Source organism: Pseudomonas sp. MT3, assembly GCF_054720805.1.
This window is the reverse complement of the sequence record NZ_JBTVPY010000010.1, coordinates 1-53,336: the sequence shown is the minus strand read 5'-3', so window position 1 is coordinate 53,336 and position 53,336 is coordinate 1. Positions and strand designations below refer to the sequence as shown.

The following is a 53,336-nucleotide window of genomic DNA, read 5'->3' as shown; positions in this document are numbered from 1 at the left end:
AGTTCTTCGGCCTGGCCGGCGCGCGGCTGGGATTCGCTTTCGCCGAACCGCGCCTGCTGGCGGGCCTTGCGCAGTCGCTCGGGCCCTGGGCGGTGAACGGTCCGACGCGCTGGGCGGCGCAGGCGGTGCTGGGCGATCTCCACGAACACATCCAGCGCCGCCGCGACCTGGCCGAGGCCAGCCGGCGTCTGGCGGGGCTGCTCGGCGAGCATGGTTTCGCCCCCCAGGGCGGCACGTCGCTGTTCCAGTGGGTGGTGTCGATGCAGAGCCCGGTACTGCGCGAGCACCTGGCGCGCCAAGGGATTCTCGTGCGCCTGTTCGACTCGCCCGCCAGCCTGCGCTTCGGCCTGCCGGCGGACGAGGAGGGCTGGCGGCGCCTGGAGCATGGTTTGCACACCTTCAAGCAGATGGAGAACCTGCGATGACCTCGCCGACGGGGCAGGCCGCGAGGCTGATGGATCAGGGCACGACATTGATGGTGCAGGGCACCACCTCCGACGCCGGCAAGAGCACCCTGGTGACGGCGCTGTGCCGCTGGCTGCGTCGCCAGGGCATGGCGGTGGCGCCGTTCAAGCCGCAGAATATGGCGCTCAACAGCGCGGTCACCGCCGACGGCGGCGAGATCGGCCGCGCCCAGGCGGTCCAGGCCCAGGCCTGTGGATTGGCACCGCACACCGACATGAACCCGGTGCTGCTCAAGCCCAACAGCGACATCGGCGCCCAGGTGATCATCCACGGCCGCGCGGTGACCAGCATGAACGCCACCGCCTACCACGACTACAAGCGGGTGGCGATGCAGGCGGTGCTGGAGTCGCACGCGCGTCTCGCCGCGCAGTACCCGGTGGTCATGGTGGAAGGCGCGGGCTCGCCGGCAGAGATCAACCTGCGCACCAACGACATCGCCAACATGGGCTTCGCCGAGGCGGTGGACTGCCCGGTGATCCTCGTCGCGGACATCGACCGTGGCGGCGTGTTCGCGCATCTGGTCGGCACCCTGGAGTTGCTGTCCGTGAGCGAGCGGGCGCGGGTGAAGGGCTTCGTGATCAACCGCTTCCGGGGCGACATCGCGCTGTTGCAGAACGGCCTCGACTGGCTGGAACAGCGCACCGGCGTGCCGGTGCTGGGCGTGCTGCCATACCTGATGGATTTCCACCTGGAAGCCGAGGACGCCATCGACCTCCGCCAGGCCGCCAAGAGCGGCGAATGTCTGCGCGTGGCGGTACCGGTGCTGCCGCGCATCAGCAATCACACCGATTTCGACCCGCTGCGTTTGCACCCACAGGTGGAGCTGAGCTTCGTCGGGCCGGGGCAGCCGCTGCCGCCAACGGACCTGATCATCCTGCCCGGCTCCAAGAGCGTTCGAGCCGACCTTGCCTTCCTCCGCGAGCAGGGGTGGGAGACGACGATCCAGCGCCACCTGCGCTATGGCGGCAAGCTGCTGGGGATCTGTGGAGGGTTGCAGATGCTGGGACAGACCCTGGCCGACCCGCATGGACTGGAAGGCGCGGCGGGGGAGAGCGACGGCCTCGGCCTGCTGGACTTCCGCACCGTGCTGGAGCCGGAGAAGCAACTGCGCAATGTCCGCGGCCGGTTGGCGCTGGAGGATGCCGAGGTGGCCGGGTACGAGATTCATGCCGGCGTCAGCGAAGGCCCGGCGCTGGAATGTCCCGCCGTCCGCCTGGGCGATGGTCGCGCCGATGGCGCCGTGAGTGCGGACGGCCAGGTGCTGGGCACCTACCTGCACGGGCTGTTCGAGTCGCCGGCCGCCTGCTCGGCGCTGCTGCGCTGGGCGGGATTGCGCGAGGTGCGGAGCATCGATTACCACGCGCTGCGTGAGCGCGACATCGAGCGCCTGGCCGACCAGGTCGAGGCGCATCTGGATACTGCACGGTTGAAAGCACTATGCGGGCTGTAGGGGGGCTCTTCGTAGGAGCGAGCTTGCTCGCGAACAAATTTCCTCGAACGCGCCGGGGTCGGGCGGTTCGCGAGCAAGCTCGCTCCTGCAGATATCGATTTACCCGGAGACAACATGCTTGAACTGATCCTCGGCGGCGCCCGTTCGGGCAAGAGCCGCCTGGCCGAGCGCCTGGCGCTGCAAAGCGGCCTGCCGGTCACCTATGTCGCCACGGCCCAGGCCGGCGATGGCGAGATGTCTACGCGCATCCTCCAGCACCGCGAGCGCCGTCCCGCGCAGTGGGGGCTGGTGGAGGAGCCGCTGGCCCTGGCCGGGGCGCTGGAGCGCCTGGCCGATCCACAGCGCTGCGTGCTGGTGGATTGCCTGACCCTCTGGGTCACCAATCTGCTGATCCATGAAGACGGCTGGCGCCTGCGCGGCGAGATCGATGCGCTGCTGGAGACGCTGCCGCGCCTGCCGGGACGGATCATCCTGGTCAGCAACGAAACCGGGCTGGGCGTGGTGCCGATGGGCGAGCTCAGCCGCCGCTATGTCGACGAGGCCGGCTGGCTGCACCAGTCGCTGGCCGAGGTCTGCGAGCGCGTGGTGTTTACCGTCGCCGGCCTGCCCACGGTGTTGAAGGGGAATGCGTTATGAGTCTGCAATGGTGGCTGCAAGGTACCCAGCCGATCGACCGCGTGGCGCAGGACAAGGCCGCCGCGCGCCAGGACCGGTTGACCAAGCCGCGCGGCGCGCTGGGCCGCCTGGAAGAGGAAACCATCCGTCTGGCCGGCCTGCAGGGCCGCGAGCGGCCGACGCTGGAACACCTCTGGATCGCCCTGTTCGCCGGTGACCACGGCGTGGTGGCCGAGGGCGTATCGGCCTATCCGCAGGCGGTGACCGTCGAGATGCTGCGCAACTTCGTGCGCGGCGGCGCGGCGATCAGCGTGCTGGCGCGTGATATCGAGGCGCACCTGGAGGTGATCGACCTCGGCACGGCGACGCCGCTGGAACCGCTGCCGGGTGTGCTGCACCTGATGGTTGGCGCCGGCACCGCGAACTTCACCCGGTCGCCGGCGATGACCGCTGCGCAGTGCCTGATCGCCCTGGAAGCCGGGCGCGAGTCGGTGCGCCGGGCGCAGCAGGCCGGCGCGGAGCTGTTCATCGGCGGCGAGATGGGCATCGGCAATACCAGCGCGGCGGCCGCGCTGGCCTGCGCGCTGCTGGATGAACCGGCGCAGGCGCTGGTCGGCCCCGGTACCGGGCTGGATGCGCAGGGGGTGGCGCGCAAGGTCGAAGTGATCGAGCGTGCCTTGGCCTTGCACCGCCCCCAGTGCGACGAGCCTTTCGAAGCGCTGTGCCGCCTCGGCGGTTTCGAGATCGCCGCGCTGGCCGGCGCTTACCTCGCCTGCGCGCAGAAAGGCATTCCGGCGCTGGTGGACGGCTTCATCTGCAGCACCGCTGCGCTGTGCGCCACGCACCTCAACCCCAATTGCCGCGACTGGCTGCTGTTCGCCCATGCCGGTGCGGAACCGGGGCACGACCGTGTGCTCAGCGCGCTCAACGCGCAGCCGCTGCTGGACCTCGGCCTGCGCCTGGGCGAGGGCAGCGGCGCGGCGCTGGCGGTGCCGCTGCTGCGCCAGGCCTGCCGGCTGCACAGCGGCATGGCCACCTTCGCCGAGGCGGAGGTGTCGGATCGCCCGGCATGACGCTGTTCCTGGACCTGCTGCGCCACGGCGAAACCGAGCAGGGCGGCGGCTTTCGCGGGCGCCTGGACGATGCGCTGACTGAAACCGGTTGGGCACAGATGCGGGCGACGGTTGGCGAGGCGTGCCGCTGGTCGGCGGTGGTCAGCTCGCCGCTGCGCCGCTGCGCCGCGTTCGCGCAGGAACTGGCGGGTCGCCACGGGTTGCCGCTGAGCCTGGATGTCGATCTGCGCGAGCTGGATTTCGGCCAATGGGAAGGCCTTTCGCCAGCTAAGCTGATGGAAAGCGATGCCCAGGCGCTGGGACGTTTCTGGTCCGATCCCTACGCCTTCCCGCCTCCGGGTGGCGAGCGCTTGAGCGACTTCGAATCCCGTGTATTCCGGGCACTGGAGCGGTTGTACCGTGACCACGCCGGCGCATCCCTGCTGGTGGTGACGCACGGCGGCGTGATGCGCCTGCTGGGGGCCTTGGCCGGCGGCTTGCCGGCCCGGCGTTTGCTGGAGGTGGTGGTCGAGCATGGCCAGTGCCTGTCGTTGGCCGTGGCGCGTGAAGGCGAAGGCTGGCGAATCCAGCAGGCGGGACGGCGATGAGCGAACAACCCGAACGAGATGAACCCGTGCCAACGCCGGGTGACCTACCCACTTCCCCGCCCGCCGGCCCGCTCAGCGACTGGTGCCTGCCCCTGGTGGCGCTGCAGTTCCTCACCCGCCTGCCGGTGCGTTTCACGCAGATGCCCACGCCGGAACAGTTCGGCCGGGCGACGCTGTTCTATCCGCTGGTGGGGTTGCTGATCGGCGGGCTGCTGATGGGCGTGGGCGAGTTGCTGGTCAACGTGCACCTGCTGTTGCAGGCGGCGCTGTTGCTGGCGCTGTGGGTCCTGATCAGCGGTGCGCTGCACCTGGATGGCCTGGCCGATACGGCGGATGCCTGGGTCGGCGGCCTGGGCGATCGCGAGCGCACCCTGGCGATCATGAAGGATCCGTGCTGCGGGCCTGCGGCGGTGGTGACGCTGGTCGTGGTGTTGCTGCTGAAGTTCGCCGCGCTTGCCGCGGTGCTCGGCAACCACCAGTACTGGGCGCTGCTGCTGGCGCCGTGGCTGGGGCGTTGTGCATTGCCTTTGCTGTTCTTCAGCACCGAGTACGCCCGCCGCGGCGGCCTCGGGCAGGCGCTGGCGGACCACTTGCCGCGCCGGGCGACACCCTGGATGCTGGCGGGCAACGCCGCGCTGATGGTGGTGATGGGGTTGCCCGGAATGCTCGCGGTGGCGGTTGCGCTGGTGGTCTTCGTCTGGCTGCGCCGCCGCTTCATCGCTCGCCTGGGCGGTACCACCGGGGATACCGCCGGGGCGATGGTGGAGCTGATCGAGTGCGCAGTGCTGGTGGCGCTGGCGGTCTGATCATGTCCTCGCGGTTATGCGGGTGGGCTGGAGGTGTTGTAGGAGCGAGCTTGCTCGCGAACCGCATGGCTCCGATGCGGCCGGGAAGCGCGTTGGCGAGCAAGGGCTGGGCGCCCCCTCGGTCCTACGAAAAGCGCCCACCTCAATCGAAGGCGAAATGCTCCGTCTTCAAGCCCATGATCGACCGCACCGGCTTCGCCATCGCCGCCGCATGCCCCTTGGCGCGCGGCAGCAGGCGGGCGAAGTAGAACTCGCTGGTGGCGATCTTCGCCTTGTAGAAGTCGCTCGACTCGCTGCCGCCCTGGCGCAGGCGCTTGCGCGCGGCGGCTTCCTGCAGCGCCCAGGAATACGCCAGCGCGACGTAGCCGGAGAACATCAGGTAGTCGTGGCTGGCGGTGCTCACCAGGTCGCGCTGCTTGCGGGCGGTGAGGGCGATGCGCAGCGTCAGCAGGTTCCACTGCGCGCAGAGCTTGAGCAGGGTGAGCGCGCGACCGCGCATGGCCGGCTCCTGCTTGAGCAGTTCGACGGCGAACTTCGCCACCTGCCGGGTGAAGTCGCGCACCGCCTTGCCCTGGGTCATCAGCAGCACCTTGCGGCCGAGCAGGTCCAGCGCCTGGATGCCGGTAGTGCCTTCGTAGAGCGTGGCGATCCGCGCGTCGCGGACGATCTGCTCCATGCCGTGTTCCTTGATGTAGCCGTGGCCGCCGAATACCTGCATGCCGAGGTTGGCGCTCTCCAGGCCCAGTTCGGTCAGGCAGCCCTTGAGGATCGGGGTGAGGAAGCCGAGCTTGTCGTCCCAGCGGTCATATTCGGCGTTGTCGTTGGTCAGCAGGCCCTGGATCATCTTGTCGGCGTACTGGGTGGCCAGGTAGATCAGCGCGCGGCCGCCCTCGGCCACGGCCTTCTGGGTCAGCAGCATGCGGCGCACGTCGCCGTGGTGCATCAGGCTGTCGGCGATCTCGCCCGGTTCCTTGGTGCCGGAGAGGGCGCGCATCGAGCGGCGCTCGCGGGCATAGGCGAGTGCGCCCTGGTAGGCCAGCTCGGCGGTGGCGACGCCCTGGATGGCGGTGCCGATGCGCGCGCTGTTCATGAAGGTGAACATGCACTCCAGGCCCTTGTTCGGTTCGCCGATCAGGTAGCCGGTGGCGCCGTCGAAGTTCATCACGCAGGTGGCCGAGGCCTTGATGCCCATCTTCTTTTCCAGCGCGCCGCAAGTCACGCCGTTGCGCGGGCCGAGCGCGCCGGCTTCCCCGGGAAGGAATTTCGGCACGATGAACAGCGAGATGCCGCGCGTGCCTTTGGGTGCGTCCGGCAGGCGTGCGAGGACGATGTGGACGATGTTCTCGGTGAGGTCGTGCTCGCCGGAGGAGATGAAGATCTTGGTGCCGGTGATCGCGTAGCTACCGTCGGCGTTGGCTTCGGCGCGGGTCTTCACCTGGCCCAGGTCGGTGCCGCACTGCGGCTCGGTGAGGCACATGGTGCCGCCCCAGCGGCCTTCGGTGAGCGGGGTGAGGTAGGTCTGCTTCTGCGCCTCGGTGCCGTGCTGCATCACGGTGTTCATCGCGCCCAGCGACAGCCCCGGGTACATCGAGAACGGCCAGTTGGCGGTGCCCAGCATCTCCTGCTTGAGCGCGCCCAGGCTCATCGGCAGGCCCTGGCCGCCGTATTCCACCGGGTGCGACAGGCCCTGCCAGCCGCCGGCGACGTAGGCGTCGTAGGCTTCCTTGAAGCCCTTGGGGGTGCGCACTTCGCCGTTCTCCAGGTGACAGCCTTCCTCGTCGCCACTGTGGTAGAGCGGGGCGATAACCTCCTCGCAGAGTTTCGCGCATTCGCCGAGGATGGCATCGACCATGTCCGGCGTGGCTTCGCCGCCGTTGACCAGGTTCTGGTAGTGGCTGGGGAAATCGAAGACTTCGTTGAGCAGGAAGCGGGTGTCGCGCAGCGGAGCTTTGTAGACGGGCATCGGGGACCTCGGAGCGTGATGCGCCCCGTCGAAAGCGCGGGGCTGGATGGCCGCAGTTATACGGCTGGCTCCGCGCGATGCCCTTGGCTGCGCCAACGCGCCGATCTGGCAGATGGGACAATCGGTCGCGCCGGCCATTGACGATCCGCAGATTGCGGGTATATACACGCAGTCATGCTGACGACCCACTGTCTCTGTACCAAATTGCGCCGCTCCGCCCGTGCGGTCACCCGTGTCTATGATGACGCCCTGAAGGGGGTCGGGTTGACCACGCCGCAGTTTTCCCTGTTGCGGCACCTGTCGCGGCTGGAGCAGCCGAGCATCTCCGAACTGGCCGAAGCGATGGGCCTGGACCGCAGTACCCTCGGGCGCAACCTCAAGCCGCTGGAAGGTGAGGGGCTGGTACGCCTGGCGGAGGGCGCAGACCTGCGCAACCGTATCGTGGTGCTGACCGCGGAAGGGCTGGCGCGCATCGAGCTTGGCCGCGAGGCCTGGGATGCGGCGCAGCAGGATGTCGCGGCCCACCTGGGCGAGGACAAGCGCCGTCAGCTGGAAGCCTTGCTGGATGAACTGGCCGAGCTGGAGAGCTAGCGGCGGCCCGCGTGCAATGGATAGCTTTTCACCTTAGAAGACGGATTAAAAGCGGGTATATACCCGTTTAGGAGAAAACGATGTCGAAGCTATCGCGCACGGGGTTCTGGATACTCTTGTCCGGCGCCCTGATCCTGGCCTTGTCCCTGGGCATCCGCCACGGCTTCGGCCTGTTCCTGGCGCCGATGAGCGCCGAGTTCGGCTGGGGGCGCGAGACCTTCGCCTTCGCCATCGCCCTGCAGAACCTCATCTGGGGCATCGCCCAGCCGTTTACCGGGGCCATCGCCGACCGCTTCGGCGCCATGCGCACCGTGCTGGTGGGCGGCATCCTCTACGCCGTCGGCCTGGTGCTGATGGGCTACTCCGATTCGGCCTTCAGCCTGTCCTTGAGCGCGGGCCTGCTGATCGGCATCGGCCTGTCCGGCACTTCCTTCTCGGTGATCCTCGGTGCGGTGGGCCGTGCGGTACCGCTGGAGCGGCGCAGCATGGCGATGGGCATCTCGGCGGCGGCCGGCTCCTTCGGTCAGTTCGTCATGCTGCCGGGCACCCTCGGCCTGATCAGTTGGCTGGGCTGGTCCGCTGCGCTGCTGGCGCTGGGCCTGCTGGTGGCACTGATCGTTCCGCTGTCCGGGCTGATGCGCGACAAGCCGCTGCCGGTCCAGGGCCACGAGCAGACCCTTGGCGAGGCGTTGCGCGAGGCGGCCGGCCATTCCGGCTTCTGGCTGTTGTCCCTGGGCTTCTTCGTCTGCGGCTTCCAGGTGGTGTTCATCGGCGTGCACCTGCCGGCCTACCTGGTGGATCGCCATCTGCCGGCCACCGTCGGCACCACGGTGCTGGCGCTGGTGGGGCTGTTCAACGTGTTTGGCACCTACATCGCCGGCTGGCTGGGTGGGCGGATGAGCAAACCCAAGCTGCTCACCGGCCTGTACCTGCTGCGCGGCGTGGTGATCGTCGCCTTCCTCTGGGCGCCGCTGACGGTATGGACGGCCTATGCCTTCGGCATTGCGATGGGGCTGCTGTGGCTGTCCACCGTGCCGCTTACCAATGGCACCGTGGCCACGCTGTTCGGCGTGCGCAACCTGTCGATGCTCGGCGGCATCACCTTCCTGTTCCACCAGATCGGCGCCTTCCTCGGCGGCTGGCTGGGGGGCTATGTGTATGACCACACCGGCAACTACGATCTGGTCTGGCAGGTTTCCATCCTCCTCAGCCTGCTGGCGGGCCTGCTCAACTGGCCAGTGCGTGAGCGCCCGATCGAGCGGCCAGTCCTGGAGGCCGCGTGAAACGCAGGCTGGTGATCGTACTGGTACTGGGCATTTGCCTGGCGCTGGCCGGCCTCGCCTGGTGGGGCTGGCAGCGCGGCGGGCTGGCGCTGATGCAATTGGGCATGGGCAGTTGCTGATGCCCGGTGCGCGGGGTAGCGTGGCGGAATCATTCGAGGATCACTGCCATGCGTCTCTCTCTGCTCGCCCTGACCCTGCTGTTGCCCTTTGCCGCCCAGGCCGCCGAGTGTCCGGCGCTGCTCAAGACTCAGGGTGAATTGCCCAAGCTGCGTTCCAAGGACGTGCTCGACCTCTGCGAGCTGTATGCCGGCAAGCCGCTGGTGGTGGTGAACACCGCCAGCCACTGTGGCTTCACGCCGCAGTTCAAGGGGCTCGAGGCGGTCTACCAGAAGTACAAGGGGCAGGGCCTGGAAGTACTCGGCGTGCCCTCCGACGACTTCAAGCAGGAAGACGCCGACGCCGCCGAGACCGCGAAGATCTGCTACGGCAATTACGGTGTGACCTTCAACATGACCTCGGTGCAGCACGTCAGCGGCGACGAGGCGATCCCCCTGTTCAAGGACCTCGCGCAGCAGGCTGACCAGGTGCCGCGCTGGAACTTCTTCAAGTACGTAGTGGATCGCCAGGGCAAGGTGGTGGCGGAGTTTTCCAGCCTGACCAAGCCAGATGATCCCGAGCTGCAGGCGGCCATCGAGAAAGCTATCGCCAGCCAGCCCTGAATCAACGGCTTTTTGTAGGAGCGAGCTTGCTCGCGAACGCATGGCACTGGCGCGGCCGGCAAACGGGTTCGCGAGCAAGCTCGCTCCTACAATGAATCCTGTCGGAGACAGATCATGAAACCACCAGCCGGGCCGGTGCCCGGCTTTTTTGTGCAGCGCATCGGGCGGAAGTGAAATTTCCTGTTACAGGTTCAGCGCTGGAGTGCGACAATTCGCGCCCGGCGGCTCAGCAATTGGCCGCCGATGTCATGGATATGATTCAGGAGATTCACCCTATGGATGGCAAAGCCCTCTTCCTCGTTGCCTTGCTCGCGCAGGCTGCCGCCGCGCCCGCGTTTGCCGCACCCGCCACTTCCAGTTCCAGCGAAGCCCCCGCCGCTGCGGCCGCCACAGCCCCCGCCGCCGAGTCGGACGAGGAAATGTCGCCCGAGACCTTCGTCGCCAGCCTGCACTTCCAGAAGGGCAAGGTGGTGGTCGGTGACAACCTCGCCACCTTCGACCTGCCGGACAGTTTCGTCTTCCTCGACGGCAAGGATGCCGAGCGTGTGCTGGAGGCCTGGGGCAACCCGCCCAGCTCCGAGCCGCCATTGGGCATGTTGATGCCAGCGGGCGTCTCACCCTTCGCCGCCGAGTCCTGGGCGGTGACCGTGCAGTATGAGGAGAGCGGTTACGTGTCCGACGAGGACGCGGCGAAGATCGACTACGCCGAGATGCTCAAGGACATGCAGAACGATCTCAAGGAAGCCAACCCGCAGCGCGAGCAGCAGGGCTTCGAGGCGATCCAACTGATCGGCTGGGCCGCGCCGCCGCGTTATGACGCCGCCGAGAAGAAACTGTACTGGGCCAAGGAGCTGCAGTTCGGCGACGCCAAGGAGCACACGCTGAACTACAACATCCGCGTGCTGGGCCGCAAAGGGGTGCTGGTGCTGAACTTCGTGGCCGGTATGGAGCAACTGCCGGAGATCGAGAAGAATGTCGACAAGGTGCTGGCCATGACCGAATTCAATCCGGGCAGCCGCTATGTCGACTTCAACCCCAGCGTCGACAAGGTCGCGGCCTATGGCCTGGGCGCGCTGATTGCCGGCAAGGTGGCGGCCAAGGTCGGCCTGTTCGCCACCGCGCTGGTGCTGCTGAAGAAGCTGTGGATCATCCCGACGCTGGCCATCGGCTGGATCCTCCGCCGCTTCAAGCGCAAGCCCCCCACCGAGGGCTGATTCGCAGGCATGGCTTCAAGGCAAAGAAAAGCCGGGCAATGCCCGGCTTTTTTGCTCTTGGTAGGAGCGAGCTTGCTCGCGAACAGAACTCCAGGCGACGCCGGCGCCAAGTGGTTCGCGAGCAAGCTCGCTCCTACAAAAACACTGCGACACCTGGTCCGGTCACGCACGATAGAAAAAGCCGGGCATTTGCCCGGCTTTTTCATGCTGCTGAAGGATCAGCCTTTCTCGCCCTGGACGGTCTTGCCGTTCACGCTGCCTTCCTTGAGCATGATCTGGTATTCCTTGCCGTCGGACTCCTGTTGATACAGGCGGACCAGCAGGTAATCCCAGTCCTTGGCGAACCAGAGGACGGTCTTGCGGTTGCTCTTGGTAGGGTCGCGCACGCGCTCCACCTTGATGGCGGTGATCAGGCCGGCCTGGGTGCGGACCTTCTCCTCGCCCAGCACGCGGAAATCGTAGGTATCGGTGTCGGTACCCTCGATCACCTGGTAGCTCATGGCCTTCTTGCCGACAGCCACATCATGCTGCAGCGCGAGCTGGTAGGTCGACTTGTCCAGCTGTCCCTTGTTCAGCGGCTGGCGCACCTGGTCGCCACGGTCGCTGCCCAGTACCTGCTTCTCGGCCCAGTCGAAATCGAGCTCGGTCTGCTTGTTCTTGCCCAGGCCTTCGCGGGCCCAGCGGTAGGTCAGCGGCAGGTAGGTGTCGTTCTCGACCTTGAACGTACTGGTCTCGGTGAGACTGGCGAGCAGCATGGACGCCTTGAAATCCAACTCCCAACGGCCGCCGTCGCCTTGCTTGAGGCTGCGGGAGGCGGTCCCGCTGATCGGCATCTGTTTCCAGTCGGCGGTGTAGCTGGCCTCGAACGGCTGCAGCTCGAAAGCCTGGGCCGGCAAGGTCAGTACAGCCATCAGGAACAGCAGGGCTCTACGCATCACGAATCTCCTAGGTTCGGTACGAATAGCCGGAGGCGGGCAGAAGCTCCCCATCCAGCATGGCGCCTTGCTCGCCCAGGCACAAACGGCCTTCGGCGAACCAGTGCATGGCCAGCGGATAGATCAAGTGCTCCTGCACGTGAACGCGCTGCGCCAGCGTTTCCGGCGTGTCGTCAGACTGTACCGGGATTGTCGCCTGTACGACCAGTGGTCCACCGTCAAGTTCCTCCGTGACGAAGTGCACGCTGCAGCCATGTTCGGCGTCGCCGGCTTCCAGCGCGCGCTGATGAGTGTGCAGGCCCTTGTACTTGGGCAGCAGGGACGGATGGATGTTCAGCAGGCGGCCGTGATAGTGACGCACGAAGCCGGGGCTGAGGATGCGCATGAAGCCGGCGAGCAGCACCAGGTCAGGGCTGAAGCCATCGATGGCCTGGATCAGCGCGGCATCGAAGCTTTCACGGTCGGCATAGGCCTTGTGGTCGAGGAAGCAGGTCTCGATGCCGGCCTTGCGCGAGCGCTCCAGACCGTAGGCGTCCGCGCGGTTGGACACCACCGCGCGGATCGCTGCCGCCGACGGGGCGTCGGCGAGGCTGTCGATCAGGGCTTGCAGGTTGCTGCCGGAGCCGGAAATCAGCACCACGACATTGCAAGGTGTGGACATCAGTGGCCTTTCAGGTTGTTCAGGACCACGCGCTCGGCGTCGGCGGCGCAGGCTTCGATGCTGCCGATGACCCACGGCTGCTCGCCGGCGTCACGCAGGGCTTTCAGGGAAGCCTCGACCTGGTCCTGGGCAACACAGATGACCATGCCCACGCCGCAGTTCAGCACGCGGTGCATCTCGGTCTCGTCGACGTTGCCTTTTTCCTGCAGCCAGTCGAAGACCGCCGGGCGTTGCCAACTGGCCACGTCGATCACGGCCTGGGCGTTGTCCGGCAGGACGCGCGGGATGTTGTCGAGCAGGCCGCCACCGGTGATGTGGGCCATCGCCTTCACCGCGCCGGTCTGCTTGATCAGTTGCAGCAGGGGCTTCACGTAGATTCGGGTCGGGGCCATCAGCAGGTCGGCCAGGGGCTGGCCGTTGAGCTGGGTGGACTCGATGTCGGCGCCGGAGACTTCGATGATCTTGCGGATCAGCGAGTAGCCGTTGGAGTGCGGGCCGGAGGAGGGCAGGGCGATCAGGGCGTCGCCGGAGACCACTTTCGAGCCGTCGATGATTTCCGATTTTTCCACCACGCCGACGCAGAAGCCGGCCAGGTCGTAGTCTTCGCCTTCGTACATGCCGGGCATCTCGGCGGTTTCGCCACCAACCAGGGAGCAGCCGGCCAGCTCGCAACCGGCGCCGATGCCGGTGACCACGGTGGCGGCCACGTCGACGTTGAGCTTGCCGGTGGCGTAGTAGTCGAGGAAGAACAGCGGCTCGGCGCCGCACACGACCAGATCGTTGACGCACATGGCGACCAGGTCCTGGCCGATGCTGTCGTGCTTGTTCAGGTTCAGCGCCAGGCGCAGCTTGGTGCCGACGCCGTCGGTGCCGGAGACCAGCACGGGTTGCTTGTAGCCGGCCGGGATTTCGCACAGAGCGCCAAAGCCACCCAGGCCGCCCATGACTTCCGGACGCGCGGTGCGCTTGGCGACGCCTTTGATGCGTTCGACCAGGGCTTCGCCGGCGTCGATGTCCACACCTGCGTCCTTGTAGCTCAACGAGGGTTGCTTGTTGCTCATAAATCCAGGCCTATAGATAGGGATGATTCGTCTTGCCGCCGGGCGCGCCGTTCGCGCTTCCCGGCCTGCGCGGGAGGCGCGGGATTTTATCAGGCTTGCCCGGCAGCGGCCATCTCGTGCTGTTGCCGCTGGCCGGACGGCTGTTTAAGGTATAGGCCTTCCTTGCCGGCTCGTTGGATGCCGGCATCTTCGTTTTCCTCCGCGAGAGCCCGCCATGCGTCTGACTGCCCGCCTGTTGATCCTCTGCCTGTCGCTGCTCAGCCTGCCATCCTTCGCTGAAACGCTTGGCAATCTTTACCAGGTGCACGAGCCGGTGGCTTCCCAGCAGCCGGACGAGCGCAACGCCGGCCTGACCCGCGCCCTGCAGACCCTGGTGCAACGCCTGACCGGCGACACCCGCGGCCTGCAAAGCCCCGCGCTGGCGGGCTATTTCAAGGACCCGCAGCAACTGATCAGCCAGTACGGCTACGAGAACGGTCCGCCGCTGGCGCTGGTGGTGGACTTCGATCCGACAGCCACCGACAACGCGCTGCGCCAGGCCGGCCTGCCTGTCTGGGGTGCCAGCCGTCCGTCCGTACTGGCCTGGTGGCTGAATGAAAGCACCGATGATGGCAGCAGCCTGGTGGGTGACAGCCAGGAAGCCGCTGCGCCGCTGAACCGTGCCGCTCAACGCCGCGGCCTGCCGCTGCGCCTGCCGATGGCTGACCTCAGCGAGCAGCAGGTCGGCACTGCCGAGAACCTCAACGCCGTCCAGCCTGACGCGCTGAACGCTGCCTCCGAGCGCTACGGCGCCGATGCCTTGCTGGCGGTGGACGCCAAGGAAGCCGACGGCAAGTGGACCGCCACCTGGCGCGTATGGATGGGCGATAGCCGCGAACAGGGCCAGGCCCAGGGCGATACTCCGGACGCGCTGGCCGATGCGGTGATGCTCGGTGTGTCGCAACGTCTGTCGCAGCGTTTCGTCGGTTCGGCAGGATCGGCTTCGGCCCAGGTCCTGCAGATCGAGGGCGCCGATCTGGCTCGCTACGCCGAGGTGTCGCGTCTGCTCGAGCCTATGGGCGCCAAGCTGGTGCTGGTGCAGGGCGGCAAGCTGGTCTACAACGTGACCGCCAGCCCCGAGCAATTGCGCGCGCAACTGGCGCTGGCCCGTCTGCAGGAAGCCCCCGCCGAACCGACCCCGCCAGCGGTGGATGCCAATGACCAGCCGGTGCCGAACCCCGCCGTACCGCGCCAGAACATCCTGCGTTTCCACTGGTGATTTCTGCGGATAACGCCATGCCCCGGGAGCGGACAAAGTCCCGTTGCGGGGCATGGCCGCTCTGATCCGTACCGGGGAGCTGCGTTATCCTTCTGATTTGGATAAACTTTCAGTCACCAAGGCTCACCCTAAGCGATTGAAGAAACGCTCGGCCCGCATGACTCCTATGCAGCTCCCCCTAAGCGTACGCCTGCGCGATGACGCAACGTTCGCCAACTACTACCCCGGTGCCAATGCCGCGGCGCTGGGCTATGTCGAGCGCCTGTGCGAACCGGAAGCGGGTTGGACGGAGAGCCTGATCTATCTCTGGGGCGCCGAAGGCGTGGGCCGCAGCCACTTGTTGCAGGCCGCCTGCATCCGTTCCGAACAGCTCGGCGAGCCGTCCGTCTACCTGCCGATGGCGGATCTGGTGCCCTACGGCCCGGAAATCTTCGACAACCTCGAACAACGCGAGCTGGTGTGCCTGGACGACCTCGATGCCCTGGCCGGCAAGCGTGAGTGGGAAGAAGGGCTGTTCCACCTGTTCAATCGTCTGCGCGATTCCGGCCGCAAGCTGCTGCTGTCGGCGTCGGTGTCGCCACGCGAGCTGGGGGTGAAGCTGCCGGACCTGAAATCCCGCCTGACCCTCTCGCTGATTTTCCAGCTGCACCTGCTGAGCGACGAAGAAAAGCTGCGTGCCCTGCAACTGCGCGCCTCTCGTCGCGGCCTGCACCTGACCGACGAAGTGGGGCGCTTCATCCTCACCCGCGGCGCGCGCAGCATGCAGTTCCTCTTCGACCTGCTGGACGAGCTGGACAAGGCGTCGCTGCAGGCCCAGCGCAAGCTGACCATTCCCTTCCTCAAGGAAACCATGGGCTGGTAAGCCCAGGTTTCCTCCGGCGGTTGCTCAGGCGCTCGTCGCTTCCTGCTGTGTTTCCTCGCCTTCGCCGGCCCGCTTGCGGTCGTACTGGAAGCGCCAGCGGGTGTACAGCAAGGCCGAGCAGAACAGCCCGACGCTGAGGATGATCTCGGCCCAGCCGAAGATGGCGTGGGCGGGATCGAAGGCGTTGAGCACACCGAGGATGAAGTACAGATTGATCACGTAGCAGGCCCAGGCGTGGCCGCGCGCGCTGCCGATCAGCAGGCCCGGCGCGACCACCAGCAGCGGCAGCAGCTTGAAGCCGAGGAAGACCCACGGTACCCAGTGCGCGCCACCGTGGGCGTCGGCGAACAGCACATCCCAGATGACGATGAGCAGAATCAGGCCGATGAAGCTGCCGAGGGCAATGGCCCGGCTGGCGGCCAGCCGGGGCTTGAGCCAGTCCATCGACGGCAGCGGTTTGTTCTTGCGGGCCATTCAGCTCTCCAGTTTGCGGGCGACTTCGGCCAGGCGCTTGCCCAACGCGCGGCACAGGGTGATTTCGTGATCATCGAGGCTGCGCTTGCCATCCGCGCCGGCGAAATGGCTGGCGCCGTAGGGGGTGCCGCCGCCTCGGGTTTCCAGCAGGGCCGGCTCGCTGTAGGGGATGCCGGTGACGATCATGCCGTGGTGCAACAGCGGCAGCAGCATCGACAACTGGGTGGTTTCCTGGCCGCCGTGCAGGCTGGCGGTGGAAGTGAAGACCGCCGCCGGCTTGCCCACCAGGCCGCCGGTCAGCCAGAGGCTGCTGGTGCCGTCGAGAAAGTACTTGAGTGGTGCGGCCATGTTGCCGAAGCGCGTCGGGCTGCCCAGCACCAGGCCAGCGCAGTCCTTCAGGTCGTCCAGGGTGGCGTAGAGCGCACCTTCGGCCGGGATGTCCGGGGCTACCGCTTCGCATTCGGTGGAGACGGCGGGCACCGTGCGCACGCGGGCTTCCAGGCCGCCCTGTTCCACGCCACGGGCGATCTGTCGTGCCATTTCCGCGGTGGCGCCGTGGCGGCTGTAGTACAGGACCAGGATATAGGGTGTGTTCAAGACAGGATCTCCAGCACCTTCTCCGGCGGGCGGCCGATCACCGCCTTGTCGCCGACGATCAGGATCGGTCGCTCGATCAGCTTGGGATGGCTGGCCATCGCCTCGATCAGTTGCTCGTCGCTGAGCGCCGGATTGGCCAGGTCGAGGGTCTTGTACTCGTCCTCGCCGGTGCGCAGCAGCTGGCGCGCGCCGATGCCCAGCTTGCCGAGCAGCGCCTTGAGTTCAGCCGCGCTGGGCGGGGTTTCCAGGTAGCGGATGATCTCCGCCTGGATACCGCGTTCTTCCAGCAGTTCGAGGGCGCCGCGGGATTTCGAGCAGCGGGGATTGTGGAACAGGGAAATCTGGCTCATGTGCCGGGACTCGCAAGGCCGATGAAGTGGCGGCTATTCTAACCGCCTCCTCGGATCGGACTGAACCGCTGTCGTGCGGCGCGATCTACGAGGACGGTTTTTCTGTGCAGCCAAAGGACAATTCATGCACGAACGCTTGCGGGGCCTGGTCGAGTTCGGCCGCTATCTGGCCCAGCGCTTCCTCGCCGACAAGGCGCCGAACAGTGCGGCGGCCTTGACCTATACCACGTTGTTCGCTGTCGTCCCGATGATGACCGTGACCTTCGCCATGCTCTCGGCCGTGCCGGCGTTCGAGGGGATGGGGGAGCGCATCCAGTTGTTCGTGTTCCGCAACTTCGTACCCTCCACCGGCGAAGCGGTTGAGGCCTATCTGCGCAACTTCACCGTGCAGGCGCGGCATCTGACCTGGCTGGGCGTGGCCTTCCTGGCGGTGACCGCGTTCACCATGCTGGTGACCATCGAGAAGGCCTTCAACGCCATCTGGCGGGTGCGCCAGCCGCGCCGGGGCGTCGCGCGCTTCCTGCTGTACTGGGCGATCCTCAGCCTGGGGCCGCTGCTGCTGGGGACGGGCTTCGCGGTGTCGACCTACATTACCTCGCTGTCGCTGCTGTCCGGCCCTCACGCCCTGCCGGGGGCGGCGATGCTGCTGAAGTTCATGCCGCTGCTGTTCAGCGTCGCGGCCTTCACCCTGGTCTACGCGGCGGTACCCAATGCGCGGGTGCCTTTCCTTCACGCGCTGGCCGGTGGTGTCTTTACCGCGATCCTGTTCGAGGCGGCCAAGTCGCTGTTCGGCCTCTATGTCAGCTTCTTCCCCGGCTACAAGCTGATCTATGGCGCCTTCGCCACGGTGCCGTTGTTCCTGTTGTGGATCTACCTGTCCTGGCTGATCGTGCTGTTCGGCGCGGAGCTGGTCTGCAATCTGTCCTCGACCCGGCTGTGGCGGCGCCGCGCGCTGCCGCGCCTGCTGGTGATCATGGGGGTGCTGCGGGTGTTCTTCGATCGCCAGCGGCACGGCGTGCCGACCCGGCTGGAGCATCTGCACCGTGCGGGCTGGCTGTTGCCGGAAGACGAGTGGGAGGAGATTCTCGATTTTCTGGAAGGCGAGCAGCTGGTTTGCCGTGTCGGCGCAACCAGCGCGTCCTGGGTGCTGTGCCGCGACCTGGGCAGCTACCGCCTGCATCACCTGCTCAACCGCAGCCCCTGGCCGCTGCCGTGTCTCGACGCCTTGCCGGCGGAACTGGACGAGCCCTGGTACCCCGCCTTGCGGGAAACCCTGGAGCGTTATCAGACGGAGCGGCAGGCACTTTTCGGCGCCAGCCTCGCAGAATGGTTGAAGCCGTCACATTCTGAGTGACGTAAAACGTCAGTTTCGGGCGATTCTGATGCTTCGGAGATTTCGTATTTAGTGTAGGGCGCGCCAGTCATGGCTATCTCTGGATTGGCACGCTTCTGGCTATAGCTCTGACAGGACAATGATGTTCTGTAGAAGTTCCTTCAAGGCCAGCGAATCCATGAACAACGACCAGAAAAAAGTAGTACACCTGCATCAGCGCGATCCTCAGAGTGCGCTGGAGAGGCTGAATAGAATCACTGGTCTGCAGTTCAGCAGTTGGCCGGAGTCCCTGCTGCCCGTGGCGCAGGGCGAGGCGAGCGGCGTGTCGCCACAGGCCGAGCCGGAACTCGAGGCGGCTGCCCAGGTACGTCAGCTGGGCTGATCAGATCAGAGGCTGGTGGCAATCGGGCGTGCGGTGCTTTCCTGCGGCTCGACGGCCTGGACGAACAGTTCCTCGACCACCAGGCGCGACAGGCCGATGGCTGCCCGCAATCTCACCTGCATGTCCTCGATACGCTGGCGGAACGGCAGTCGGGCGATGCCTGACAGCAGGATGCGGCTCTGCGCATTCACCGTGCCGTGATCGACGGCCACTTCCCGAACCTGTTCGCCATCCCGATAGATGACCACCAGTGTCACCGGCAACTCCGCCACACCGGGCAGTTGCAGCCAGGCGGCGATGTTGTAGTCGCTCAGGCGGCCGCCACTGGCCGAGTTGGCGACACGCGCGCTGCTGACGATGTGGCTGGGAACCTTGCTGACAAGCTGGTCGGTGGGCTGCATCTGGCAATCCTGTCGAAAGTGGGAGGCGTGCGTGGCGCCTGCCGCATAGTGGGGCTGCCGAGAGGCGGCTGGAGGAAAGGCTTCTAGTCGGCTCGGACTAACGTTCCGAATTATAGGTAGGTAATTTCCGACAAACCGGGCCTATTGCCGATCTTGGCTGTGACTTGTCTCGCAAATCAGCTTCAGACCAGGCGCAGCGGGTGCCGGGAGACGAGGGGCGTACTCAGGTTGGCGGTCGGCAACGGCAGGATGGTCTGGTTGTCGAAACTGGCCAGTTGCAGCCAGAGGTTTTCTCCTTCCACGAAATGTCCCTGGGGTAGCCACAGGCCGTGGTACCAGCCGTTGCCGGGCTCCGGGGTGCTCTGCAGCACGCCGGGGTGACGCTGGGCGTCAGGTGCGCGACGCAGCCAGACGGGCCGGGGAAGCCCTTTCAGGTAGCGCAGGCCCAGGTGCAGTCCGTCGTTGTTGAGGTGCCGCCAGCGCACCACGGCCAGGGTTGGCGTGCCGTTGTTGTTGAGGATCAGCAGCAATTGGCCGACCGGGAACTGGTTGGCACGATTGCCGGCACAGTTGATGCGGGCGCCCCCGGCGCTGACGTCCAGTATCCCGGCATCGCAACCGCCTTCGGTATCGGGGCTGAGCAGGTGCTGCTGGATGGCGCCAAGCCCCACGATCAGCCGGCAGGTGCCGGTCTGCTCGGTACGCTCGTGTCGACGCGGATGATGCCCCAGCCAGTGATGGCGGACGCGCTCCAGCAGGATGTCCTGGTCGATCTTGCGCAAGGGCGCGGGGTCGTGGAGGGCGATCAGCAGGGCGCCCAGCTCCAGGCGGCGCAGTTGCTCGGGCGGCACTTCGCCGATCTGCTCGTGACCGATGCAGGGCAGGTCGGCGCCCAGGTCGACCAGGTAGCCTTCCTGCTCCTCATCGTCCCAGACATGCAATCGGCCAAGGGCGGCGAGGGGAGCGAGAGCGCTGAACAGCTGCGGGGCTTCGCCTTCGGTCAGGTGGAAGGGGTTGCTCAGGGCGACCAGCAGTATCTGCTGGTAGAGGCCGCGCAGGGTGCCGGCAGGAGTGGGGTCGAAGGCGGCCGCCACCGGCTCGTCGAGACACTCCTGGTGCTCGCCGACCCAGTACAGCAGGTGGCTGTCGCGCCAGAGCACGCCGGGCGGTTGCTGGTACTGCTGGTAGTGGCGCAGCAGCGCCTGGGCGAGGAAATGCTGGGCCATGTACAGGCACCAGGCCAGGTGCGGCCGCGACGGTTTGCGGCCGTGCAGAATCTGCAGCAGCAGGCGCTTGAAGCCTGCCGCCAGCTCGGTGCAGAAGTGCACGAACAGTGTCGGTGGCGCCTTTTCGTGGCGAATCAGCTGCGAATAGTGGCGATATTCTTCGGTCAGGCTTTGCAGGGCGCGTTGCCTTTCCAGTAAGGTCAGCGCACATCGGTTGAGGCGGAACAGTGTACCCAGGGTCTTCTGTAGTCCTTCCAGCAGGGAATGGCGTCGGGATTCCTGAAGCACTGCCGCCAGATTGCTCGTTGCATCGGAATCCTCTTCGAGGATATCCGGCACCTCCAGACGCAAGGCATCGAGCGTCATGAACGCCCCGCATACACGAGGACTGAAGGCATGGGAGTGCGGCTCCGTATTGTGATGGGACTGGTCGCCGGCCTGCTCCTGGCCGGTTGTTCGGCTGACTATGGCAGCGATCAGCATGGACAGAAAGTAACCGCTGCGAGCATGGATGGCCAGTGGCTAGTCATTAATTATTGGGCCGAATGGTGCGCGCCGTGCCGAAAGGAAATTCCCGAGCTGAACCAGCTTGCCAAAGGGGGCGCGGAACAGGGTTTCCGGGTGCTGGGCGTGAATTTCGACGGGCTGCGCGATACCGATCTGGCCAAGTCTGCCCAGGCGCTGGGAATCGCCTACACGGTGCTGGCGGATGACCCCTCGCCGCGATACAGCCTGCCACGCAGCGAAGCGCTGCCTGTCACCTACATCGTCGACCCTGACGGCAAGTTGCGCGAGCAGTTGCTCGGCGAGCAGACCGCCGCCGGCCTGCAGGCGCGCCTGGCTGCTCTGCGGGAGGAGAAACGCTGATGGCCAGGATCTGTCTGCACGGCTATGTGAGTGGCAAGGTACAGGGCGTGTACTACCGCCAGAGCACGCAGGAACAGGCCGAACGCCTGGACATCGATGGCTGGGTGCGCAACCTGGACGACGGTCGAGTGGAGGTGCTGCTCGAGGGCGAAGAGGGCGCCGTGCGCGAGCTGGAGAAATGGCTGGCCCGCGGGCCGGTCAAGGCAAAGGTGGCGGCGGTGGAGCTGGCGCCGATGACGCCCCAGGGCATCACCGGCTTCATCGTGCGCCGCTGAGCACGGTCTGGCGTCAGTTGCTGGCCGCACCAGGGTCCGCGGCCAGGCGGCCGGCATCGGTCATCAGGCTGTGCAGGAATTCCTTCTGCAACTCCGGATCGTTGCGGGTCAGCTCGATCAGGCTCTGCTCCAGCTCGCTGGCTTCCTCTTCCAGGCCAAGCTCGGAAAGACGCTTCACGCGGTGCACCCAGTGGCGCACATCATCCGCTTCCAGGTCGTCGTAGATCAGCCGGTGGGCTTCCTGCAGCTTGCCGCGAAGCGAGCGGCTGACCTGCAGGCTGGCGTCGGCGCGGGTATCGTCCGAGGGATCCTGCACGCTGAACTGCAGGCGGCCGATGCGGCTGACCTCTTCATCGCTGAAGGGGCCTTCCAGCAGGTTCAGGCGCAGCACGCCATGACGGTCGGTCAGCAGTTCCTGGGAGTTCTTGCCGGCGGTGACGGTCACCGGGCGTTCCGCCCAGGGCAGGCTCGAGTACTCCGTGCGCTTGTCGCGCTGGTGTTCTTCGATGGTTGCCAGGTTCTGCTCGGCGCGACCGTTGGATTGTACGTTCATGAATGGGTTCATGCCGTCGATGCCATAGCGGATCCAGCCACGGGTGACGCTCTCCGGCAGGTTGCCGAGGGCGAACACGTTGACCACATTGGCGCCGATGCCGGCGACGAAGGCCACGACGCCCAGCGGCATTTCGTAGGACTTGCGCCAGCCCTGGTAGGGCGTGTAGCGGTCGTAGCGCCGGGTGACCTCGAATTCGGTAACCTCGAAGGTCTTCTGCTCCTGCACGCGAATGCGACGCTGCGGCAGTTCCAGGGTGCCTGGCGTGCCCACGTCGATCTGCAGGCTGTGGTCGAGCAGTTTGCGCTCGACTCGCTCTTCATGTTCGCTGCGTTGCGGCAGCTGGTTGGCGCAGCCGCTCAGCAGGAGGCTGCCGCACAAGGCGGCAGCCGCGAGGCTGGAGGTACTTCGGGGGAACATCGCTCTGCTCAGTTGCGGATCTTGGCCGTGATGAAGGCTTGCAGGTCGGACAGGGCGACAGGCTGCGACTCGGCGTCACGGCGGCCCTTGTACTCCAGGGTGCCTTCGTCCAGGCCGCGCTCGCTGACGACGATGCGGTGCGGGATACCGATCAGCTCCATGTCGGCGAACTTCACGCCGGGGCTGGTCTTCTTGTCGCGGTCGTCCAGCAGCACTTCGAAGCCGGCGGCGGTGAGGTCCGCGTAGAGCTTGTCGGTGGCGGCGCGCACGGCCTCGTTCTCGTACTTCATCGGCACGATGGCGATCTGGAAGGGCGCCAGGGCGGCCGGCCAGAGGATGCCGCGGTCGTCGTAGTTCTGCTCGATGGCGGCGGCGACCACGCGGGATACGCCGATGCCGTAGCAACCCATGATCAGGGTGACCGGCTTGCCGCTCTCGCCCAGTACAGAGAGCTTCATGGCTTCGCTGTACTTGGTGCCGAGCTGGAAGATGTGGCCGACTTCGATGCCGCGACGGATCACCAGGGTGCCCTTGCCATCCGGGCTCGGGTCGCCTTCGACGACGTTACGCAGGTCGGCGATTTCCGGTACCGGCAGGTCGCGTTCCCAGTTCACGCCGAAGTAGTGCTTGTCGTCGACGTTGGCGCCGGCGGAGAAGTCGCTCATCAGCGCGACGGAGCGGTCGATGATGCAGGGCAGCGGCAGGTTCAGCGGGCCGAGGGAGCCGGGGGCGGCGCCGATGGCGGCCTTGATGTCCGCCTCGCTGGCCATCTGCAGCGGGCTTGCCACCAGCGGATGGTTGCCGGCCTTGATCTCGTTGAGTTCGTGGTCGCCACGGACGATCAGGGCAATCAGCTTGCCTTCTTCGGCAGCATGCACCACCAGGGTCTTGATGGTCTTCTCGATGGGCAGGCCGAACTTCTCCACCAGGGCGGCGATGGTCTTGGTTTCGGGAGTGTCGACCAGGCGCAGCTCTTCGCTGGCCGCGCCGCGAGCGGTTTCGCGCGGCAGGGCCTCGGCTTTCTCGATATTGGCGGCGTAGTCGGTGGATTCGCCGAAGACGATATCGTCCTCGCCGGAGCCGGCCAGCACGTGGAACTCGTGGGAGCCGCTGCCGCCGATGGAGCCGTTGTCGGCCTGCACGGCACGGAAGTCCAGGCCCAGGCGGGTGAAGATCTTGCTGTACGCGCCGTACATGACGTCGTAGGTCGCCTGCAACGAGTCCTGGCTGGTATGGAAGGAGTAGGAGTCCTTCATGATGAACTCGCGGCCGCGCATCAGGCCGAAGCGCGGACGGATTTCGTCACGGAACTTGGTCTGGATCTGATACATGTTGATCGGCAACTGCTTGTAGCTGTTCAGCTCGTTGCGCGCCAGATCGGTAATCACTTCCTCGTGGGTCGGGCCGACGCAGAAGTCGCGGTCATGGCGATCCTTCAGGCGCAGCAGCTCGGGGCCGTACTGCTGCCAGCGGCCGGATTCCTGCCACAGTTCGGCGGGCTGGATGGCGGGCATCAGTACTTCCAGGGCGCCAGCGGCGTTCATTTCCTCGCGAACGATGGTCTCCACCTTGCGCAGTACCCGCAGACCCATTGGCAGCCAGGTGTAGAGGCCGGACGCCAGCTTGCGGATCATGCCGGCGCGCAGCATCAGCTGATGGCTGATGACGACCGCATCGGAAGGGGTTTCTTTCAGAGTGGAAAGCAGGTACTGACTGGTACGCATCGTTGGCCGTTATGTCGGTTGCGAAGAGGGATATAGGTTGGGCATTGTACGGTGCAGGTCTGGCTGCGTACAGGGCGCGGCGGGCAGAGACGGAGGAGCAAGGTGAGTCGACTGAATGCAGCGCAGGTGCAGACGTTCATCCGGGCTGGATTGCCGATGGCGGATGACATGGATTTTCGTATCGATGCGCTGGAGGGGCGTAGCGCGTATGCGCGGATTCCGTTCCACGGCAAGCTGGTTCGCCCCGGTGGAACGGTTTCCGGCCCGACCATCATGGCGCTGGCGGATGCGGCGATGTATGCAGTGATTCTGGCTCAGTTGGACAACGTCGAGATGGCGGTTACTTCCAACCTCAATATCAACTTTCTCAGCAAGCCGAAGCCGGAAGATCTTCTGGCGGAAGCAAAGATATTGAAGCTGGGGCGTCGTCAGGTGGTTTGCGAAGTGGCTGTCTTCTCGGTCAGTAATCCGCAGGAGTTGGTTGCCCATGTAACGGGCACATATGTATTGCCCATGTAACGGATACGTTCGAAATTGTAGGTAAGTTGCAATAAAAAACCCGGCCGAAGCCGGGTTTTTTATTGTTTGCAGTTCGCTCTGTATTACAGGACGGACAGCGGGTAGTCGACGATCAGGCGGAACTCGTCGACCTTGCCACCGGTGCTGTCGTCGCCACGGTGCCAGGCTTGGCGGATACGGAAGGACAGGTCCTTGGCCGGGCCGCTCTGCAGTACGTACTTGGCCTCGACGTTGGTCTCGCGCTCGCTGTCGTCATTGCCGTAGGCGCCTTCGTAGGCAGTGCCGTCAGCGTGGGAGCCGTCGATATCCTTACCGCTGATGTAACGAGTCATGAAGCTCAGGCCGGGAACACCGTACTCAGTCATGTCCAGGTCGTAACGGCCTTGCCAGGATTTTTCGCCTGGGCCGTTGAAGTCGGAGTATTGAATCGAGTTGGCGAGGAAGATCGAGTCGCCGCCACCGTTGTTGTCACCGATACCGATGTAGTCGAACGGAGTATCGCCGTTGACGTCCTGGTAGGCCAGGGTGAAGGTGTGCGCGCTGATGGTGTAGGCGGCAGCCAGCGAGAAGGTGTTGTTGCTGATGTCACCCAGCTTGGCATCACCCGAATCGCGGGTGTTGTAGTAGTTGAAGTCGAAGCCCAGCGATTGGTTGTCTGCGATCGGCAGGGTGTAGTTCAGGTTGGCGTAGTACTGGTCCCAGAGATCTTCGACCTGGGCGCCGTACAGCGATGCGCTGAACTGATCGTTGAACTGGTATCTGCCGCCTACGAAGTCGGCGGAATCGGCAGTCTCGCCACCATATTGCGCCCAGATCTCGCCGTCGCGGTTGGTGGTGTCATAGTTGGTGCCAGAGTAGTAGTGACCGCCTTCCAGATCCAGGCCTTCGATTTCGCTGCTCATCAGGGCGATACCGCTGGCAGTCTGCGGCAGCAGGCGGGTGCCGCCTACGGCGAATACCGGAGCGGTGGGCTGCATGTCGCCGATTTTCAGTTCGGTCTTGGAGATACGGACCTTGAGGGCTGCCCCAGCCTTGCCGTAGTCGTCAGCCTTGTCGCCGTCGTCGTGGAGTGGCAGGTTGCCGGTCTTGCCGTAGCCGCTGCCGCCGTCAAGTTTCAAACCGAGGTAGCCGAAGGCATCGACGCCGAAGCCGACGGTGCCTTGAGTGAAACCGGAGTTGTAGTTGGCCAGGAAGCCTTGGCTCCAGTCGCGGGCGTCGGTAGCGCCACCGGTATTGCTACGGTTGAAGTAGTAGTTGCGAACCAGGAAGTTCAGGCTGCTGTCTTCGACAAAGCCCTTGGATTCAGCCTGATTGCCTACGAAGGGCTCGGCCATTGCCAGTTGCGTGGTGCCTGCAGAAACCGCCAGGGCGATGGCGCTCCACTTCATCACTTTCATTGTGATTGCTCCTTTGGTTTTGAAATTATCTGCCATCACAGTGCCGCGGTGACGGCTCATTCTTTTTGTCGGCGCTAACTTATAGCACGCGTGTTGTCTTGGCGATAGTTGCCCAATTAATCACGCGAAAACTTTACGGGGCTGTCGCAAACCTGCATGAACTATGTCGCATTCAGGTAGATTCGATGTTGCAAAAAGAGATTGCTCCCCCTGGTTTGCGGCATGTTGTTGGTTGCGTCAGCCGGCGTGGTTCGATTCTCCATTGACCACTTCCGGATTCCGTACGTCGCGCTGCCTGTGGGGCAGTGTAGCGGCCATATCCTTGCCCCCCGTCCATTGGCCAGCAAAAAACGTGCACAAATGTTCCGTTATTGCTTCGCATCTCCGGATGTGCGGCGCGATGATGCATTTCACGGGTTCCTTTGTGGTTTTGCAATAAAGGGAGAATAGCGGCGCCTCTTTCAGGGCGGTGCCGTATCGGCTGGTTTAACGATTTTTCTATGCATTTCGGTGTTCTTGTCCGAGGGATCAGTTCCGCTGGCCTGCCGTCGGAATCAGCTCGGCATGCATTGCGCACGCTCCTGGGGCCTTGTGGAGGATGCCCGCTCCGGGGAAGTGCAGTGCGCGGTCGTATTCGCTGGCGGGGCGCTCTAGTATCCTTCGCGCCCTTCGCCCCGGTGGGGCTAGTCTTATCAATGCGTTCGTCGAACAGGAGATGTGGTTATGTTCGTCCTGGATTCCCGTCTCGAGCAGGACACCGTCCCGGTGGGGGATTTTCCGTTGAGCAGTCTGCTGCTGATGAATGACTCGCAGTATCCGTGGTTCATCCTGGTGCCCCGGCGCGAGGACGTCAGCGAACTGTTCCAGCTCGATCCCGATGATCAGCAGCAGCTCTGGAGGGAGGCTACGCAACTGGCGGAAACCCTCAAGGACACTTTCAGCGCCGACAAGATGAACGTTGCCAATCTTGGAAACGTTGTCAGTCAGTTGCATGTGCATGTGATCGTGCGGCGCCGCAATGATGCAGCCTGGCCGGGGCCGGTCTGGGGGCGTCATCCGGCGGTACCTTACGGTGTCGAAGAGCTTGCCCGCCTGCGTGAGAAACTGCGCATGGTGTTGGGCGATGAGTTCCGTTTCGTGCAGGAGTGAGTGATGGAGCTGGAGGATCGGGTTGCGGACCTGGAGAGCCGGCTGGCGTTCCAGGACGATGCGTTGCAGACCATGAGCGATGTGGTCTACGAGCAGGAACGGGTGATCGAGCGTCTGCGCCTGCAGATGCAGGCGTTGATCAAGCGTCTCGAGGATCTGCAGGGGCAGGTGGGCGTCGCGGACGATGAGGCGCCGCCACCGCACTATTGAGCCCAATAAAAAGCCCGCCAATCGGCGGGCTTTTTATTGGGCGTTCAGCGGCGGTTGGGAAGGGCCGCTATCACGTCCTCGGCCTGCAGTCCCTTGTCGCGCTGGACGACGGAGAACTCCACGCGCTGGCCTTCGATCAGGATGCGGTGGCCTTCGCCGCGGATGGCGCGGAAGTGCACGAAGATGTCCTCCCCGGTGTCGCGGGAGATGAAGCCGAAACCCTTGGAGGTGTTGAACCACTTCACGGTGCCGGTTTCGCGATTTTCGTCGCTGACCGGAACCGTATCGATGGGGCGGGGTTTGTTCAGGTCGGCGGCCCATTGCAGGACGACGGCGGCGGCCAGGCTCAACAGCGGCAGCAGGATGGCCGGCTGATTGCCGATGAACGGCAGCGGGGCAAGCAGGATCAGCACTTGCAGTACGACAGCCAGGACGACCAGGGCGGTCGACAGGCTTTGCAGTGCCGCCGGCTGCTTGAGGTTGCTGCTCGGGGCGAGCAGCAGGCTGGTCAGGCCGAGCAGTGCAAGATAGATGGCATCGCTTTGTTGCAGGTAGGGCAGGGCATCGTTGCGCAAACTGGGAGCGAACGACAGCAGGAGTGCTGCGACGCCCGTCAGGAGATGGACGACTTTCAACATGGCTACGGATTCACCTTGAGCGGGTAACGAAAAAAAGCAGCCGTCCAGCGGAGCGACGCTGAAAAGTGTATGAAAGCGTGCCGGACAGCCTATGCGCGAAGCGCACGGCAGTATTTAACCGCAATCCAGTTGCCTTCTCAAATCAACCGGTTAGGCCATTCGTAGGGGGAGGGGAGCCCGCTCGGTGGTGGGCTCCCTATATAAAGAAGAGTTATTCGGCGAGCAGGCTGCGAAGCATCCAGGCAGTCTTTTCGTGAACCTGCATGCGCTGGGTGAGCAGGTCGGCGGTGGGTTCGTCGTTCACCTTGTCCAGCAGGGGGAAGAGATTGCGGGCGGTGCGGACCACGGCTTCCTGGCCTTGCACCAGTAGGCGGATCATCTCCTGGGCGTCTGGCACGCCTTCCTCTTCCTTGATCGAGGACAGGCGTGAGTAGGCGGCGTAGGTCCCCGGGGCGGGGAAGCCCAGCGCGCGAATGCGCTCGGCGATGCTGTCCACGGCCAGCGCCAGTTCGGTGTATTGCCCCTCGAACATCAGGTGCAGGGTATTGAACATCGGCCCGGTGACGTTCCAGTGGAAGTTGTGGGTCTTCAGGTAAAGGGTATAGGTGTCCGCCAGTAGGCGGGACAGGCCATCGGCGATGGCGGCGCGGTCCTGTTCGGCGATTCCGATGTTGATTTCCATGACGACCTCCTGGGGTGCGGCTTGTCTGTCGGTTCGTATAGTTGTGAGCCAGGCTAGCATCGACGTGTGGGTGGCGCTCTTGGCTTGTGTCAAGGTGATCGATAGGGTGTCTCTATCGATTTTGTGGCGACAAAGCGTGCGTCGCGCGCAGGGGCGGCGGCTGCAAGCCTTGGTTTTTTCAGGCTATAATCCCGCCTTTGCCGCGGGACGCGGGCCCGTGGCAGTGTGATCAGTCAAGGTGCCCCATGCCGATTTACGAGTACCAGTGCCAGTCCTGCGCGCATCAGCTGGAATCGCTGCAGAAGATCAGCGATGCGCCGTTGGTCGATTGTCCGGCCTGCAAGGCTCCCGAGTTGAAGAAGATGTTGTCGGCTCCGGGCTTCCGCCTGGGTGGCAGCGGTTGGTACGAGACTGACTTCAAGACCGGAGCGAAGAAGAATCTTGCCTCCGGCGATGTTCCAGCGGCCTGTCCGGCCACCGGTTGCGGTGGTGGCGGCTGCTCCGCCAGCGAATGAGCGGTTCCCTAGAATTCAAGACTTTCGAGAAGCGAAACACACCATGATGCGCAGCCACTATTGCGGCCAGTTGAACGAGAGCCTGGACGGCCAGGTAGTCACTCTTTGCGGTTGGGTACACCGTCGCCGCGACCACGGCGGGGTGATCTTCCTCGACGTGCGTGACCGTGAAGGTCTGGCCCAGGTGGTGTTCGATCCGGATCGCGTCGAGACCTTCGCCAAGGCCGACCGCGTGCGCAGCGAATACGTGGTGAAGATCACCGGCAAGGTGCGCCTGCGCCCCGAAGGCGCGCGCAATTCGAACATGGCTTCCGGCGCCATCGAAGTGCTGGGTCACGAGCTGGAGGTGCTGAACCAGGCCGAAACCCCACCGTTCCCGCTGGACGAGTACTCCGACGTGGGCGAGGAAACCCGCCTGCGCTACCGCTTCATCGACCTGCGTCGCCCGGAGATGGCCGCCAAGCTGAAGCTGCGCGCACGCATCACCAGCAGCATCCGCCGCTACCTGGACGACAACGGCTTCCTCGATGTGGAAACCCCGATCCTCGGTCGTCCGACTCCGGAAGGCGCGCGTGACTACCTGGTGCCGAGCCGCACCTACCCGGGTCACTTCTTCGCCCTGCCGCAATCGCCCCAGCTGTTCAAGCAACTGCTGATGGTCGCCGGCTTCGACCGCTACTACCAGATCGCCAAGTGCTTCCGCGACGAAGACCTGCGTGCCGACCGCCAGCCGGAATTCACCCAGATCGACATCGAGACCAGCTTCCTCGAGGAAAGCGACATCATCGAGATCACCGAGAAGATGGTGCGCCAGCTGTTCAAGGAAGTGCTCAACGTCGAGTTCGACGAGTTCCCGCACATGCCGTTCGAAGAGGCCATGCGCCGCTACGGTTCGGACAAGCCTGACCTGCGCATTCCGCTGGAACTGGTCGATGTGGCCGACCAGCTCAAGGATGTCGAGTTCAAGGTGTTCTCCGGTCCCGCCAACGATCCCAGGGGCCGCGTTGCCGCCCTGCGCGTTCCGGGTGGTGCGAGCATGCCGCGCAAGCAGATCGACGACTACACCAAGTTCGTCGGCATCTACGGCGCCAAGGGCCTGGCCTACATCAAGGTCAACGAACGCGCCAAGGGCGTGGAAGGCCTGCAGTCGCCGATCGTGAAGAACATCGCCGAGCCGAACCTGAACGTGATCCTGGATCGCGTCGGCGCGGTCGATGGCGACATCGTGTTCTTCGGTGCCGACAAGGCCAAGATCGTCTGCGACGCCCTCGGCGCGTTGCGCATCAAGGTCGGCCATGACCTCAACCTGCTCACCAAGGAGTGGGCGCCGATGTGGGTCGTGGACTTCCCGATGTTCGAAGAGAACGATGACGGCAGCCTGACTTCCCTGCACCACCCGTTCACCGCGCCCAAGTGCACCCCGGAAGAGCTCGAGGCCAATCCGGCCGACAAGCTGTCCCGCGCCTACGACATGGTGCTCAACGGCACCGAGCTGGGCGGCGGCTCCATTCGTATCCACGACAAGGCCATGCAGCAGGCGGTGTTCCGCGTGCTGGGCATCGACGATGCGGAGCAGGAAGAGAAGTTCGGCTTCCTCCTCGATGCCCTCAAGTACGGCGCACCGCCGCACGGTGGCCTGGCCTTCGGCCTGGACCGCCTGGTGATGCTGATGACCGGCGCGGCTTCGATCCGCGAAGTCATCGCCTTCCCGAAAACCCAGAGTGCCGGCGATGTCATGACCCAGGCCCCGGGCACCGTGGATGGCAAGGCGCTGCGCGAGCTGCACATCCGTCTGCGCGAGCAGCAGAAGGCCGCCGAGTAAGTCGATTCAGATGGCAAGGGTGCCCGGACTCGGGCGCTGAATGCGAAACACTAGCGATACGGAGTGAGTTATGGCTGGTCATTCCAAATGGGCCAACATCAAGCACCGCAAGGAACGTCAGGACGCCAAGAAGGGCAAGATCTTCACCAAGCTCATTCGTGAGCTGACCGTCGCTGCCAAGCAGGGCGGCGGGATCCCGGCGGACAACCCGCGTCTGCGCCTGGCCGTGGACAAGGCGCTGACCGCCAACATGACCCGCGACACCATCGACCGCGCCATCCAGCGCGGCGTGGGCTCCAGCGAAGCGGACAACATGGCCGAGCTGACCTACGAGGGTTACGCGCCCAGTGGCGTGGCGATCATCGTCGAAGCGATGACCGACAACCGCAACCGCACCGCGGCCGAAGTGCGTCATGCCTTCAGCAAGTGCGGCGGCAACCTGGGCACCGATGGTTCGGTGGCCTACATGTTCGAGCGCAAGGGCCAGATCAGCTATGCGCCGGGAGTGAACGAAGAAGCCCTGATGGACGCCGCGCTGGAAGCCGGTGCCGACGACGTGGTGGTCAACGACGATGGTTCCATCGACGTCTTCACCAGCTTCGCCGACTTCATCTCGGTCAACGAAGCGCTGACCGAAGCCGGTTTCAAGGGCGAGGAAGCGGAGGTCGCCATGATCCCGTCGACCACCGCGACCCTGGATCTGGACACCGCGCAGAAGGTCCTCAAGCTGATCGACATGCTCGAAGACCTGGACGACGTGCAGAACGTCTACTCCAATGCGGATATCCCGGACGAGGTGATGGCCCAGCTGGGCTGATCCCTCCACCGGCGCTGGTCTGAAGCCGGAAGCGGGAGCGGTCGTCAGCGGCGCCTCCCGCTTCCGGTTTTTGTTATCTGAAGTACAGGTTACCGACAAGGTGTGATCGGACGGACATGACCCTGATTCTCGGCATCGACCCAGGCTCACGGATTACCGGCTTCGGCGTGGTGCGCGACACCGGCCGCGGCTGCGAGTACGTAGCGTCGGGCTGCATCCGTACCGGCAATGGCGAACTGTTCGAGCGCCTGCAGATCGTCTTTCGTGGCGTGCGTGAGGTCATCCAGACCTACCGGCCGAGCATGATGGGCATCGAGCAGGTGTTCATGGCGCGCAACGCCGATTCGGCGTTGAAGCTGGGGCAGGCGCGGGGCGCGGCCATCGTCGCGGCGGCGGAAGAAGGCTTGCAGATCGCCGAGTACACGGCGAGCCAGGTCAAGCAGGCGATTGCCGGCACCGGTGGTGCGGACAAGCAGCAGGTGCAGATGATGGTCATGCACCTGCTCAAGCTGACGCAGAAGCCGCAGATCGACGCCTCCGACGCCCTGGCCATCGCCCTGTGCCACGCGCACACCCGGCAGAGCCTGGTGCCGCATGGGCTGGTGGGTACCCGTCGACGTGGCGGCCGGCTGCGCCTGTGACCTCGAATCTAGCAATTAAGGACGCTTACCTGTGATTGGACGCCTGCGTGGCACCCTGGCGGAAAAACAGCCGCCGCACCTGATCCTCGATGTAAACGGGGTGGGTTACGAACTCGAAGTGCCGATGACCACGCTCTACCGTCTGCCCGGTGTCGGCGAGCCGGTGACATTGCATACGCATCTGGTGGTGCGGGAAGACGCCCACCTGCTCTACGGCTTCGCCGAGAAGCGCGAGCGCGAGCTGTTCCGCGAGCTGATCCGTCTCAATGGGGTGGGGCCGAAACTTGCGCTTGCACTGATGTCGGGTCTGGAAGTCGATGAGCTGGTACGCTGCGTCCAGGCGCAGGATACTTCCACCCTGGTGAAGATTCCCGGAGTGGGGAAGAAGACTGCCGAGCGTCTGCTGGTCGAACTCAAGGATCGCTTCAAGGCCTGGGAAAATATTCCCTCGATCGCGCCTCTGGTGGTGGAACCCATGCGGGTCGCCGCAGTCTCAAGCGCCGAGTCCGATGCAGTCAGTGCCCTGATCGCGTTGGGCTTCAAGCCGCAGGAGGCGAGCCGTGCCGTGGCCGCCGTGCAGGAGGAAGGTCTGTCCAGCGAAGAACTCATCCGCCGCTCGTTGAAAGGCATGGTCTAGGTGTAAATATCGATGATCGAAGCTGATCGCCTGATTTCCTCTGCGTCTGGCCGCGACCGCGAAGAGCAGTTCGACCGTGCCATCCGCCCATCAAAGCTGGCCGATTACATCGGCCAGCCGGTGGTGCGCGAGCAGATGGAACTGTTCATCCAGGCGGCCAGGGGGCGCAACGAAGCGCTCGATCACACGCTGATCTTCGGTCCGCCGGGCCTGGGCAAGACCACGCTGGCGAACATCATCGCCCAGGAAATGGGCGTGTCGCTCAAGAGCACATCCGGCCCGGTGCTGGAGCGCCCCGGTGATCTGGCGGCGTTGCTGACCAACCTCGAACCCAACGATGTGCTGTTCGTCGACGAGATCCACCGGCTGTCGCCCATCGTCGAGGAAGTGCTGTACCCGGCGATGGAAGACTTCCAACTGGACATCATGATCGGCGAGGGGCCTGCGGCCCGTTCGATCAAGCTGGACCTGCCGCCGTTCACCCTGGTGGGTGCGACGACTCGCGCCGGGATGCTGACCAATCCGCTGCGTGATCGCTTCGGCATCGTCCAGCGTCTGGAGTTCTACGGGGTGGATGACCTGTCCATCATCGTCAGCCGTTCCGCTGGCATCCTCGGGCTGGAGATCGAGCCGGCGGGCGCCTACGAGATCGCCCGGCGGGCACGGGGAACGCCGCGGATCGCCAACCGCCTGCTGCGGCGCGTGCGGGACTTCGCCGAAGTGCGCGGCACTGGCCATATCAGCAGCGACATCGCCGACAAGGCGCTGAACCTGCTGGACGTTGACGAGCGTGGCTTCGATCATCAGGATCGCCGCCTGCTACTGACCATGATCGACAAGTTCGACGGCGGGCCGGTGGGTATCGACAACCTGGCCGCCGCGATCAGCGAAGAGCGGCACACGATCGAGGATGTGCTGGAACCGTATCTGATCCAGCAGGGCTATATCATGCGCACGCCGCGGGGACGGGTCGTCACCCGGCATGCGTATCTGCATTTCGGCCTGAACGTGCCGAAGCGGATGGGGGAGGGGACGACGTCGGATCTGTTCGTCCCTGAAGATGGTAATTAATTGCATTTGTAGACGATTGCCGATTGGCAAAGTCTCTACTTGGTTCTAGAGTATGCGCGCGCAACACGGGGGTCGGCCGTTCCAGCAGCGGTATCGGGTCTATTACGAGGACACCGATGCCGGCGGCATCGTCTACTACGTCAACTACCTCAAGTTCATGGAGCGGGCTCGTACCGAGCGGCTGCGTGATCTGGGCTTTGCCCAGTCGCAGCTGGCGGGAGAGAACCTGCTTTTCGTCGTTCATTCGGCCGAGGCGCGCTACCACGCGCCGGCCCGCCTGGATGACGAGCTGCTCGTCAGCGCCGAGGTGGAGGAGTTGAACCGCGCGAGCCTGAAGTTTCGTCAACAGGTTCGGCGGGCGTCGGATTCGACCTTGCTCTGCGAGGGGCGATTCCTGGTGGCGTGCGTGCGGGCGGATACCCTGAAGCCCCGCGCTATCCCAGATGTGTTGCGTGCGGCATTTGCCGGCAGTCCGGACACCCTTTCAGCAGGAGATTAACGTGGAACCGAACGTCGTCGACCATACTTCGATGTGGAGCTTGATCAGTAACGCCAGCATCGTGGTACAGCTGGTGATGCTGACCCTGGTGGCCGCCTCGGTCACTTCGTGGATCATGATTTTCCAGCGCAGCAACATGATGCGCTCGGCGAAGAAGGCCCTGGAAACCTTCGAGGAGCGCTTCTGGTCGGGTATCGACCTGTCCAAGCTTTATCGCCAGGCCGGCAGCAACCCGGACCCGGATTCGGGCGTCGAGCAGATCTTCCGTGCCGGCTTCAAGGAGTTTTCCCGTCTGCGCCAGCAGGCCGGCGTCGATCCGGATGCGGTGATGGAAGGTGTGTCCCGCGCCATGCGCGTCGCCATCTCCCGTGAGGAAGAGAAGCTGGAAACCAGCTTGCCGTTCCTCGCCACCGTTGGTTCCACCAGTCCGTACATCGGTCTGTTCGGCACCGTGTGGGGCATCATGAACTCCTTCCGTGGCCTGGCCACCGTGCAGCAGGCCACCCTCGCCACCGTGGCGCCGGGCATCGCCGAAGCGCTGATCGCCACCGCCATCGGCCTGTTCGCCGCGATCCCCGCGGTCATCGCCTACAACCGCTTCGCCGCACGCTCGGAAACCCTGATCGGCCGTTACTACACCTTCGCCGACGAGTTCCAGGCCATCCTGCACCGCAAAGTGCACACCAGCGACGATTGAAGACGACGTAAGAGGTAAGCCGATATGGCAAGGGTTCGTCACAAGCGCAAGCCGGTCGCCGAAATGAACGTGGTGCCCTACATCGACGTGATGTTGGTGCTGCTGGTGATTTTCATGGTGACCGCGCCGATGCTCAACCAGGGGGTCAAGGTCGACCTGCCCAAGGTTTCCAGTGAGGCGCTGCCGCAGGACAACGATTCGCGCGTCCTCACCATCTCCATCAAGGCCGACAAGACCTACTACTGGAACATGGGTTCCGAGGTCGATCCGGACCAGGGCAAGGGCAGCCAGACTGCCGTGGACCTCGATCAACTGGTCAACGCTGCTTCCGGCATCATGGCCGAGAACAGCCGCCAGGGTAAGAAGGTCCAGGTCTTCGTCCGGGGTGACAAGGCCGTCGACTACGGTTCGGTCATGGCCGTCATGGGCGGCCTGCAGAAAGCCGGTGTCGGCAACGTCGGTCTGATCACCGAGGCGCCGGGGACTTGATGCACCAGCTCGAGCGCTCTCCTTCGGAAAGCTACTTCTGGCCGGTCGTACTGGCCGTAGCTCTGCACGCCCTGATCTTCGCCATGCTCTTCGTCAGCTGGGCCATGACGCCTGAACTGCCGCCTTCGCGGCCGGTCGTCCAAGCCACCCTGTACCAGCTGAAATCCAAGAGCCAGGCGACCCAGCAGACCAACCAGAAGATTGCCGGCGAAGCCAAGAAAACGTCGTCGCGGCAATACGAGCAGGAGCAGCTCGAGCAGAAGAAAGCCGAGCAGCAGGCCATCGCTGCTGCCAAGGCCGAGGAACAAAAGAAGGCCGATGCGGCTCAAAAGGCGGCCGAAGCCAAGAAAGAGGCTGATGCCAAGAAGGCCGCCGATGCCGCCGCGGCCAAGAAAGAGGCCGAGGCGAAGGCTGCCCAGCAGAAGCAGCAGGCAGACATCGCCAAGAAGAAGGCCGAGGAAGAGGCCAAGAAGCAAGCCGCCGATGAGGCCAAGAAGAAGGCGGCCGAAGAGGCCAAGAAGAAGGCTGCCGCGGACGCGAAGAAGAAAGCGGCTGCCGATGAGGCCAAGAAGAAGGCTGCGGTGGAGGCTGCCAAGAAGAAGGCGGCTGCGGCCGCGGCCCGCAAGGCGCAGGAAGACAAGAAGGCTCAGGCACTGGCCGAGCTGCTGTCGGACGATACTCAGCGACAACAGGCTTTGGCTGACGAGCGAGGCAACGAAGTAGCTGGTAGCCTCGACGACCTGATCGTCAAGCTGGTGAGCGAGCAGTGGAACCGCCCGCCATCGGCGCGTAACGGAATGAGCGTAGAGGTGCTGATCCAGATGTTGCCGGACGGTACCATCACCAACGCCAGCGTGACCCGCTCGAGCGGCGACAAGCCGTTCGATGCTTCCGCGGTGGCAGCGGTGCGTAACGTCGGCCGGGTTCCCGAGATGCAACAACTGGATCGTGCGACCTTTGACCAGCTCTACCGTCAGCGCCGCATCGTCTTCAAACCGGAGGATTTAAGTCTGTGAGTACCCTGATTCGCTTCGCGCTGTTCGCCCTGGCCCTGGTGGCCGGCGTGGCGCAGGCCGCCGACCCGCTGGTGATTTCCAGCGGTCGCGACTCGGCCGTCCCGATTGCCGTGGTTCCGTTCGGCTGGCAGGGCGGCAACGTGTTACCCGAGGACATGTCGAACATCATCGGCAACGACCTGCGCAACTCCGGTTACTTCGAGCCGATCCCGCGGCAGAACATGATCAGCCAGCCGGCCCAGGCCAGCGAAGTGATCTATCGCGACTGGCAGGCGCTCGGCGCCCAGTACGTGCTGATCGGCAACATCGTGCCGGCCGGTGGTCGTCTGCAGATCCAGTACGGCCTGTTCAACGTGGCGACCCAGCAGCAGGTCATGACCGGCAGCGTGGGCGGCACCACCGAGCAACTGCGCGACATGTCGCACTATATTGCCGACCAGTCGTTCGAGAAGCTCACCGGCATTAAGGGCGCGTTTTCCACCAAGCTGCTCTACGTCACCGCCGAGCGCTTCTCCGTGGACAACACCCGTTACACCCTGCAACGCTCCGACTATGACGGCGCTCGCCCGGTGACCCTGCTGCAGTCCCGCGAGCCGATCCTGTCGCCGCGTTTCTCGCCCGATGGCCGCCGCATCGCCTATGTTTCCTTCGAGCAGAAGCGTCCGCGCATCTTCATGCAGTACGTCGACACCGGTCGCCGCGAGCAGATCTCCAACTTCGAGGGTCTCAACGGCGCCCCGGCCTTCTCGCCGGATGGCAACCGCCTGGCTTTCGTGCTGTCGCGTGACGGCAACCCGGAGATCTATGTGATGGACCTGGGCAGCCGCCAGCTGCGTCGCCTGACCAACAACCAGGCGATCGACACCGAGCCATTCTGGGGCGCCGATGGTTCGACCCTGTACTTCACTTCGGATCGTGGCGGCAAGCCGCAGATCTACAAGATGAACGTCAACTCGGGCGCCACCGACCGCGTAACTTTCATTGGCAACTACAACGCCAACCCGAAACTTTCCGCAGATGAGAAAACCCTGGTAATGGTTCACCGTCAGGACGGTTTCACCAACTTCCAGATCGCGGCCCAGGACCTTCAGCGCGGCAATCTGCGCGTGCTTTCGAATACCACGCTGGACGACTCGCCCACTGTTGCGCCCAATGGCACGATGCTAATATACGCCACCCGCCAGCAGGACCGGGGCGTGCTGATGCTCGTAAGCATCAACGGACGTGTTCGGTTACCTATACCTACCGCTCAAGGCGACGTGCGCGAACCATCCTGGTCCCCTTACCTGAACTGACGGTTGCCAACTGTTTCAAACTTATACACTGGGGTTCATTAGGAGTTACATGATGGAAATGCTGAAATTCGGCAAATTTGCCGCGCTTGCTCTGGCCATGGCCGTTGCCGTTGGCTGTTCCTCCAAGGGCGGTGACGCTTCCGGCGAAGGCGCCAATGACGGCCTTGACCCGAACGCTGGCTACGGCGCAAACAGCGGTGCCGTTGACGGCTCCCTGAGCGACGAAGCCGCTCTGCGCGCTATCACCACCTTCTACTTCGAGTACGACAGCTCCGACCTGAAGCCGGAAGCCATGCGTGCCCTGGACGTACACGCCAAGGACCTGAAAGGTTCCGGCCAGCGCGTAGTCCTGGAAGGTCACACTGACGAGCGCGGTACCCGCGAGTACAACATGGCTCTGGGCGAGCGTCGTGCCAAGGCCGTCCAGCGCTACCTGGTACTGCAGGGCGTTTCCCCGGCTCAGCTGGAGCTGGTTTCCTATGGGAAAGAGCGTCCGGTTGCCACTGGCCACGACGAGCAGTCCTGGGCCCAGAACCGTCGCGTTGAGCTGAAGAAGTAAGACGTGATGCCGATGCGCCTGCGTTTTCTGACCTTGATCGCATGCGGCCTGCCCCTGATGGCGGCGGCCGCGGTTCCGGTACAGGACGGCAATGGTGGCGGTTACGCCAACACGCCGCCCTCGGGTTATGGCACCGCAGGCGCTGAGGGCGCCTATGCCGGAGGCGGGATGACGACTCAGCCCGTCTCCGGACAGGCTCAGCTGTTCATGCAGCTGCAGCAGATGCAGGACGAAATGTCCCGTCTGCGCGGCATGCTCGAAGAGCAGCAGAACCAGATCCAACAGATGAAGCAGGAAAACCTGGAACGCTACCAGGATCTCGACGGCCGTATCTCGGGTGGTGCGGGTGCCGGTGCTGCTCAACAGAACTCCCCCGCTGCCGGCGCCAGTGCCGGAGCTGCCGCAGGTGCCGGCGCAGCCGCCGCACAGCAACCCGCCGCCAGTAGCGAGCCGGGTGATCCGGCAAAAGAAAAGCTCTACTACGATGCCGCCTTCGACCTGATCAAGGCCAAGGACTTCGACAAGGCCAGCCAGGCCTTTGGCGCCTTCCTGCGCAAGTACCCCAACAGCCAGTATGCCGGTAACGCGCAGTACTGGCTTGGCGAGGTGAACCTCGCCAAGGGTGACCTGCAGAGCGCCGGCCAGGCCTTTGCCCGCGTCAGCCAGGCCTATCCGAGCAGCGCCAAGGTGCCGGACTCGCTGTACAAGCTGGCCGACGTCGAGCGTCGCCTGGGCAATACCGACAAGGCACGTGGCATCCTGCAGCAGGTTATCTCCCAGTATCCGGGTAGTTCCGCAGCGCAACTGTCCCAGCGTGACCTGAAGAACCTCAAGTAAGGCTCGCTCCCTCAGTCCGAAAACCCGCGCTCGTCGCGGGTTTTTTCGTTAGAATCCCCGCCCTTCGGGACGTGTCAGTGGCTTCAGCTCGGCTGATGTCTGCGGCCCCCGTGTATGCCGAGTGCGCCGTGTCGCACTCCTGACTCCAACGCAACGGAGGCGGATGGCCTGTATCGCCGTCACGCCCGTGGCTGATATGCAACAGACCCTGCGAATCACCGAGATTTTCTACTCGTTGCAGGGGGAAACGCGCACCGCCGGCTTGCCGACGGTGTTCGTGCGGCTGACCGGCTGTCCCCTGCGCTGCCAGTACTGCGATACCGCCTATGCCTTCAGTGGTGGCGAAATCCAGTCCCTCGACGCCGTCCTCGAGCGCGTCGCCGCTTACAAGCCACGCTATGTCTGTGTCACCGGTGGCGAGCCGCTGGCCCAGCCCAACTGCATCCCGCTGCTGCGGCGTCTCTGCGATGCCGGCTACGACGTGTCGCTGGAAACCAGTGGTGCGTTGGACATCTCCGCCACCGACCGCCGCGTCAGCCGTGTGCTGGACCTGAAGACGCCGGGCTCCGGCGAAGCGTCGCGCAATCGCTACGAGAACATCGGAGAGCTGACGCCCAACGATCAGGTGAAGTTCGTCATCTGCTCGCGCGGGGACTACGACTGGGCAGTTTCCAAACTCATCGAATACCGCCTGGAGCAGCGTGCCGGCGAGGTGCTGTTCTCGCCCAGTCATCGCCAGGTGGACGCCCGTGCGCTGGCCGACTGGATTGTCAGTGACAACCTGCCGGTACGCCTGCAACTGCAACTGCACAAGATTCTCTGGAATGACGAGCCGGGCCACTGAGCACGGAGGAGACCCTGTTTATGTCCAATCAGAAAGTCATGAATGACAAGAAGGCCGTGATCCTGCTCTCTGGCGGCCTGGACTCCGCGACCGTGGTCGCCCTGGCCAGGGCCGAGGGCTATGACTGCTACACCATGAGCTTCGACTACGGCCAGCGCCACCGTGCCGAGTTGCAGGCGGCCGAGCGTGTGGCGAGCCAATTGGGTGTCATCGAACACAAGGTGATCGGCCTGGACCTGAACGGCATCGGTGGCTCGGCCCTGACCGACAGCAGCATCGATGTGCCCGAAGCGCCGAGCGAGGGCATTCCGGTGACCTATGTGCCGGCGCGCAATACCGTGTTCCTTTCCCTCGCTCTCGGCTGGGCCGAGGTGTTGGGCGCGCGGGACATCTTCATTGGCGTGAATGCGGTGGACTACTCTGGCTACCCGGATTGCCGTCCGGAGTTCGTCGAGGCCTTCGAGCGCATGGCCAACCTGGCTACCAAGGCCGGTGTGGAAGGTGAGGGCTTCCGCATTCAGGCGCCGCTGCAGTTCCTCTCCAAGGCGCAGATCGTCCAGGCCGGCATTGCCCAGGGCGTGGACTACAGCCTTACGGTTTCCTGCTATCAGGCGGACGATGACGGGCGCGCGTGCGGCAAGTGCGACAGTTGCAGGCTGCGTGCTGACGGCTTTCGCGCAGCCGGGATTGAAGACCCGACGCGATATTTCTGAAAAAAGTTTTTAAGGGGTGTTGTTTTTGCGTTAGAAATCAGTATTATACGCACCACGTCGGGTCGTTAGCTCAGTCGGTAGAGCAGTTGGCTTTTAACCAATTGGTCGTAGGTTCGAATCCTACACGACCCACCAACAAATCCTGCGAAAGCCCCGTGATCGAAAGGTCACGGGGTTTTTGCTATGCGCCGGGAAAAGTCCGTCGTGCGGCAGCCGACAGCGCGTCGCCAGAAGGACGGTGGTGATAAAATCGTCGGCATAATCAGAACCGCGCCTGTAGAGGTTTCCACACGATGTCCCAGATTTCCGAACGCCTGTTGGTTCAGGCTCACCTGGCTGCCAAGCAGCCGCGGGTGCTGAGTGCACAGGAAGAGGCCGATTACCGCGCGGCCATCGCTGCCGAGCTCAAGGCGCAGAACGCCGTGCTGGTCGCGCATTACTACTGTGACCCGGTGATCCAGGCGCTGGCCGAGGAAACCGGCGGTTGCGTTTCCGATTCGCTGGAAATGGCCCGCTTCGGCAACCAGCACCCGGCACAGACCGTGGTGGTTGCCGGCGTTCGCTTCATGGGCGAGACCGCCAAGATCCTCAACCCGGAAAAGCGCGTGCTGATGCCGACCCTGGAGGCAACCTGTTCGCTGGATCTCGGCTGTCCGGTGGATGAGTTCTCGGCGTTCTGCGACCAGCACCCGGAGCGCACCGTGGTGGTCTACGCGAACACCTCGGCGGCGGTGAAAGCGCGGGCGGACTGGGTGGTGACCTCCAGTTGCGCGGTGGAGATCGTCGAGCACCTGATGGATAACGGCGAGCCGATCCTCTGGGCGCCGGACCAGCATCTGGGTCGCTACATCCAGCGCGAGACCGGTGCCGACATGCTGCTCTGGGATGGCGCCTGCATTGTCCACGAGGAATTCAAGGCCAAGCAGCTGGAGGACCTCAAGGCGGTCTACCCGGACGCGGCGATCCTGGTGCACCCGGAGTCGCCCGAGGCGGTGGTCGAGCTGGCCGATGCGGTGGGCTCCACCAGCCAACTGATCAAGGCCGCGCAGACGATGCCGAACAAGCGCTTCATCGTCGCTACCGACCGCGGCATCTTCTACAAGATGCAGCAGCTGTGCCCGGACAAGGAGTTCATCGAAGCGCCCACCGCCGGCAATGGCGCGGCCTGCCGCAGCTGCGCGCACTGCCCGTGGATGGCGATGAACACCCTGGAGCGCACCTTGACGTGCCTGAAGGAGGGGAGTGGCGAGATCTTCGTCGATCCGGCGCTGATTCCCAAGGCCATCAAGCCGCTCAAGCGCATGCTCGACTTCACCCAGGCCGCCAGGCTGAGGGTGGCGGGCAACGCCTGATCTATTGCCCTACAGCGAAAAAGGCCCGGCATAACGCCGGGCCTTTCCGTTTCTACCAAGGTGATTTTCGTAGGAGCGAGCTTGCTCACGAAGCTGAACGGCTCCCGTGCTGCCCGCTGAGCCGTTCGCGAGCAAGCTCGCTCCTGCGGGTTCAGCGGCCCATCATCTCCTTCAGCAGACGTTCCTGTTCGCGGAACTCCTGCTGGCGCGCATCCAGGCGCGCGGCCAGGGTGAAGTTGCCGCCGGCACGCCGCTTGGCGAAGTCCAGTTGCTCGATGGCCTGCTTGTAGTCGCCGGTGAGGGCGTAGAACTCGGCGCGTGCCTGGTACACGCCGATGGCGTTGCCGCTGAGGGTGCAGGCGTCGGCCAGGCGACTCCAGACGTCCGGGTCCAGCGGCCGCTTCTGGGACAGCTTGAACAGGGTCTTCTCGGCATCGGCGGCGCGGTTGCTCTTCAGCATCAGATCGGCCTGGGCCTGGATCAGCGGATAGCTCTGCGGGAACTGGCTGAGCAGGCGCTGCACCCGCGCCTGGGCATCGGGGAGCTTGTTGGCGGTGATGTCCAGATCGACCAGGGCCAGGTTGTAGCTGATGTCGTTGGGCGCCTTGGCCAGTAGTTGCTGGAGGCCGCCGCGGGCCTCGTTCAACTGGCCGATGCGGATCTGCGAGAGCGCCAGGCCGTAGCGGGCTGCATCGTTCTTCGGGTCGTCGTCCAGCACCGCGCGGAAACGCTTGCCGGCCATGCCGGGGGTTTCCTCGAACATCAGCTGGACGCGGGCGCGCATCAGCTCGTAGCGCAGAGTGTCTTCCTTGCCGCCCTTGGGGAACTGCTCGGCGCGGTTGCGGGTGTCGGCGATACGCGATTCGGTCACCGGGTGGGTCAGCAGGAACTCCGGCGGCTTGCCCTCGTAGCGGTACTGGCGAGCGAGGCGCTCGAACATGTTGGGCATGGAGCGCGGGTCGTAGCCGGCGCGAACCATAGTGGTGACGCCAACGCGGTCGGCTTCCTGTTCGTTCTGCCGGGAGAAGCGCAGTTGGTTCTGGATGGCTGCCGCCTGGGTCGAGGCGATGGCGGCGATGCCGGCATCGCCGGCACCGGCTGCGGCGGCGACGATACCAGCCAGCATGGCGGCCATCACCGGAATCTGCATGCGTTGCTGCGCTTCGATGCCGCGGGCGAAGTGGCGTTGGCTCAGGTGGCCGAGTTCGTGCGCCAGTACGGCGATGTATTCGCCTTCGCTCTGGGCGTAGAGGAACAGGCCGCCGTTGACGCCCACCACGCCTCCGGGAGCGGCGAAGGCGTTGATCTGCTTGTCGCGGATCAGGATGAACGCCAGGCGATGGTCCTGCAGCTCGCTGGACTCGGCCAGGCGGTAGACGGTGGACTCGACGTAATCCTTCAGTTGCGGGTCGTTGAGCGAATCGACCTGGCTGCGCAGCATGCTCAACCAGGCGCGGCCGAGCTGGAACTCCTGTTCCGGGGATACGATGGACGAGCTGGCGTCGCCCAGGGATGGCAGGTCGTCCGACATCGCGGGCGCCGCGAGGGCGCAGGCGATGGTGAGCAAGGCTGGGCGCAGTACTTTCATGTACAAGAAGCTCGTTCCGAGAAAGGCTCTACTTTAGCTGTACGTTATTGCCAATGCCTAGGTCGCACGGCGCGACTGCGGTGCAAATCGCAGTCGGTATTTCCGGGCTGCCTGGGTTTCGAGCCGCGAAGCTGATGGTGTCGTTCGGGCGGCGGGTGTCGCGGAGCCTGGTTACTTTTCCAATGCTTTCGGTATTCTTGAGAGCCCTTCCCGGAGTTCGTTTCGATGTCTGATTCCACGCCGCTCATCCCCGCCTGTGACGCGGAGCTGGATGCCAGCGGTCTTAATTGTCCGCTTCCCCTGCTCAAAGCCAAGCTCGAGCTGAACCGTCTGCCCAGCGGCGCGGTGCTCAAGGTGATCGCCACCGATGCCGGGTCGCAGCGGGATTTCCGCGCCTTCGCCGAGCTTGCCGGTCACTCGCTGCTGCATGAAGAGGTCGAAGCCGGCGTCTATCGCTACTGGCTGCGCAAGAAGTAGCCCTCATGTCCGGGTAACCGGGACGTTACCCCCTTCGTTTTGCAGGTCTGTTCATGCTCAAGGTTTTGCAGGACTGGATGCAGCGCTATTTCTCCGACGAGGAGGCGATAGTGCTGGCGGTCATTCTGGTGCTGGGTTTCAGCGTCATCCTGGCGTTCGGCGGCATGCTCGCGCCGGTGCTGGCCGCAATGGTGATCGCCTTCCTGATCCAGGGCATGGTGGGCGTTCTGGAGCGCCTGCGCCTGCCGCACCTGTTCGCGGTCTGGCTGGTCTATTCGCTCTTCCTTGGCCTGCTCGCGGTGTTCCTGCTGGTGCTGGTGCCGCTGGTCTGGAAGCAGCTGTTCACGCTGCTCAATGAATTGCCGCGGATGCTCGGCGACTGGCAGGCCACGCTGCTGATGCTGCCCGAGCGCTACCCGGACATGGTTACCGAGGAGCAGGTCCTGCACACCGTCGAGGCGGCGCGCAGCGAGCTGGGCCAGCTGGGCCAATGGGCGCTGACGTTCTCGCTGTCCGGGCTGCCGGTGCTGGTCAATATCATGATCTACCTGGTGCTGGTGCCGATCCTGGTGTTCTTCTTCCTCAAGGACCGCCGCCGCTTCTACCACTGGTTCCGCCGCTACCTGCCGCGCGAGCGGGGGCTGATGAAGCAGGTGTGGAACGAGATGAACCAGCAGATCGCCAACTACATCCGTGGCAAGGTCGTCGAGATCTTCATCACCGGCGTGACAACCTACATCGCCTTTGCGGTGCTGGGGCTGAACTATGCCGCGCTGCTCGCCTTGCTGGTCGGCCTGTCGGTGGTGGTGCCTTATATCGGCGCGGTAGTGGTGACGGTGCCGGTGGCGCTGATCGCGCTGTTCCAGTGGGGCTGGAGCGACCAGTTCATCTACCTGATGGCCGCCCATGCGATCATCCAGGCGCTGGATGGCAACGTACTGGTGCCGCTGCTGTTCTCCGAAGCGGTCAACCTGCACCCGGTGGCGATCATCTGCGCCGTGCTGCTGTTCGGTGGCCTGTGGGGCTTCTGGGGCGTGTTCTTCGCCATTCCGCTGGCGACCCTGGTGAAAGCCGTGCTGGATGCCTGGCCCCGGCAGCCGGAGCCGGAACGGCAAGTCAGTCCGCTGATGTGATGGAGCGAAAAAGCCCGGCACAGGCCGGGCTTTTTCATATGGCTCGGTAACTCAGCCCTTGTTCAGCGCCTGGGCGGCGGCGAGCACGGCATCGACGTGGCCCGGCACCTTCACGCCTCGCCATTCCTGGCGCAGCACGCCCTTGGCGTCGATCAGGAAGGTGCTGCGGTCCACCCCCATGTATTCCTTGCCGTAGAGCTTCTTCAGCTTGATCACGTCGAACAGCTGACAGACGGCTTCATCCTTGTCGCTGATCAGCTCGAAGGGGAAGCACTGCTTGGCCTTGAAGTTCTCATGGGACTTGATGCCATCGCGGGACACCCCGAAAACGACGGTGTTGGCCGCGGCGAAGTCCTCGATCTTGTCGCGGAAGCCCTGGCCTTCGGTGGTGCAGCCGGGTGTGCTGTCCTTGGGATAGAAGTACAGCACGACCTGCTTGCCCTTGAGTTCCGACAGACGGAAGGCGACACCGCTGGTGGCCGAGGCCTGGAAGTCGGCGACGGCTTTGTTCAGTTCAACGGCCATGAGGCTCTCTCCTTAGGGATGCTGCGGGCGCCAGGGCTCGATCAGCGCGTCCAGGTTTAGGGCGTCGGCGAAGTCCAGGAACTGGTCGCGCAGCCAACTGATCTGGGTGCCGGCCGGCAGGGTCACGGTGATGGTGGCGTTGAGCATGCTGGTGTTGGTGTGCGGCGCCTGGTAGGTGTCGCAGGTGAGGTTCTCCAGCTCGATGTGGTGATCGATGAAGAACTGGCACAGCTCGTTGAGGATGTCCGGACGATAGACCGCGCTGACGTAGGCCACGTAAGGCAGCGCCTGGGCGCGGGTGACGTGGGCGTTGCTGCGGGTGACGCTGAGGGTGAAGCCGTGGCGTTTGGCCAGGGGCGGCAGGCCGCCCTCCAGACGAGCCAGGGCATCCCAGCTGCCGGAGACCTGCAGGATCAGCGCGCTGAACTCGCCGTGGCGGGTCAGGCGGCTGCTGACCACCGAGCAACGGTTGTCGACGCAGGTGCGGCACAGCACGCTGGTCAACTCCATCGGGTTCGGACCAAGAGCACTGATCAGAAGGAATTGTTCACGAGGGTGGGAGGTGGACATGCAGCTTTCCTGGGAGTGGCGGCCAAGCGGGCCGCATCGACAAAGGGGGAAGGGTAGCGAAAAGCGCCGATGAGGGGAATGTCTGTGCGTTCGCGGACGCTGCTGTCACCTTGTGCGTGGCCGGTGGCGACAGTACCATTACGGCTTTCTTTTTCCGGCAGGAGCGGTTGCATGATTGCGGGCAGTATGGTGGCGCTGGTCACCCCCTTCGATGCTCAGGGTCGACTGGACTGGGACAGCCTCGCGAAGCTGGTGGACTTCCACCTGCAGGAAGGCACCAACGCCATCGTCGCGGTCGGCACCACGGGTGAATCGGCCACTCTGGACGTGAGCGAACACCTGGAAGTGATCCGTCGCGTGGTCGACCAGGTCAACGGCCGCATCCCGGTCATCGCCGGCACCGGTGCCAACTCCACCCGCGAGGCTGTCGAGCTGACCGAAGCCGCGAAGACCGGCGGTGCCGACGCTTGCCTGCTGGTGACCCCGTACTACAACAAGCCGACCCAGGAAGGCCTGTACCAGCACTTCCGCCACATCGCCGAAGCCGTGGCCATCCCGCAGATTCTCTACAACGTGCCCGGCCGTACCTCCTGCGACATGCTGCCGGAGACCGTCGAGCGCCTGTCCAAGGTGGCGAACATCATCGGCATCAAGGAAGCCACCGGCGACCTGCAGCGCGGCAAGGAAGTGCTGGACCGCGTCGGCAAGGACTTCCTGGTCTATTCCGGCGACGACGCCACCGCTGTCGAGCTGATGCTGATGGGCGGCAAGGGCAACATTTCTGTGACCGCCAACGTCGCCCCGCGCGCCATGAGCAACCTGTGCGCCGCCGCCATGCGTGGCGATGCCGGCGAAGCCCGCGCCATCAACGACCGCCTGATGCCGCTGCACAAGGCCCTGTTCATCGAATCCAACCCGATTCCGGTGAAGTTCGCCCTGCACGAAATGGGGTTGATCCCCGAAGGTATCCGCCTGCCCCTGACCTGGCTCAGCCCGCGTTGCCACGAACCGCTGCGTCAGGCCATGCGCCAGACCGGCGTGCTGGCTTAAGGAGCTCTCTCGCATGAAGCGACTGGCAGGACTGACTGCGCTCGCCCTGGTCATCGGCAACACCTCCGGCTGCGGCTGGCTGTGGGGGCCGGATGGCTATTTCCGTGACCGTGGCGACGACTACCTCAATGCCCGCGAAACGGCGCCGATGAAGGTGCCCGAAGGCCTGCAGAGCAAGCCTCTCGACCCACTGCTGCCGGTGCCCCTGAACGTCGCCGACACCCATGCGAAAGAGGGCGAGTTCGAAGTGCCGCGCCCGCAGCCGCTGGCCAGTTCCGGCGAAGTCAGCGACTTCAGCCTGCAGAAGAGCGGCGATTCGCGCTGGCTGATCGCCCAGCGTCCGCCGGCCGAAGTGTGGCCGGTGGCCCATCAGTTCTTCCAGGACAACGGCTTCTCCATTGCCGACGAACGCCCGCAGACCGGGGAGTTCAGCACCAACTGGCAGCCGCTCTCGCAGCTCTCCGCGCCCCTGGCGCGCCGCCTGAGTAGCCGCGTCTCCGGCGTCGAGCCCGACAGCGAAGCGCGCGTGCGCGTGCGCATCGAGCCGGGCGTGGAAACCAACACCAGCGAAGTCTACGTGCTGAGCGAAACCCGCCCTGCCGGCAGCACTGCCAGCGCCGACTGGCCGTCCAAACCGGTCGTGCCGAGCCTCGACGCCGCGCTGCTCGATGAAATGCTGGCCAACATGGCCACCAGCGCCGAGAAGGGCGGCTCCGTCTCCCTGCTCGCCGCGCACTCGGCCTACGACACGCCCGGCACCGCCGAGCTGAGCAAGGACGGTAGCGGCAACCCGGTGCTCACCGTGGATTCCGACTTCGATCGCACCTGGGTCAGCGTTGGCCGCGCACTGGATCGCGCCGACATCCGCGTCGACGACCTCAACCGCAGCCTGGGCGTGTACTACGTCAACATCGCAGAAGGCGCGAAGAAGAAGGACGAAGACAAGCCAGGCTTCTTCAGCCGCCTGTTCGGCGGTGGCGAGAAGACCAAGGAAGAGGAAGACGCCAAGGCGCAGCGCTACCAGGTTCGCCTGACCAGCGTGAACAACACGGTGCAGATCACCGTCGACAAAGACATCAACACCTCCGCGCCGGCTGATGTCGCGCAGGGCGTGCTGGAAAAACTCCAGGAGAGTATGCGCAGTGCACTTCGCGGTCCTGGGGAGCGGAAGCCGGGGCAATTCGGCCTTGGTGAGCAGTTCTGACACCCGGATACTGATCGATTGCGGCTTCCCGCTGCGTGAAACCATCCGCCGTCTGGCGCGCCTGGGCGTAGAGCCCGGGCAACTGGACGCGGTACTGGTCACGCACGAGCACTCCGATCACATCAACGGCGTCGAACTGCTGGCCCGGCACCATCGAATACCCGTGTACCTCAGCGCCGGCACCCTGCAGGGAATGCGCAAGCCGGTGACACCGGCGGGGCTGCTCAGATGCGGCGACCGCCTGGTACTGAAAGACCTGGAAGTCACTGCGGTGAGCGTCTCCCACGATGCGCGGGAGCCCCTGCAGTACGTGTTTTCCGATGGCCGGAAGCGCTTTGGCCAGCTCACCGATCTGGGGGCCGCCACGGCGCAGGTGCTGGAGTGCTATCGTGGCCTCGATGCCTTGGTTATCGAGGCGAATCACGATACCGACATGCTGGCCCGCGGTCCGTATCCCTACCCACTCAAGGTCCGTGTAGGCGGCCAGTGGGGGCATTTGAACAACCGGCAGGCCGCCGAACTGGTGGCCCAACTGGGCTGGGAAAGCCTGCAGCACCTGGTGCTGGCGCATCTCAGCGAAAAGAACAACTCGCCGCAGCTGGCCCGGCAAAGCTTCGTCGACACCCTAGGGTGCGACCCGGACTGGCTGCAGGTAGCCGATCAGCATTCTGGACTCGACTGGCGCACCATCGCCTGAGCCCACCCCTTAAGCAAGCGGAGCCCATCATGGAAAAACGCGAAGAACTCTATCGCGGCAAGGCCAAGTCGGTTTACACCACCGATGACGCCGACCGCCTCGTCCTGCTGTTCCGCAACGACACCTCGGCGTTCGACGGCAAGCGCATCGAACAGCTCGATCGCAAAGGCATGGTGAACAACAAGTTCAACGCCTTCATCATGCAGAAGCTCGAAGCCGCCGGCATCCCGACCCAGTTCGACGCCCTGCTGTCGGACAACGAAGTGCTGGTCAAGAAGCTCGCCATGATCCCGGTCGAGTGCGTCGTGCGCAACTACGCCGCCGGCAGCCTGGTGCGCCGCCTGGGCGTGGAGGAGGGCCTGCAGCTCACTCCGCCGACCTTCGAACTGTTCCTGAAGAACGACGCCCTGGGCGACCCGTTCATCAACGAATCCCACGTCCAGGCCTTCGGCTGGGCGACCCTGGAGCAACTGGCCGAAATGAAGGCCTACTCCTTCAAGGTCAACGAAGTGCTGAACAAGCTGTTCGACGACGCCGGTCTGCTGCTGGTGGACTTCAAGCTCGAGTTCGGCCTGTTCCACGGCAAGATCGTCCTGGGCGACGAGTTCAGCCCGGACGGTTGCCGCCTGTGGGACAAGGAAACCCGCAAGAAGATGGACAAGGACCGCTTCCGCCAGGGGCTGGGCGATGTCATCGAGGCCTACGAAGAAGTGGCCCGCCGCCTCGGCGTCCCGCTCTGATCCGCCGAGCGCACGCAAGCGCCTGATACCACGCAAAAAAATCCGAAAACAAAGCTTCGCGTTCGGACTTCAAGCTGGTATCATGCGCGCCGCACGGAGAGATGCCGGAGTGGTCGAACGGGACGGATTCGAAATCCGTTGAGTCAGCAATGGCTCCTAGGGTTCAAATCCCTATCTCTCCGCCATTCAAAAGAAAGCCCCGCAAATCAATGGTTTGCGGGGTTTTTTCTTTTTCAGTTGTACTACTCAGTTGTACTACTCAGTTGTACTACTCAGTTGTACTACTCAATCCCTCCAGATTCGGTGGGGTTTCTCCAAGGTAGAGACGATTAAGCAGTACGCCGCAGGCTCGCAGCGAATTCTGAAGCTCCACCGTTCCCTCAAGCGCCTCTCGAACCCAGCAGGCCGGGTAGTCTTTCTCCTTGTGCCTAAAGCCCTCGACCTTGCCGCCCCTGTTGTCGTCTATGAATGAAATTGACGGATTGTGAACGATCAGTCGATGGTGCTTGACCATGTTCATGAAGGCGTGTGTGTATCCAAACCATTCTGACGCGAGGGCTTCATTCAAACGATCTTTAAGCTCTCCAGTCGGAAGGGCGTCTTTGACGTTGTGGATGTAGAAAATGCCTGTTAGCGGCACGGGCACCACAAGACCATTCAGCAGTTGTCCAAAGCTGTCGTACGAATTGCGAGTAATTGCTATGCAGGCGATCAGGTTGGCCTCGCTGATTAAGCCAGCTTCATGGATAACACCGTCATCGTCATCAAATCCAAATATTCGCTCGGAAAATTTTATTCCGTGAGGATCGTTTTCAGCGTTGAATGCGGTGAAGGCATCGCGAGCGAGGCGCTTGTGGTAAGTGAAAATTTCGCTTGAGCGGCCAAGGGAGTTGATGATCTGAACAAGTCTTTTGCTTGTCTCGGGCTGGCGAATCCTAATCTGTGCCCTCAACGCTCCCAGATTCCATGCGTCAGTCATATTCGCTTCCTTTTGCGTGGTAGTGATTCAGTTTAGGCTGAGTTGCTGCCCGGTAAGCGATCTCTAGATCGGTCCCTGCGTTTCGAATATCTTGGCTCTTCCGCAGGCGCGAATACTGGTGCCCCAGCTAATGCTGACGTTTACCGGGGGCGCGTAATCTTCGTCCTGCTGGTCGTGGTATTCCTGTATTTCTATCTGCGATGAACTCGGCTGGCTGTTTTCTGGGCTGATCTACATCCGAGGCGCTTAGCCATGTGCGACCAGGGCCAACCTGAAGCTGAATGATTCGAAAATAACTCTGTACGCTACCAGAGAGACCCTACAAGGGCAGTTACTGGGTCCAGCGACGTTTGACAGTGGCGAGGCTGATGCCGAGCTTGTTGGCGACCTGGGACTGGCTTAGACCTTGAGCCTTAAGTGTTTGTACTTCCTCAGCGGAAGCCGCAGCAGGGCGACCGAGGGCTTTGCCTTCTGCCTTTGCGCGTTGGAGCCCAGATTGCGTGCGTTCGATTAGCAGATCACGCTCAAATTCAGCTACTGCGGACAGCACTTGCATGGTCATCTTGCCTGCCGCACTGGTGAGGTCGACGCCGCCTAATGCGAGACAGTGAACACGGATACCACGGCTGGCCAGCAGTTCCACAGTGGAGCGCACATCCATCGCATTACGGCCCAAGCGATCTAGCTTGGTGACCAGCAGTACATCTCCAGCTTCCATGCGTTCTAGGAGCTTCTGGAAGCCTTGCCGCTCACTTGCTGCAATGGAGCCAGATACCGTTTCAGTGATCACTCGCTGGGGGAGCACATCGAATCCTGTCGCCTTCACTTCAAGCACCTGGTTGTCAGTGGTCTGGTCACTGGTGCTGACTCGGGCATACAAGAAGGTGCGGCTCATCAGTGGTACTCATTTGGTGTCAGTAAGGTAGTGTCATTATTGTCTTTGGTGTCAGAAGTGTAAAGGCTATTTTTTGATCCCTACTTCAAGAGGGGTAGGTTCTGGTGTCAGAACCGGTCGTTTATGACGCTGATTGACCTGCTACGCTCTGGCAGACGTCAGTAACCAAAAGAGAGGCTGGCATGGATTCCAAGATTCTCATCGGGGTTTTGGGTGGTGGATTTATTGGTTCCTTTTTTGGTGTTGCAGGTCTGGGTGGCGCTGTTTCTGGAATGATTCCCGGCGCCATTATTGGTGCGCTTGTAGTTGACTGGCTTCGGGCGAGGTCACAATTGCCGCAGTTGGAGGATGTGCATCACGAGGAGATTGAGCCAGAGGAGGTTGATCAAGACCCAGATGGTTACTCTGAATGGCTGGTTAAATTCAAGCATGCTGCAATACGCCAGAATCCTGACTTGGCGAATGAGAAAAACTATATGTTTGATTTGCCTAAGAATCGAAAGAATATAAAAGATATATACAAAAGTGGGATGGGAGCGGAGTCTCACGGGTTCTTTTTCGGAAACCACACTAAGGGTGAAGAGGACTAAGAGCTAGGTGTGCTTCTTACGCTCATTCACCTTGATGGCGTCTCACGGCTTCATCACCACGGGAAGCCTGAGTCTTGTTGTGGTCGATTCATGGAAACCAGTTTTCGAGGTGGGAGAGAGTGTTCTGCTTAGCCTTTCAAGGCTGGAAGCCTGATGAGATGGGTGGTCCATCGCTTGAGCACTGCTGTACCGATGAGCATGCAGGATGGTTCAGGCCGGGTTTCTGGATGGTTTCAGCAGGTTTGGAAGTCGCACCGATGAGGGATGCGCGAGATAACTGGGGATGACCTCGTTGAGGAGTAAGCGAACGGGCATTACACGTTGCCAGCGGATACCCAGTTGTG

Annotated in this window: 62 protein-coding genes and 2 tRNA genes (1 of these 64 running past the window's edge); 45 read left to right on the top strand and 19 right to left on the bottom strand. The window is 63.8% G+C overall.

What is annotated here, in order from left to right; translation table 11 throughout:
- From cobD to ACYCAX_RS12160, 6 genes are all read left to right on the top strand, one after another.
- Positions 1-425: the final stretch of a threonine-phosphate decarboxylase CobD gene (gene cobD, locus ACYCAX_RS12185; protein ID WP_294977026.1), read on the top strand. Its footprint begins 577 nt before the window's first position; only the last 425 of its 1,002 coding nucleotides appear in the window; its start codon lies beyond the left edge, outside the window; its stop codon occupies positions 423-425.
- Positions 426-451: 26 nt separating this feature from the next.
- Positions 452-1,915, top strand: a complete 1,464-nt coding sequence (locus ACYCAX_RS12180; protein WP_294977053.1) for a cobyric acid synthase — start codon at positions 452-454, stop codon at positions 1,913-1,915.
- Positions 1,916-2,029: 114 nt separating this feature from the next.
- Entirely contained in the window at positions 2,030-2,551 is a 522-nt protein-coding gene (cobU, locus tag ACYCAX_RS12175) for a bifunctional adenosylcobinamide kinase/adenosylcobinamide-phosphate guanylyltransferase (RefSeq protein ID WP_294977024.1), read from the top strand.
- Positions 2,548-3,603, top strand: a complete 1,056-nt coding sequence (gene cobT / locus ACYCAX_RS12170; RefSeq protein WP_294977023.1) for a nicotinate-nucleotide--dimethylbenzimidazole phosphoribosyltransferase — start codon at positions 2,548-2,550, stop codon at positions 3,601-3,603. The genes cobU and cobT overlap by 4 nt, the downstream gene beginning before the upstream one ends.
- Positions 3,600-4,190 carry an alpha-ribazole phosphatase family protein gene (cobC, locus tag ACYCAX_RS12165; RefSeq protein ID WP_294977021.1) on the top strand — a complete coding sequence of 197 codons (591 nt, stop codon included), beginning with the start codon at positions 3,600-3,602 and terminating at the stop codon, positions 4,188-4,190. Before cobT ends, cobC begins: the two co-directional genes overlap by 4 nt.
- A complete protein-coding gene (locus tag ACYCAX_RS12160) occupies positions 4,187-4,996 on the top strand; it encodes an adenosylcobinamide-GDP ribazoletransferase (RefSeq protein WP_080636237.1) in 810 nt (269 codons plus the stop codon). Before cobC ends, ACYCAX_RS12160 begins: the two co-directional genes overlap by 4 nt.
- A 142-nt stretch (positions 4,997-5,138) precedes the next feature.
- On the opposite strand, the gene ACYCAX_RS12155 is transcribed toward ACYCAX_RS12160, so the two are convergent.
- A complete protein-coding gene (locus tag ACYCAX_RS12155) occupies positions 5,139-6,959 on the bottom strand; it encodes an acyl-CoA dehydrogenase C-terminal domain-containing protein (RefSeq protein WP_460248116.1) in 1,821 nt (606 codons plus the stop codon).
- Between the two features lie 174 nt (positions 6,960-7,133).
- Between ACYCAX_RS12155 and ACYCAX_RS12150 the strand changes: the two genes are divergently transcribed.
- From ACYCAX_RS12150 to ACYCAX_RS12130, 5 genes are all read left to right on the top strand, one after another.
- A complete protein-coding gene (locus ACYCAX_RS12150) occupies positions 7,134-7,550 on the top strand; it encodes a MarR family winged helix-turn-helix transcriptional regulator (RefSeq protein WP_041712134.1) in 417 nt (138 codons plus the stop codon).
- Between the two features lie 80 nt (positions 7,551-7,630).
- On the top strand, positions 7,631-8,833 hold the full coding sequence (locus tag ACYCAX_RS12145) for an MFS transporter (RefSeq protein WP_294977014.1): 1,203 nt from the start codon (positions 7,631-7,633) through the stop codon (positions 8,831-8,833).
- Positions 8,830-8,952 carry a hypothetical protein gene (locus tag ACYCAX_RS12140; protein ID WP_269078313.1) on the top strand — a complete coding sequence of 41 codons (123 nt, stop codon included), beginning with the start codon at positions 8,830-8,832 and terminating at the stop codon, positions 8,950-8,952. Before ACYCAX_RS12145 ends, ACYCAX_RS12140 begins: the two co-directional genes overlap by 4 nt.
- A gap of 48 nt (positions 8,953-9,000) precedes the next feature.
- On the top strand, positions 9,001-9,552 hold the full coding sequence (locus ACYCAX_RS12135) for a glutathione peroxidase (protein WP_015478309.1): 552 nt from the start codon (positions 9,001-9,003) through the stop codon (positions 9,550-9,552).
- Between the two features lie 275 nt (positions 9,553-9,827).
- On the top strand, positions 9,828-10,766 hold the full coding sequence (locus ACYCAX_RS12130) for a DUF2167 domain-containing protein (protein ID WP_460248115.1): 939 nt from the start codon (positions 9,828-9,830) through the stop codon (positions 10,764-10,766).
- A 218-nt stretch (positions 10,767-10,984) separates the two neighbouring features.
- Here the strand turns inward: ACYCAX_RS12130 and ACYCAX_RS12125 are convergent, their stop codons facing one another.
- Genes ACYCAX_RS12125 through purM form a run of 3 tightly spaced genes read right to left on the bottom strand, consistent with a single transcriptional unit; the run spans position 10,985 to position 13,423 of the window.
- Positions 10,985-11,701, bottom strand: coding sequence for a DUF3108 domain-containing protein (locus ACYCAX_RS12125; RefSeq protein ID WP_015478307.1), 717 nt, complete (start codon positions 11,699-11,701; stop codon positions 10,985-10,987).
- A 10-nt stretch (positions 11,702-11,711) separates the two neighbouring features.
- The gene (gene purN / locus ACYCAX_RS12120) at positions 11,712-12,362 is read right to left on the bottom strand and encodes a phosphoribosylglycinamide formyltransferase (protein WP_015478306.1); all 651 of its coding nucleotides are present in this window, start codon (positions 12,360-12,362) and stop codon (positions 11,712-11,714) included.
- A complete protein-coding gene (gene purM, locus ACYCAX_RS12115) occupies positions 12,362-13,423 on the bottom strand; it encodes a phosphoribosylformylglycinamidine cyclo-ligase (RefSeq protein WP_460248114.1) in 1,062 nt (353 codons plus the stop codon). Before purM ends, purN begins: the two co-directional genes overlap by 1 nt.
- A gap of 214 nt (positions 13,424-13,637) precedes the next feature.
- Between purM and ACYCAX_RS12110 the strand changes: the two genes are divergently transcribed.
- Positions 13,638-14,681, top strand: coding sequence for a DUF2066 domain-containing protein (locus tag ACYCAX_RS12110; RefSeq protein ID WP_460248113.1), 1,044 nt, complete (start codon positions 13,638-13,640; stop codon positions 14,679-14,681).
- 157 nt (positions 14,682-14,838) lie between these two features.
- The gene (gene hda, locus ACYCAX_RS12105; RefSeq protein ID WP_015478303.1) at positions 14,839-15,543 is read left to right on the top strand and encodes a DnaA regulatory inactivator Hda; all 705 of its coding nucleotides are present in this window, start codon (positions 14,839-14,841) and stop codon (positions 15,541-15,543) included.
- Between the two features lie 24 nt (positions 15,544-15,567).
- Here hda and ACYCAX_RS12100 read toward each other — a convergent pair whose 3' ends face one another.
- From ACYCAX_RS12100 to arsC, 3 genes are read right to left on the bottom strand one after another with little or no spacing between them, the layout of a single operon-like run.
- Complete coding sequence (locus tag ACYCAX_RS12100) at positions 15,568-16,017, bottom strand: DUF2069 domain-containing protein (RefSeq protein WP_015478302.1); 450 nt, start codon at positions 16,015-16,017, stop codon at positions 15,568-15,570.
- A complete protein-coding gene (gene wrbA / locus ACYCAX_RS12095; RefSeq protein WP_294981325.1) occupies positions 16,018-16,614 on the bottom strand; it encodes an NAD(P)H:quinone oxidoreductase in 597 nt (198 codons plus the stop codon).
- Positions 16,611-16,964, bottom strand: coding sequence for an arsenate reductase (glutaredoxin) (gene arsC, locus ACYCAX_RS12090; protein WP_294981328.1), 354 nt, complete (start codon positions 16,962-16,964; stop codon positions 16,611-16,613). The genes wrbA and arsC overlap by 4 nt, the downstream gene beginning before the upstream one ends.
- Positions 16,965-17,088: 124 nt before the next feature.
- Here arsC and ACYCAX_RS12085 point away from each other — a divergent pair, with 124 nt between their 5' ends.
- Both ACYCAX_RS12085 and ACYCAX_RS12080 read left to right on the top strand, forming a co-directional pair.
- Positions 17,089-18,318, top strand: coding sequence for a YihY family inner membrane protein (locus tag ACYCAX_RS12085; RefSeq protein ID WP_460248112.1), 1,230 nt, complete (start codon positions 17,089-17,091; stop codon positions 18,316-18,318).
- A gap of 157 nt (positions 18,319-18,475) precedes the next feature.
- A complete protein-coding gene (locus ACYCAX_RS12080; RefSeq protein ID WP_460248111.1) occupies positions 18,476-18,679 on the top strand; it encodes a hypothetical protein in 204 nt (67 codons plus the stop codon).
- A 5-nt stretch (positions 18,680-18,684) separates the two neighbouring features.
- Here the strand turns inward: ACYCAX_RS12080 and ACYCAX_RS12075 are convergent, their stop codons facing one another.
- The gene (locus tag ACYCAX_RS12075) at positions 18,685-19,080 is read right to left on the bottom strand and encodes a hypothetical protein (protein ID WP_015478297.1); all 396 of its coding nucleotides are present in this window, start codon (positions 19,078-19,080) and stop codon (positions 18,685-18,687) included.
- Positions 19,081-19,262: 182 nt separating this feature from the next.
- On the bottom strand, positions 19,263-20,672 hold the full coding sequence (locus tag ACYCAX_RS12070) for a PilZ domain-containing protein (protein WP_460248110.1): 1,410 nt from the start codon (positions 20,670-20,672) through the stop codon (positions 19,263-19,265).
- Positions 20,673-20,702: 30 nt separating this feature from the next.
- Here ACYCAX_RS12070 and ACYCAX_RS12065 point away from each other — a divergent pair, with 30 nt between their 5' ends.
- Both ACYCAX_RS12065 and ACYCAX_RS12060 read left to right on the top strand, forming a co-directional pair.
- Positions 20,703-21,173, top strand: a complete 471-nt coding sequence (locus ACYCAX_RS12065; RefSeq protein ID WP_015478295.1) for a TlpA disulfide reductase family protein — start codon at positions 20,703-20,705, stop codon at positions 21,171-21,173.
- Positions 21,173-21,448 (top strand): acylphosphatase, encoded by a 276-nt coding sequence (locus ACYCAX_RS12060; RefSeq protein ID WP_294977534.1) that lies wholly within the window; start codon positions 21,173-21,175, stop codon positions 21,446-21,448. Before ACYCAX_RS12065 ends, ACYCAX_RS12060 begins: the two co-directional genes overlap by 1 nt.
- A gap of 13 nt (positions 21,449-21,461) precedes the next feature.
- On the opposite strand, the gene ACYCAX_RS12055 is transcribed toward ACYCAX_RS12060, so the two are convergent.
- Positions 21,462-22,421: a hypothetical protein gene (locus ACYCAX_RS12055; protein WP_294977535.1), complete on the bottom strand. Its 960-nt coding sequence runs from the start codon at positions 22,419-22,421 to the stop codon at positions 21,462-21,464.
- A gap of 8 nt (positions 22,422-22,429) precedes the next feature.
- Complete coding sequence (locus ACYCAX_RS12050; protein ID WP_015478292.1) at positions 22,430-24,145, bottom strand: proline--tRNA ligase; 1,716 nt, start codon at positions 24,143-24,145, stop codon at positions 22,430-22,432.
- 111 nt (positions 24,146-24,256) lie between these two features.
- Between ACYCAX_RS12050 and ACYCAX_RS12045 the strand changes: the two genes are divergently transcribed.
- The gene (locus tag ACYCAX_RS12045) at positions 24,257-24,664 is read left to right on the top strand and encodes a PaaI family thioesterase (RefSeq protein ID WP_086009616.1); all 408 of its coding nucleotides are present in this window, start codon (positions 24,257-24,259) and stop codon (positions 24,662-24,664) included.
- Positions 24,665-24,747: 83 nt separating this feature from the next.
- On the opposite strand, the gene ACYCAX_RS12040 is transcribed toward ACYCAX_RS12045, so the two are convergent.
- A complete protein-coding gene (locus ACYCAX_RS12040; protein ID WP_015478290.1) occupies positions 24,748-26,061 on the bottom strand; it encodes an OprD family porin in 1,314 nt (437 codons plus the stop codon).
- A 723-nt stretch (positions 26,062-26,784) separates the two neighbouring features.
- Between ACYCAX_RS12040 and ACYCAX_RS12035 the strand changes: the two genes are divergently transcribed.
- Both ACYCAX_RS12035 and ACYCAX_RS12030 read left to right on the top strand, forming a co-directional pair.
- Positions 26,785-27,210, top strand: a complete 426-nt coding sequence (locus ACYCAX_RS12035; protein WP_015478289.1) for an HIT family protein — start codon at positions 26,785-26,787, stop codon at positions 27,208-27,210.
- A gap of 3 nt (positions 27,211-27,213) precedes the next feature.
- On the top strand, positions 27,214-27,420 hold the full coding sequence (locus ACYCAX_RS12030; protein WP_015478288.1) for a SlyX family protein: 207 nt from the start codon (positions 27,214-27,216) through the stop codon (positions 27,418-27,420).
- A 44-nt stretch (positions 27,421-27,464) separates the two neighbouring features.
- On the opposite strand, the gene ACYCAX_RS12025 is transcribed toward ACYCAX_RS12030, so the two are convergent.
- Positions 27,465-28,058, bottom strand: a complete 594-nt coding sequence (locus ACYCAX_RS12025) for a cold-shock protein (protein WP_460248109.1) — start codon at positions 28,056-28,058, stop codon at positions 27,465-27,467.
- A gap of 211 nt (positions 28,059-28,269) precedes the next feature.
- On the bottom strand, positions 28,270-28,740 hold the full coding sequence (locus tag ACYCAX_RS12020; RefSeq protein WP_460248108.1) for a Dps family protein: 471 nt from the start codon (positions 28,738-28,740) through the stop codon (positions 28,270-28,272).
- 245 nt (positions 28,741-28,985) lie between these two features.
- On the opposite strand from ACYCAX_RS12020, the gene ACYCAX_RS12015 reads away from it, so the two are divergent.
- The 17 genes from ACYCAX_RS12015 to nadA all read left to right on the top strand — a co-directional run bounded on the left by ACYCAX_RS12015 (position 28,986) and on the right by nadA (position 42,544).
- Complete coding sequence (locus tag ACYCAX_RS12015) at positions 28,986-29,255, top strand: FmdB family zinc ribbon protein (RefSeq protein ID WP_294977538.1); 270 nt, start codon at positions 28,986-28,988, stop codon at positions 29,253-29,255.
- Positions 29,256-29,298: 43 nt separating this feature from the next.
- A complete protein-coding gene (aspS, locus tag ACYCAX_RS12010) occupies positions 29,299-31,077 on the top strand; it encodes an aspartate--tRNA ligase (protein WP_460248107.1) in 1,779 nt (592 codons plus the stop codon).
- Between the two features lie 70 nt (positions 31,078-31,147).
- The gene (locus tag ACYCAX_RS12005) at positions 31,148-31,894 is read left to right on the top strand and encodes a YebC/PmpR family DNA-binding transcriptional regulator (protein WP_015478283.1); all 747 of its coding nucleotides are present in this window, start codon (positions 31,148-31,150) and stop codon (positions 31,892-31,894) included.
- Between the two features lie 116 nt (positions 31,895-32,010).
- A complete protein-coding gene (gene ruvC, locus ACYCAX_RS12000; RefSeq protein ID WP_294977542.1) occupies positions 32,011-32,535 on the top strand; it encodes a crossover junction endodeoxyribonuclease RuvC in 525 nt (174 codons plus the stop codon).
- Positions 32,536-32,566: 31 nt separating this feature from the next.
- Positions 32,567-33,172 (top strand): Holliday junction branch migration protein RuvA, encoded by a 606-nt coding sequence (gene ruvA, locus ACYCAX_RS11995; protein ID WP_015478281.1) that lies wholly within the window; start codon positions 32,567-32,569, stop codon positions 33,170-33,172.
- A gap of 12 nt (positions 33,173-33,184) precedes the next feature.
- Complete coding sequence (gene ruvB, locus ACYCAX_RS11990) at positions 33,185-34,243, top strand: Holliday junction branch migration DNA helicase RuvB (RefSeq protein WP_294977544.1); 1,059 nt, start codon at positions 33,185-33,187, stop codon at positions 34,241-34,243.
- A 52-nt stretch (positions 34,244-34,295) separates the two neighbouring features.
- On the top strand, positions 34,296-34,742 hold the full coding sequence (gene ybgC, locus ACYCAX_RS11985; RefSeq protein ID WP_294977546.1) for a tol-pal system-associated acyl-CoA thioesterase: 447 nt from the start codon (positions 34,296-34,298) through the stop codon (positions 34,740-34,742).
- A gap of 1 nt (position 34,743) precedes the next feature.
- A complete protein-coding gene (gene tolQ / locus ACYCAX_RS11980) occupies positions 34,744-35,439 on the top strand; it encodes a protein TolQ (RefSeq protein WP_015478278.1) in 696 nt (231 codons plus the stop codon).
- Between the two features lie 24 nt (positions 35,440-35,463).
- On the top strand, positions 35,464-35,928 hold the full coding sequence (tolR, locus tag ACYCAX_RS11975; protein ID WP_015478277.1) for a protein TolR: 465 nt from the start codon (positions 35,464-35,466) through the stop codon (positions 35,926-35,928).
- A complete protein-coding gene (tolA, locus tag ACYCAX_RS11970; RefSeq protein WP_294977549.1) occupies positions 35,925-36,944 on the top strand; it encodes a cell envelope integrity protein TolA in 1,020 nt (339 codons plus the stop codon). Before tolR ends, tolA begins: the two co-directional genes overlap by 4 nt.
- Positions 36,941-38,239 carry a Tol-Pal system beta propeller repeat protein TolB gene (gene tolB, locus ACYCAX_RS11965; protein WP_460248106.1) on the top strand — a complete coding sequence of 433 codons (1,299 nt, stop codon included), beginning with the start codon at positions 36,941-36,943 and terminating at the stop codon, positions 38,237-38,239. Before tolA ends, tolB begins: the two co-directional genes overlap by 4 nt.
- Positions 38,240-38,291: 52 nt before the next feature.
- Positions 38,292-38,798, top strand: coding sequence for a peptidoglycan-associated lipoprotein Pal (gene pal / locus ACYCAX_RS11960; protein WP_294977552.1), 507 nt, complete (start codon positions 38,292-38,294; stop codon positions 38,796-38,798).
- A 6-nt stretch (positions 38,799-38,804) separates the two neighbouring features.
- Positions 38,805-39,635, top strand: a complete 831-nt coding sequence (gene ybgF, locus ACYCAX_RS11955) for a tol-pal system protein YbgF (RefSeq protein ID WP_015478273.1) — start codon at positions 38,805-38,807, stop codon at positions 39,633-39,635.
- Positions 39,636-39,831: 196 nt separating this feature from the next.
- A complete protein-coding gene (queE, locus tag ACYCAX_RS11950; RefSeq protein WP_015478272.1) occupies positions 39,832-40,479 on the top strand; it encodes a 7-carboxy-7-deazaguanine synthase QueE in 648 nt (215 codons plus the stop codon).
- Between the two features lie 38 nt (positions 40,480-40,517).
- Entirely contained in the window at positions 40,518-41,192 is a 675-nt protein-coding gene (queC, locus tag ACYCAX_RS11945) for a 7-cyano-7-deazaguanine synthase QueC (RefSeq protein ID WP_294977558.1), read from the top strand.
- Between the two features lie 59 nt (positions 41,193-41,251).
- Positions 41,252-41,327: transfer RNA gene (locus ACYCAX_RS11940), tRNA-Lys, on the top strand.
- 158 nt (positions 41,328-41,485) lie between these two features.
- Entirely contained in the window at positions 41,486-42,544 is a 1,059-nt protein-coding gene (gene nadA, locus ACYCAX_RS11935) for a quinolinate synthase NadA (RefSeq protein ID WP_015478270.1), read from the top strand.
- Positions 42,545-42,695: 151 nt separating this feature from the next.
- On the opposite strand, the gene ACYCAX_RS11930 is transcribed toward nadA, so the two are convergent.
- A complete protein-coding gene (locus ACYCAX_RS11930) occupies positions 42,696-44,132 on the bottom strand; it encodes a M48 family metalloprotease (RefSeq protein WP_460248104.1) in 1,437 nt (478 codons plus the stop codon).
- A 225-nt stretch (positions 44,133-44,357) separates the two neighbouring features.
- Between ACYCAX_RS11930 and ACYCAX_RS11925 the strand changes: the two genes are divergently transcribed.
- Positions 44,358-44,609: a sulfurtransferase TusA family protein gene (locus ACYCAX_RS11925; RefSeq protein WP_015478268.1), complete on the top strand. Its 252-nt coding sequence runs from the start codon at positions 44,358-44,360 to the stop codon at positions 44,607-44,609.
- A gap of 53 nt (positions 44,610-44,662) precedes the next feature.
- A complete protein-coding gene (locus ACYCAX_RS11920; protein ID WP_015478267.1) occupies positions 44,663-45,742 on the top strand; it encodes an AI-2E family transporter in 1,080 nt (359 codons plus the stop codon).
- A 51-nt stretch (positions 45,743-45,793) separates the two neighbouring features.
- Here the strand turns inward: ACYCAX_RS11920 and ACYCAX_RS11915 are convergent, their stop codons facing one another.
- Entirely contained in the window at positions 45,794-46,267 is a 474-nt protein-coding gene (locus tag ACYCAX_RS11915; RefSeq protein ID WP_460248103.1) for a peroxiredoxin, read from the bottom strand.
- Between the two features lie 12 nt (positions 46,268-46,279).
- Positions 46,280-46,837 carry a glycine cleavage system transcriptional repressor gene (locus ACYCAX_RS11910; RefSeq protein ID WP_015478265.1) on the bottom strand — a complete coding sequence of 186 codons (558 nt, stop codon included), beginning with the start codon at positions 46,835-46,837 and terminating at the stop codon, positions 46,280-46,282.
- Positions 46,838-47,008: 171 nt separating this feature from the next.
- Here ACYCAX_RS11910 and dapA point away from each other — a divergent pair, with 171 nt between their 5' ends.
- From dapA to ACYCAX_RS11885, 5 genes are all read left to right on the top strand, one after another.
- Positions 47,009-47,887, top strand: coding sequence for a 4-hydroxy-tetrahydrodipicolinate synthase (gene dapA / locus ACYCAX_RS11905; RefSeq protein ID WP_294980916.1), 879 nt, complete (start codon positions 47,009-47,011; stop codon positions 47,885-47,887).
- A gap of 13 nt (positions 47,888-47,900) precedes the next feature.
- The gene (gene bamC, locus ACYCAX_RS11900; protein ID WP_015478263.1) at positions 47,901-49,091 is read left to right on the top strand and encodes an outer membrane protein assembly factor BamC; all 1,191 of its coding nucleotides are present in this window, start codon (positions 47,901-47,903) and stop codon (positions 49,089-49,091) included.
- On the top strand, positions 49,030-49,788 hold the full coding sequence (locus ACYCAX_RS11895; protein WP_015478262.1) for an MBL fold metallo-hydrolase: 759 nt from the start codon (positions 49,030-49,032) through the stop codon (positions 49,786-49,788). The genes bamC and ACYCAX_RS11895 overlap by 62 nt, the downstream gene beginning before the upstream one ends.
- A 29-nt stretch (positions 49,789-49,817) precedes the next feature.
- Positions 49,818-50,528 carry a phosphoribosylaminoimidazolesuccinocarboxamide synthase gene (purC, locus tag ACYCAX_RS11890; RefSeq protein WP_015478261.1) on the top strand — a complete coding sequence of 237 codons (711 nt, stop codon included), beginning with the start codon at positions 49,818-49,820 and terminating at the stop codon, positions 50,526-50,528.
- A 95-nt stretch (positions 50,529-50,623) separates the two neighbouring features.
- Positions 50,624-50,713: transfer RNA gene (locus ACYCAX_RS11885), tRNA-Ser, on the top strand.
- 83 nt (positions 50,714-50,796) lie between these two features.
- Here ACYCAX_RS11885 and ACYCAX_RS11880 read toward each other — a convergent pair.
- On the bottom strand, positions 50,797-51,507 hold the full coding sequence (locus tag ACYCAX_RS11880; protein ID WP_460248101.1) for a hypothetical protein: 711 nt from the start codon (positions 51,505-51,507) through the stop codon (positions 50,797-50,799).
- A gap of 331 nt (positions 51,508-51,838) precedes the next feature.
- On the bottom strand, positions 51,839-52,402 hold the full coding sequence (locus tag ACYCAX_RS11875; protein WP_460248100.1) for a recombinase family protein: 564 nt from the start codon (positions 52,400-52,402) through the stop codon (positions 51,839-51,841).
- A gap of 182 nt (positions 52,403-52,584) precedes the next feature.
- On the opposite strand from ACYCAX_RS11875, the gene ACYCAX_RS11870 reads away from it, so the two are divergent.
- Complete coding sequence (locus ACYCAX_RS11870) at positions 52,585-52,992, top strand: hypothetical protein (protein WP_460248099.1); 408 nt, start codon at positions 52,585-52,587, stop codon at positions 52,990-52,992.
- Positions 52,993-53,336 lie beyond the last annotated feature (344 nt).

Coding starts and splice junctions, on each gene's coding strand:
- cobU (WP_294977024.1), top strand. CDS start 2,030: ATGCTTGAACTGATCCTCGGCGGCGCCCGTTCGGGCAAGAGCCGCCTG.
- cobT (WP_294977023.1), top strand. CDS start 2,548: ATGAGTCTGCAATGGTGGCTGCAAGGTACCCAGCCGATCGACCGCGTG.
- cobC (WP_294977021.1), top strand. CDS start 3,600: ATGACGCTGTTCCTGGACCTGCTGCGCCACGGCGAAACCGAGCAGGGC.
- ACYCAX_RS12160 (WP_080636237.1), top strand. CDS start 4,187: ATGAGCGAACAACCCGAACGAGATGAACCCGTGCCAACGCCGGGTGAC.
- ACYCAX_RS12155 (WP_460248116.1), bottom strand. CDS start 6,959: ATGCCCGTCTACAAAGCTCCGCTGCGCGACACCCGCTTCCTGCTCAAC.
- ACYCAX_RS12150 (WP_041712134.1), top strand. CDS start 7,134: ATGCTGACGACCCACTGTCTCTGTACCAAATTGCGCCGCTCCGCCCGT.
- ACYCAX_RS12145 (WP_294977014.1), top strand. CDS start 7,631: ATGTCGAAGCTATCGCGCACGGGGTTCTGGATACTCTTGTCCGGCGCC.
- ACYCAX_RS12135 (WP_015478309.1), top strand. CDS start 9,001: ATGCGTCTCTCTCTGCTCGCCCTGACCCTGCTGTTGCCCTTTGCCGCC.
- ACYCAX_RS12130 (WP_460248115.1), top strand. CDS start 9,828: ATGGATGGCAAAGCCCTCTTCCTCGTTGCCTTGCTCGCGCAGGCTGCC.
- ACYCAX_RS12125 (WP_015478307.1), bottom strand. CDS start 11,701: ATGCGTAGAGCCCTGCTGTTCCTGATGGCTGTACTGACCTTGCCGGCC.
- purN (WP_015478306.1), bottom strand. CDS start 12,362: ATGTCCACACCTTGCAATGTCGTGGTGCTGATTTCCGGCTCCGGCAGC.
- purM (WP_460248114.1), bottom strand. CDS start 13,423: ATGAGCAACAAGCAACCCTCGTTGAGCTACAAGGACGCAGGTGTGGAC.
- ACYCAX_RS12110 (WP_460248113.1), top strand. CDS start 13,638: ATGCGTCTGACTGCCCGCCTGTTGATCCTCTGCCTGTCGCTGCTCAGC.
- hda (WP_015478303.1), top strand. CDS start 14,839: ATGACTCCTATGCAGCTCCCCCTAAGCGTACGCCTGCGCGATGACGCA.
- ACYCAX_RS12100 (WP_015478302.1), bottom strand. CDS start 16,017: ATGGCCCGCAAGAACAAACCGCTGCCGTCGATGGACTGGCTCAAGCCC.
- arsC (WP_294981328.1), bottom strand. CDS start 16,964: ATGAGCCAGATTTCCCTGTTCCACAATCCCCGCTGCTCGAAATCCCGC.
- ACYCAX_RS12085 (WP_460248112.1), top strand. CDS start 17,089: ATGCACGAACGCTTGCGGGGCCTGGTCGAGTTCGGCCGCTATCTGGCC.
- ACYCAX_RS12080 (WP_460248111.1), top strand. CDS start 18,476: ATGAACAACGACCAGAAAAAAGTAGTACACCTGCATCAGCGCGATCCT.
- ACYCAX_RS12075 (WP_015478297.1), bottom strand. CDS start 19,080: ATGCAGCCCACCGACCAGCTTGTCAGCAAGGTTCCCAGCCACATCGTC.
- ACYCAX_RS12070 (WP_460248110.1), bottom strand. CDS start 20,672: ATGACGCTCGATGCCTTGCGTCTGGAGGTGCCGGATATCCTCGAAGAG.
- ACYCAX_RS12065 (WP_015478295.1), top strand. CDS start 20,703: ATGGGAGTGCGGCTCCGTATTGTGATGGGACTGGTCGCCGGCCTGCTC.
- ACYCAX_RS12060 (WP_294977534.1), top strand. CDS start 21,173: ATGGCCAGGATCTGTCTGCACGGCTATGTGAGTGGCAAGGTACAGGGC.
- ACYCAX_RS12055 (WP_294977535.1), bottom strand. CDS start 22,421: ATGTTCCCCCGAAGTACCTCCAGCCTCGCGGCTGCCGCCTTGTGCGGC.
- ACYCAX_RS12050 (WP_015478292.1), bottom strand. CDS start 24,145: ATGCGTACCAGTCAGTACCTGCTTTCCACTCTGAAAGAAACCCCTTCC.
- ACYCAX_RS12040 (WP_015478290.1), bottom strand. CDS start 26,061: ATGAAAGTGATGAAGTGGAGCGCCATCGCCCTGGCGGTTTCTGCAGGC.
- ACYCAX_RS12035 (WP_015478289.1), top strand. CDS start 26,785: ATGTTCGTCCTGGATTCCCGTCTCGAGCAGGACACCGTCCCGGTGGGG.
- ACYCAX_RS12030 (WP_015478288.1), top strand. CDS start 27,214: ATGGAGCTGGAGGATCGGGTTGCGGACCTGGAGAGCCGGCTGGCGTTC.
- ACYCAX_RS12025 (WP_460248109.1), bottom strand. CDS start 28,058: ATGTTGAAAGTCGTCCATCTCCTGACGGGCGTCGCAGCACTCCTGCTG.
- ACYCAX_RS12020 (WP_460248108.1), bottom strand. CDS start 28,740: ATGGAAATCAACATCGGAATCGCCGAACAGGACCGCGCCGCCATCGCC.
- ACYCAX_RS12015 (WP_294977538.1), top strand. CDS start 28,986: ATGCCGATTTACGAGTACCAGTGCCAGTCCTGCGCGCATCAGCTGGAA.
- aspS (WP_460248107.1), top strand. CDS start 29,299: ATGATGCGCAGCCACTATTGCGGCCAGTTGAACGAGAGCCTGGACGGC.
- ACYCAX_RS12005 (WP_015478283.1), top strand. CDS start 31,148: ATGGCTGGTCATTCCAAATGGGCCAACATCAAGCACCGCAAGGAACGT.
- ruvC (WP_294977542.1), top strand. CDS start 32,011: ATGACCCTGATTCTCGGCATCGACCCAGGCTCACGGATTACCGGCTTC.
- ruvB (WP_294977544.1), top strand. CDS start 33,185: ATGATCGAAGCTGATCGCCTGATTTCCTCTGCGTCTGGCCGCGACCGC.
- ybgC (WP_294977546.1), top strand. CDS start 34,296: ATGCGCGCGCAACACGGGGGTCGGCCGTTCCAGCAGCGGTATCGGGTC.
- tolR (WP_015478277.1), top strand. CDS start 35,464: ATGGCAAGGGTTCGTCACAAGCGCAAGCCGGTCGCCGAAATGAACGTG.
- pal (WP_294977552.1), top strand. CDS start 38,292: ATGGAAATGCTGAAATTCGGCAAATTTGCCGCGCTTGCTCTGGCCATG.
- ybgF (WP_015478273.1), top strand. CDS start 38,805: ATGCCGATGCGCCTGCGTTTTCTGACCTTGATCGCATGCGGCCTGCCC.
- queE (WP_015478272.1), top strand. CDS start 39,832: ATGCAACAGACCCTGCGAATCACCGAGATTTTCTACTCGTTGCAGGGG.
- queC (WP_294977558.1), top strand. CDS start 40,518: ATGAATGACAAGAAGGCCGTGATCCTGCTCTCTGGCGGCCTGGACTCC.
- nadA (WP_015478270.1), top strand. CDS start 41,486: ATGTCCCAGATTTCCGAACGCCTGTTGGTTCAGGCTCACCTGGCTGCC.
- ACYCAX_RS11930 (WP_460248104.1), bottom strand. CDS start 44,132: ATGAAAGTACTGCGCCCAGCCTTGCTCACCATCGCCTGCGCCCTCGCG.
- ACYCAX_RS11925 (WP_015478268.1), top strand. CDS start 44,358: ATGTCTGATTCCACGCCGCTCATCCCCGCCTGTGACGCGGAGCTGGAT.
- ACYCAX_RS11920 (WP_015478267.1), top strand. CDS start 44,663: ATGCTCAAGGTTTTGCAGGACTGGATGCAGCGCTATTTCTCCGACGAG.
- ACYCAX_RS11915 (WP_460248103.1), bottom strand. CDS start 46,267: ATGGCCGTTGAACTGAACAAAGCCGTCGCCGACTTCCAGGCCTCGGCC.
- ACYCAX_RS11910 (WP_015478265.1), bottom strand. CDS start 46,837: ATGTCCACCTCCCACCCTCGTGAACAATTCCTTCTGATCAGTGCTCTT.
- dapA (WP_294980916.1), top strand. CDS start 47,009: ATGATTGCGGGCAGTATGGTGGCGCTGGTCACCCCCTTCGATGCTCAG.
- bamC (WP_015478263.1), top strand. CDS start 47,901: ATGAAGCGACTGGCAGGACTGACTGCGCTCGCCCTGGTCATCGGCAAC.
- purC (WP_015478261.1), top strand. CDS start 49,818: ATGGAAAAACGCGAAGAACTCTATCGCGGCAAGGCCAAGTCGGTTTAC.
- ACYCAX_RS11880 (WP_460248101.1), bottom strand. CDS start 51,507: ATGACTGACGCATGGAATCTGGGAGCGTTGAGGGCACAGATTAGGATT.
- ACYCAX_RS11875 (WP_460248100.1), bottom strand. CDS start 52,402: ATGAGCCGCACCTTCTTGTATGCCCGAGTCAGCACCAGTGACCAGACC.
- ACYCAX_RS11870 (WP_460248099.1), top strand. CDS start 52,585: ATGGATTCCAAGATTCTCATCGGGGTTTTGGGTGGTGGATTTATTGGT.